Origin of the sequence: Flavihumibacter cheonanensis (assembly GCF_022352215.1) — a bacterium.
GTDB classification, from domain to species: domain Bacteria; phylum Bacteroidota; class Bacteroidia; order Chitinophagales; family Chitinophagaceae; genus Flavihumibacter; species Flavihumibacter cheonanensis.
The window spans coordinates 402,888-460,558 of the sequence record NZ_JAKRWF010000001.1 but is presented as its reverse complement, the minus strand read 5'-3'; the positions used below and the strand labels follow the sequence as shown (position 1 = coordinate 460,558).

Below are 57,671 nucleotides of genomic sequence, written 5' to 3'. Positions count from 1 at the left end.
ACCTTATGTACCAAAAAAGAGTTTCGAAATAGTTGCAACCATCGACACATTGCCAGCGCTTGAGGCAAGAATACTTGCGGAAACCAAGGAATTGGAAGCCGCTCTTCAGACTCAATTGGCGCTGAATAAAATTAATTGGGCAAACCTTCAACAGCAACTAATAGCGCTGAGCAATCAGTCCGGATCTGAAAAAGAAATCAAATCCATTCTGGAAAACGAATTGGCAAAAGTCAACTGGACAGCTGTTCAGCAGGAAGCCGAACGAGTATTACAAAATCATATCCGCCAGGAAATGCTTCAGAAACAAGCCAACCACCAGCAACTTGCGGCTTCTTATAAAGAAGCCCTCCAGCATCTGGAGCAATTGGATCAGGAGCTGAAGCAACTGGAAGAGTCTTTACAAAAGAACCTGGAAATCAAAGAAAAACAATTAAGAAAGAAAGAAGCTGAGCTACGTAAAAAGCATAAAATCGTTCACATCTAAGACTACTTTAACCATTCAGCAGCCGAAGGCCCTTCACAAAATAACAGATCAAGTATGGATAAACCGGCAATAAAGCCGGTTTTTTCCTGGAATACCTGCGTGTAAACAGGTGTTTTAACCTGGCTGGATTGTGCACCGGGTGCGAATTCATTAACCGCAGTTACATAATCACCCGCGATTATCTCATCCCCGTTCGTGATTAAAAAGGAATTACCTAAGCCCAACTTTTTTACTACCCACTCATGGCAATGCAAATTCCAATCGAACAGGTACTCAAAGGGGCGCTGAAATAACTCTGCCATTTCGTCTCGATAGTATTCAAACCAGGGCGAACGATTATAACAGGAAACAATCGCCCTGAAATGTTCCATCCTCCATCTTCCATCCACCGTTTTTACCTCCTTATAAAATTGTCGTTCATTCCTTCCATCAACAATCGGAACAGATAAACGGAGTGGTCCGGTGGCTCCCGCAATCATAGTACGGTTACGAAAACTCATTTTAGTATGCATATCACATGATGATAAATATACATATTTATAATTATAAACTTTTTTATACCAGTTAACGTTTGCAAAATATTGTAAATCAATCTTTAATGAACTCATATTGAAAAATTAATAATACAATTGTAAATTTTCATATTTTTTTGATGCGATCCAAGTTATATAATTATTTATAACCTTTTATAATAATGAAACATTTCTTACAATTAACTGTAAACCAATTATTTAATAATTTTATTTTAAGCTAATAATAATAGCGCTTACTACCTTTGTTTAATTTGTAATTAGATTGGTTTGATACCAATATTTTTGGTAATAAAGATAGGTTAATTCATTCAATTGAATTTGCGCATAAACGGCAAATCCCCTATTTTGCTGATAAATGTTACCAACAATAAAAACCGGCGTTAAATCGCCTCTGATAGCTTTTCTGCTTCTCTCCTTTCTAAGTATTACAGCATGCAGGCAACCCGAGATCCCGGAATATCAGGCATTGGAAAATTTTAGTTTGGGAAGAATTGGAATGAAGGAAACTGTCGTTTCGGCAGATTTGAAATACTTCAATCCTAATAATTATGAATTGCAGTTTCGGAGAGCTGACCTTGCAATTGCCATAAATGACCGGCCAGTTGGCAATACCGTTTTGGACACCTTGATCCGGATTCCGAAAAAGGATACTTTTTATGTACCTGTCCAAATGAAGGTTAATATGAAGCAGTTGCTTGGTAATGCCATGAGTTTGCTAATGAATGATGAACTGGATGTAAAAGTGAATGGCACCATCCGGATGGGACGATCCGGCTTCTTTATGAATATTCCGGTCAACTACCAGGGCAAACAAAAAATCGAATGGTAATTCCCACCCGACCGGTGAGGCAAAAAAAATCCGGTTCCAAATGGAACCGGACATATTAAAATCAATTCTATCTACTGTTTTTTCATACCACCACCATCTTCAGGTTTCTTACAGCACTTGGGTAATTTTTGATAAGACTCCTCATTTGCGGTCACATCATCGGCATCATACCCGGCATTTGCAATCGCTGTTTTGATGTTCTCGATATTGGTGCGATCCGTATAAAAAGTGACTTTGGTAGTCTTGCGTTTAAAATCCACTACTGATTTTTCAACTCCCTCTTCCCTTGCCAGGAAGGATTCAATTTTCTTTTTGCAGCTTTCACACTGCACGCTAGGGGTTTTGATAGTTACAGTCTGGATCGCTTTTTTGGACTGAGCCAGAAGCCCGGCTGAAATACCAAAAAGGAATATCAGCAATACGGATAGTTTTTTCATATGCGATTTTTTAATTGTACTAATTTACAAAACTCCTGTCCAGTTTGCGGGATCTTCTCTCCATTTTAACAGTATCGGCTCTAACTGCCGGTCAAACATTCCCTTTTCCAGTGCCAGGCTGATCAGTTGATTATAATTTGTGAGCGATTGAAAAGGAACACCCGCCTTTGCAAACGCTTCATCAGCTACCGGAAATCCATAAGTGAAAATAGAAACCATCCCCTGCACTTCCAGTCCGGCTGCTTTCAACACATCCACAACCTGCAAACTACTCTTACCGGTAGAAATCAGGTCTTCAATTACCACAACTTTTTGTCCGGGTTCATAAGCCCCCTCAATCTGGTTTCCCAGCCCGTGTTCTTTCGGCTTGGGACGAACATAGATATAAGGTAGCTTCAATTGATCTGCTGCCATCGCTCCCCAGGCAATCCCTGCTGTTGCCACGCCTGCCAGCATATCCGCATCCGGATAACGTTCGAATATCAGGTTGCACATTTCAGACTTGATAAAATCCCGGATATAAGGAAATGACAATACCTTCCTGTTATCGCAGTAAATCGGGCTTTTCCAACCGCTTGCCCAGGTAAAGGGCTGCTCCGGACTCAATCGAACGGCATTTGTCTGTAACAATTTCTCGGCTATCGCCTTTTCATTTGATTTCATGTCAACTATTTAGGTGTCAGTCAGGCTTGGTTCAATGATCTGATTATATTTGGACGAGCTAAACCTGCCTGACCTGTAAAGTTATGTACATCAAAATCTATTTCGGGAATAAACCTGTTTTTTTGTGTGATTCGATAAGCGCTGAGCTGGAGCCCCTGTTGCACCGGGATGATGTTATTTTTCTCGAAGAAAACAGTAACCCGGCGATAAGATCCCTGATTCATGAAATTGAATTGTCGAAATTTCAGGCAGGTATCCTGCTGCACTCCGACCTTGCTTCCCTCCAACATACATTCTGGAAAAAATTTACCGTACTAAAAGCCGGAGGGGGTGCCGTTTGGAACGATCAGAAGGAGTTGCTCTTTATTTTTCGTCGGGGTAAATGGGATTTGCCCAAAGGAAAATTAGACGATGGAGAAACCATTGAGGAATGCGCTGTCAGGGAAGTAGAAGAGGAAACCGGCATAAAATCGCCCCACCTGATTCGCCATTTGCTTACCACCTATCATACCTACCATGAAAGTGGCAAACATATATTGAAAGAATCCTATTGGTATGAAATGAAGGCAGGGGGAGCACAGCAACTTATCCCGCAACAGGAAGAACAGATCACCGAAATCAACTGGCTGGCCACTGATCAGTGGGAAAAGATCAAAGCAAACAGTTTCCCTTCCATCCTGGATGTGCTTGAAAAACTTAACCCGTGATTTTCCGGATGGCAACTGTAAGTCGACTGATGCAGACCAACTTACCTCGCTCGTCTTCAATCCGGATTTCCCATACCTGTGTTGTTGAACCCCTGTGAACCGGACGGGTTGTACCAACTACAAATCCATCGCGTACGGATCGTATATGATTCGCATTGATTTCCATTCCGACTGCTATATAACGGGAAGGATCAACTGATAATGCAGCACCTACACTGCCCAGGGTTTCCGCCAGTGCAACAGAGGCACCGCCATGAAGCAAACCATAAGGCTGTTTGGTTCGATGGTCAACAGGCATCCGCGCTTTGATAAAGTCTTCACCAAGCTCCATCCACTCAATACCCAGGTGTTCACCCATCGTACCCTGGCCAAGCGGCAACAAATCAGCAAGGCGCAGTTCAGGTTTAAACCATATAACAGGCATGCTCAACTGTTTTGTTGTAAACTGTTAAATACTGCAGCTGGTATAAAGGGAGAGGCATCGCCGTTGTTACGGATGATATCCCGCACAATCGTAGAAGCTACCGATGTATATTTAGGTTCTCCCGTCAGAAAAATGGTTTCAATATTTTTATCCAGGGTACGGTTCGCGTCAGCGATAGTTTTTTCATATTCAAAATCGCTTACATATCGTATACCTCTTAATATAAAGTTGGCCCCGATCTCCTGGCAAAACTTTACGGTCAGGCCCTCATAAGAGGCCCCTTCGACCTTCGGTTCATGTTTGAAAATCTCTTTAATCCACAATAGTCTTTGCTCCGCTGAAAACATCGGCGCTTTGGCAGCATTCAGGCCCACACCAATGATGATTTTATCAAATAACGGCAAGGCTCTCGTTACAATATCCACATGACCCAGTGTTATGGGATCAAATGTTCCGGGAAAGAGGCAGATCTTCATGTTGATTAATTATTTTGTGATTCTCCCCTTCCCGCGAGCAGGTAAAGTACAGCCATCCGAACGGCTACTCCATTTTCTACCTGTTGCAGAATGATGGATTGTTTACTGTCTGCTACATCGCTGTCCAGTTCAACGCCTCTGTTTATCGGTCCGGGATGCATAACGATTATCTCTTTATCCAAACGGTCCAACAATGATTTTTTTACGCCATAAGCGAGGTTGTATTCCCGAAGTGAACTGAACAATACCTGGTTCTGCCGCTCTAACTGGATGCGCAATACATTGGCAACATCGCACCATTCCAGTGCTTTCTGCAGGTTATATTCCACCCGTACATCAAAGGCTTCTTTCAAATAGGTGGGGATCAGGGTGGGCGGACCGGCAACCATTACTTCCGCACCCATTTTTTTCAAAAGGTATAAATTACTGAGGGCCACTCTGGAATGCATAATATCACCGATGATGGCAATTTTTTTACCCTCGAGGGTCCCCAGTTTTTCCCGAATGGAAAAAGCATCCAGCAATGCCTGTGTCGGATGTTCGTTGATACCATCCCCTGCATTCACAATAGCAGCAGGAATATGTTTGGCGAGGAAATGCGGTGCACCGCTCGCGCTGTGTCGCATCACTACCATATCCACTTTCATGCTCAGGATATTGTTCACTGTATCCAGCAGGGTCTCCCCCTTGGATACCGAAGAACCACTCGCAGAAAAATTAATGGTATCCGCGCTCAGGCGTTTCTCGGCCAACTCGAATGAAATTCTTGTCCGCGTGGAGTTTTCGTAAAAAAGATTAACAATCGTTACATCGCGCAACGAGGGTACTTTTTTAATCGGTCGCTGTAAAACTTCCTTGAATTGGGTTGCCGTATCTAAAATCAATTGAATGTCCCGTGGAACCAGCTCTCTAATGCCCAGCAGATGTTTTGTACTTAGTTGCATTAGGGTGCAAAGTTAATTGTTAGAGTAATACCACTTCATCCTTTCCTTCATTTTCCTTCCAGCCAACTTTCACCCTTTCAGTAATGATGGAGTCTATGGATTTGCCTACATAATCGGGCTGGATGGGCAACTCGCGACTAAACCTCCGATCAATCAAAACGCAGAGTTCCACTTTGGCCGGGCGACCGAAATCCAGGAGTGCATCCAGGGCGGCACGGATCGTGCGACCAGTATACAATACGTCATCCACCAGGATCACCTGTTTATCTTCAATGGAAAAAGGAATATCTGTTTCATTGGCGAGGCGCAACTCATTGCGCACATCATCCCGGTAAAAGGTTATATCCAGGATTCCGTATGAAACTGATGAAGCCGGCGATATCAACCGGATTTCCCGAATGATCCGGTCGCTCAACCATTTACCCCTCGGCTGGATCCCGATGATACAGGTTTTGCTCAAATCCTGACAGTTCTCCAAAATCTGATGACTCAGTCTTTTCACCGTTAAAATGATCTGATCTTCGCTGAGTATGGTTTTCACTCGCTCAATTTTACGCTAAAATAAGGCTTCAACACCGTTAAAAAAAACCGGCTGCCTGTAACAGCAGCCGGATCAAATTAATAATTGAGAAATCAACTCTCTTGTAAAAAAGGATACCGATAATCTGTAGGAGGATTAAAGGTCTCCTTGATAGTTCTTGCACTTAACCAACGATAGAGGTTTAGCATGGAACCGGCTTTATCATTCGTTCCACTGGAGCGTGCACCACCAAAAGGTTGTTGCCCCACAACTGCGCCGGTTGGTTTATCATTGATATAAAAATTACCTGCAGCATTTCTCAACCGGTTCACCGCCAATTCAACAGCTGCTCTGTCCTGCGCAATAATAGAACCAGTTAATGCATAATCGGATGTTGTATCCACAAGAGTCAACGCCTTCTCAAACTGATCCGCATCATATGTATATATGGTAAGAACAGGTCCAAACAGTTCTTCACACATGGTTATATATTTCGGATCACGCACTTCTATAACGGTTGGCTCAATAAAAAATCCTTTGCGTTTATCGCAATTGCCACCCACCAGAATTTTTGCTTTCCGGTCTTTCTTCGCATTATCTATATATTTTTTCAGCTTATCATAGCTCTTCTCGTCAATTACGGCATTTATGAAATTGCTGAAATCTTCGACACTACCCATTTTCATGCTTTCAATCTGCGCAATCAGTTTACGCTTTACAGCATCCGCCATATTGGAAGGCAGGTAAGCTCTTGAAGCTGCCGAACATTTTTGTCCCTGGAATTCAAAAGCCCCTCTTGCCAGGGCAGTTGCGACCACATCCGGATCCGCAGAACGATGCGCCAGTACAAAATCTTTACCACCTGTTTCACCAACGATTCGCGGATAGGTTCTATACTTATTGATATTGGCTCCAACAGTTGTCCATATCTGATTAAATACACCAGTGGATCCGGTGAAATGTACGCCTGCAAAATCGCGGTGTTGAAAACACACTTCTCCAAGTGTTGGTCCATCAACATAAATCAGATTGATGACTCCATCCGGCAAACCAGCTTCCATCAGAATTTTCATGAACATCTGCGCAGAATACACCTGCGTGTTAGCTGGCTTCCAAACCACTGTATTTCCGCACATCGCAGCAGATGTTGGCAGGTTACCACCAATAGCTGTAAAGTTAAATGGAGTAATCGCCAGTACAAATCCTTCCAGGGGGCGCCATTCCAAACGGTTATGTGTACCCGGAGAACTGATAGGCTGCTGTTTGTATATCTCACTCAAAAAATGAACATTGAAGCGCAGAAAATCGATGATCTCGCAGGCACTGTCAATCTCTGCCTGGTAAATATTTTTACTTTGTCCCAGCATGGTAGTACCATTCAGGTAGGGACGGTATTTGGTAGCAATCAGATCGGCCGCTTTCAAAAAGATAGCAGCACGGTTTTCCCAACTCATCGATTCCCAGGAAGCTTTCGCTTTGAGTGCTGCATCAATGGCCTGCTGTACATGCTTTTTATCTCCCTGGTGGAAATAGCCAAGCACGTGCCCTCTTTCATGTGGAGGATGGATCGCCACCTTGTTACCGGTACGAACCGCTCTTCCGCCAATATACATGGGAATATCTGCTTCTTTTTTCTTGAGCTCCTCCAGCACTTTTTTCTGGCGAAGCTTTTCCGGTGAACCGGGCGCATAATTTAATACGGGCTCGTTCACGGGTAATGGATAAGAAAACGTTCCAATACTCATAGTATGTGTTTTTGTGTTAGCTGGCAGGTTCTTCTTCTTTCTGACTCATCAGGTAAGCTTTAATGAATCCATCCAGTTCCCCGTCCATCACGGGCTGCACGTTACCTACTTCAAAATCAGTCCGGTGATCTTTAATCATTTTATATGGATGGAATACATAACTCCTTATCTGGCTGCCCCATTCAATTTTTTTCTTGCTGGCATTGGTGGAATTTTTGGCTTCTTCTCTCCTTCTCAATTCTTCTTCATACAAACGGCTTTTCAGCATCTGCATGGCTTTCTCCCGGTTACCTAACTGGGTTCTCTCCGTTTGACAGATTACTACAATTCCAGTTGGGAGGTGCGTCAACATTACTTTGGTTTCCACCTTGTTTACGTTCTGCCCACCGGCACCACCACTACGGGCAGTTTCCATTTTCACTTCACTGTCTTTTACTTCAATTTCAATGGTATCATCAACCAGCGGGTAAACAAATACCGAGGCAAAAGAAGTATGACGGCGTGCATTGGAATCAAACGGTGATATCCGAACCAGGCGATGAACGCCGCTTTCTCCTTTTAGAAAACCATATGCGAATGGACCGTCAAATTGGAAAGTGGCACTTTTAATGCCGGCACCGTCTCCATCCTGCCAGTCAAGTTCAGTAACTGTCCACCCCTGCTTTTCACCATACATCCGGTACATACGGGAAAGGATCTGGGCCCAGTCCTGGCTTTCGGTTCCGCCGGCTCCACTGTTAATCTGAACCACCGCTGGAAGTTCGTCCTCGGGCTGATTAAGCGTACTCTTAAATTCTGCCTCTTCAATATTATCAAGCGCTTTGTCGTAGGCTTCACGAGCTTCTTCTTCCGAAGCCTCACCGGCTTTCCAGAATTCGAACAAAACGGCAAAATCTTCTACCGCAGTTTCAACAGAATGAAACAGTTCGAACCAGTATTCGTGAACTTTGATTTCTTTTAAAATGGCAGTGGCCCGCTGGTTATCATCCCAAAAACCAGGAGCCAGGGTTAGTTGTTTATCCTGCTGGATCTTTGCTTCGCGATTAGCGACGTCAAAGAAACCTCCTTAGAACAGTAACCCGTTCCCGTAATGATTTCAATTGTTCCTGTGTCATAGCGCGCAAAGATAAGAGTATATGCTAAAAGTCCTATTTTCATACCATCAATTCTGTTTTATGTATTGGAAATCAGCTGTTATTGTGCTTTTAACCAGCATGACCACTCTATTCGTACAACCCCTTTTGGCAGCCCATCCCTCCCTTTCGGAACCCAATGAACCGGCCGCAACATCTTCAGTCCCTGATTTTAAAAAAGAGCTGGACGCTTTCAGAACACTTGACCGTAAAGAACGCAAAGCACGTTTCAAAGCGGCCAAATCGGTTTTGCGTGAATACAAAAAAGATCTCCGGCGTGGCCTGGCAGATGAGGCTGATGCCAGCCAGGTTCTGCTAATCATTCTGGGTATTCTTGTACCACCACTTGCTATATACCTGAAAGAAAGAACCCTTGGTTGGCCTTTCTGGGCAAGTATCGCCCTGCTGGCAACCGGACTTATCGTATTTTCCGCCCTGCCATTCTTTTGGCTGCTTGCAGCAGGATTAGCCCTCCTGGTTGTCTTTGAGGTAATTTAACGTTTTATCCATACCCCAACAGCACTTGTGGTTGTAACTTGCAGGTGCAATAGTGTTGAACTAAAATGTCGCATTTGAAACTTTTTACAACGTTTTCCTTACTGTCCTGCTACCTGCTGCTAAGCAGCAGTTGTGCGCAGAAAGAAAACCCGAACAGGTCTATGAGCAATGATGTAGTGTATGCTGGTTACCAGCAGGTAACTGACACCGCTACCCTTGGCGCCGGTTGTTTCTGGTGTGTGGAAGCTGTATTCCAGCAATTACAGGGAGTACTGAAAGTATCTTCCGGTTATTCTGGCGGACATGTAGCCAACCCTACTTACGAGCAGGTTTCAGAAAAGAATACCGGCCATGCAGAAGTAATCCAGGTGGTGTTTGACCCCTCCATGATCAGTTTTGATGAATTGCTGGAAGTATTCTGGCAAACCCATGATCCAACTACCCTGAATAAGCAGGGAAATGACGTTGGACCACAGTACCGGAGTGCCATTTTCTACCACAACGATGAGCAGAAAAAGAAAGCACTTTATTACAAAGAGCAATTAGAAAAAAGTGGTGCCTGGGATAAACCAATCGTAACCGAAATAGCTCCGTTCAAAGCTTTTTATGTGGCCGAAGATTATCACCAGAATTATTATCTGAATAACGGTTCACAACCCTATTGTTATTTTGTAATCCGTCCCAAACTGGAAAAATTCGAAAAGGTATTCAAGGATAAATTAAAACGTAACACGCAGGCACAAACGAAGAACAGATAAGCAGTTTTACTGTATATAAAAAAGCCGGACACATTAAAAGTATCCGGCTTTTTTTATGCATTGAAAATTCAATTAATGATGATGATGTGGCCCCTGTTTCAGAACAGCCGGCTTCATTTTGATAATGCCAACAAAATTCATAAACCGCATCACATAGAAAGTAGGATCCAGTTCAAACCATTTGCGGGCAAAGTTGGGATTCTCCCCATCCTTATGGTGATTGTTCTGAAACAGTTCTCCCAGTAAAAAGATACCCCAGGGTTCTGAATTTTTTGAGTGGTCTCCATTTTTGTAATTCGCATAACCATACTTGTGACCACACCAGTTAACTATAGCGCCCTGTACGGGTCCCATCAGGTAATGGATCGGCAACAACAGGAACCACCAATAGCTGGGTGCGAAATACACATAGATCAATGTATACGCTACTCCAAAGCTTAAACGGGTTAGCCAATGATCCGCAAAACGATCCAGTTTTTCCCAAACCGGCAGATAGGAACTGGTAAACTCCGCATCCGGCATATTTGTACGAGTTACAAAACTGTTGTAAATGTTCCGGGTATGCATCATCATGCCCCATACATCTTTAAAGAAGTGCGGACTGTGCGGATCTTTTTCTGTATCACTGAAGGCATGATGCATGCGATGCATTACACCATATGCACGTGGAACCAGGTAGGAAGATCCCTGGGTAAACCATGTCATCAGGTAAAACATGCGTTCCCAGCCTTTACTGGTAGTATACATCTGATGGGAAGCGAAACGATGCAGGAAGAATGTGTGAAAGAACAGGGACAAAAACCAATGAGAAAAAAAGAAAATTAAAATAACCGTCATCTCTGAATATTGAAAATATTGAAGGTCAAAGATACACTAATTTGAAATCAGTTATCGTTAATTTCCACTCTTCTAAGTTCCAGTAAATTGAGTGAGTTTGGCTCGAAATTTTTAACAAAAGGTTGAACAAGATGAATCACCTCATCGTACCAAAGCGGCACCACAGGGGCATCTTCAAGAATCATCCGATCCATTTGCCGGTAAAGTTCAAAACGCAAACTATCGTTCGTTTCTGTTAATGATTTTTCATACAGCTGGTCAAAAGCTGGATTATGGTAACGCGTATAATTTGGTGGTGCAGGATTTTTTCCATAAAAAACACTGAGGTAATTTTCAGCATCCGGATAATCAGCAATCCAGCTGCCCCTGAAAAACAGCGCCTGTGATTGAGCTGTCTGTTCCAACAGAAAACTTTTTTGTACAACTTCCACTTTAACTGGTATGCCAAGTTCCTGCCATTCACGTACAATATAACTTGCCAGTTCACTGTAAATAGGAACGGTTAGTAATCTTATTTCAGGTAATCCTTTTCCTTCCGGAAATCCGGCATCCTCTAAAAGTTTTCGCGCTTTAATCGGATCAAATCGATACCCCCGCACTTCCAGTGAATCAAAAGAAGGTAGTCCTGCCGGTACAAACCCGGATTCAGCTGCAATCCCAATAGAGTTTCTCAGGTAGAGCATCAGTTTACGACGGTCGAAACCATAGTTCAGCGCCTGTCGGATAGCTCTGCTTCGAAGAGGAGAAGTTTTAACGAGCGCATTATTACTATCCACCAGTATACCTAAGTATTCTATATTCAGATATGCATGTTTATTCAGTGTAATTTTCCCTTCCCAGTTTTTTCGCAAGCCTCCTGATTTTGTCAGTATCTCATCTTTAAAGGAAGCATCAATATCATTCACAAAATGAAGTTTGCCCTGGCGAAACAATAAAAACTCAGTTGCTTTGCTGTCACTAAAACTGATTTTGATTCCACGCAGGTAGGGTAACTGTCTGCCATTCTCATCCGTTTCAAAATAGGATGGATTTCGTTTCATTATAAGTGCCTGTCCTTCTTCCAGTGCAACAAACTGAAACGGCCCGGTTCCAACCGGATGAGACCTGAAATCAGGGCCATAAAAATCAACAGCCTCTTTTGGCAATACCGAACAATACTGCATACTTAGTATGCCAAGTATCGGTGGAAATGGAGCAATCAAATGCACTTCCAGCACCGTATCATTTATAGCTACAAAACCATCTTTCTCTTTAACCCGGTCATTAAATATCCAGGCTCCGCTGCTGGCTGTTGCCGGGTTCATAATCCGCTTCAGGCTATACACCACATCTGATGCCAGCATCCTCCTGCCTTTACCTCCCGGAAAACAGGGATCATCGTGAAAAACAACATCGGGCCTTAGAAAAAACCGATACACCATCCCATCTTCACTGATCTCCCACCGGGTTGCCAATGAAGGTTTGATTTGCAGGTTGCTGTCCACTTCCACCAGTGTGTTGTATAATTGGTGCGCCGCCCACATGATACTCTGGTTTTTGGCAAATGCAGGATCCAGGCTAGCTATCCCGGTTGATTCATTGTAACAAAAATAACCGGCATCGCCAGCATCCCTGGAACTACATGACCAGCAACACAGGCTTAGCAGGAAGATCCAAATACATAAACGGTAATTCCTATATGTGCGCATCCGGATTGAAGCGAGTATATTTATTGAAAATTCGGTTCACTATGCAACTTACGTTAAAGCGTATATTTTTTCTTCTTTTGACGGTATCTCTTACCAATTCAACTTTCCTTTTTGCACAACCTTTATCTGGTAACAAGGCCATCTCACGCCAGGACAGCTTACGGGGAAGCTTAAACGAAAATCGTACCTGGTGGGATGTGAAAAAATATACGATTTACGTGGAACCCAACTATGCAGCTAAAACCATCAAAGGGTATACGCAACTCAATATAGAGGTAGTAAAAAATCATGACCTGATGCAACTGGATTTGCAACAACCCATGCAGATTGATCGCATCGAATCAAATGGCCGACAATTTACCTATACCCGGGATGGGAATCACTTTTTTGTGAACATTCCAGGTGGATTTCCGGAAAGAAGCCAACAGACAATTGTGGTACATTTCTCCGGCAAACCCACTGAAGCCATTCGTCCACCCTGGGATGGAGGCTGGATCTGGAGAAAGGATAAGTCCGGAAATCCCTGGATGAGTGTGGCCTGCCAGGGGCTGGGCGCCTCGGTATGGTACCCATGCAAAGATCACCAGAGTGATGAACCGGAGCTTGGTGCAGAATTGCGAATTGTTGCACCAGAGGGATTAACCGCGGTTGGAAATGGCCGGCTGATCAACCAATCGGGCCTGGATAGTGGTCGGACAGTCTACACCTGGGAAGTCAAAAACCCGATCAATAACTACAATATCATTCCTTACATTGGCAAATACGCCCATTTTTCGGAAACCTTTGATGGTGAAAAAGGAAAACTGGACTGCGACTACTGGGTACTGGAAGAAAACCTGGAAAAAGCCAAAAAACAGTTTCAGCAGGTGAAACCCATGCTTCAGTGTTTTGAACACTGGTTTGGCCCTTATCCTTTTTATGAAGATGGCTACAAGCTGGTGGAATCACCCCACCTTGGCATGGAACACCAAAGTGCAGTTGCTTACGGAAACCAATATAAAAATGGCTACCTGGGCAATGATCTCTCCGGCACCGGTTGGGGATTGAAATGGGATTTCATCATCATTCATGAAACCGGGCACGAATGGTTTGGCAACAATATCACCACCAAAGACATTGCCGACATGTGGGTCCATGAAGGTTTTACCAATTACAGTGAAACCCTGTTCACACAATGTCAGAATAATGTGCAGGCAGGAAATGAATACCAGATTGGCAGCAGAAAAAACATAGATAACGATATTCCGATTATTGGTCCGTACGGAGTAAACAAAGAAGGCAGCGGTGATATGTATTCAAAGGGATCCAGTGTAATTCATACCATCCGTCAGATCATGGGTGATGATGAAAAATTCAGGCAACTGTTGCGGAGCCTGAATAAAACCTATTACCATCAGACTACGACCTCCGCTGAAATTGAAGCTTATATTAATCGCTTTGCAGGCAAAGATTTTAATAAAATTTTCGATCAGTATCTGCGTACCATCCAAATACCGGTACTGGAATACAAAATCCATAAAGGACACCTCTCCTATCGCTGGACCAACTGCGTGGCTGGTTTTGACATGCCCATAAAAGTGGTGTTCAATGAAAAACAGCATTGGATTCATCCGGGCACCGGATGGAAAAAACATCCTGGAAAAATAAAATCCGGACTATTGCCGGATTCCAATTTTTATATCACTGTAAAACAAATTCCCTGATCAAAGTCTCCCTGCACCTATAAATCGTTTGCGGTAATATTCTTCATTCAGATCACTGATGATTACCCCATTGGATGTGGATGCATGAACGAACTTGTTATTGGCCAGGTAAATACCTACATGAGAAACCCCTCCCCTTGTATTAAAGAAAACCAGGTCACCTTCCTGCAGATACTCAACCGGAATCTTTTGTGCCGCTTCATATTGTTCACGGGCAGTACGCGGAAGGGTTTTACCAAAAACGGAATTGGACAGGTTACAGGTAAATCCGGAACAGTCCACACCCTGTTTAGTGTTGCCACCAAACCTGTAACGGGTTCCATACCAGTCTTCTATAAATTGCAATAGGGATAAATTAGTCAGGTATTCCACCGGTTGATCCAACAACACAGCATATTTAAAATGCAATTCTGTACTGTTTTCAATGTTTCCGTATACACCAGCAGCCTTTGATTCAGCCGGTGATCCGAACCAGCCGGTATTGGGATGATTGGGATCAGAAGGGCCTTCTTCGCCAGGCGTCATTGAGATTCCATCAATAAAGCGAGGATCTCCGGGAACACTGGGTTTGGTTCGCTTTATAGTTGGCGATGCGCCACTGCTTTGCGAAGACTTCGTAGCACCACAGCTTGCCATTAGAAATGCAGCGCTGATTATATAAACAATTTTACTCAAGGATATCAATTTTAAAAACAACTGTGCAAAAATAACGAATTAGTATTTTACGGGCGGGTGGTAAAAATTTGTTACTTGCAGTACTATGTCCAGGTTTTCACATCTTCATTGCCATACCCAATATTCCCTGCTCGATGGTGCGGCCAATATCCAGTCTCTTTATAAAAAAGCGATCAAGAACAATATGCCCGCTATTGCCATTACCGATCACGGCAATATGTTCGGTGCTTTTGAATTTGTGTCCGAGGCCTATAAACATAAGGGAGAGGATGGCAAACCGCTTGTAAAACCTGTAGTGGGATGTGAGTTCTATGTAGTGAAGGACCGTCATCGCAAAACCTTTACCAAAGAACAAAAAGACGAACGGTATCACCAGGTATTGCTGGCCAAAAACGCAATGGGCTATCAGAACCTGATCAAACTAACTTCTCTCGGATATACGGAAGGCATGTATTCCAAGTATCCCCGCATCGATAAGGAACTTATTGAGAAGTATCACGAAGGACTGATCGCTACCACCTGTTGTATTGGCGCCTATGTACCTCAAACCATTTTGCACGAATCAGAAGAAGCGGCAGAAAAAGAATTCAAATGGTGGCTCGATATGTTTGGTGAAGATTATTTCATCGAACTGCAGCGCCATAATATGAAGGAACAGGAGCAGATCAACCAGATACTCCTGAAGTTTGCAAAAAAATACAATGTTCCGGTTATCGCAACCAACGATAGCCACTACACAGATAAGGACGATGCCAATGCGCATGATATCCTGCTTTGCATCAATACAGGCGAAAAGCAGAGCACGCCTGGCTTTGATGACTTTGTGAACGATGATGCAGCAGTAAAGAACCGTCGCTTTAAATTTCCCAATGATCAGTTCTACTTTAAGAGTACGGAAGAAATGTCGGCACTTTTCAGCGATATTCCGGAAGCGATTGACAATACAAATTTGATCGTTGACCGGGTTGAATTGCTGAACCTTAAAAAAGATATCCTGCTACCCGCCTTTCCGATTCCAAAAGAATTTCAGGTTCACGCAGATTCCAACCTCAACCAGTGGGAGTACCTCCGTCACCTGACATATGAAGGTGCAAAGATGCGATACACAGATATCACACCAGACATCCAGGAACGGCTCGACTTTGAATTGTTCACTATCAAGACCATGGGGTTTGCCGGCTACTTCCTGATCGTGAGTGATTTCATCCGTGCTGGAAGAGATCTCGGCGTATTTGTAGGACCAGGGCGTGGTTCAGCAGCCGGTAGTGCGGTTGCCTATTGTATTGGGATCACAAATATTGACCCCATCAAATACAACCTGCTGTTCGAACGTTTCCTGAACCCGGATCGTAAGAGCATGCCCGATATCGATACCGATTTCGATGATGATGGCCGCCAGAAAGTGATTGACTACGTGGTTCAGAAATATGGCAAAAACCAGGTGGCGCAAATCGTTACCTATGGTACCATGGCCGCCAAAATGAGTATCAAAGACGTAGCCCGCGTTTTGGATCTGCCACTTTCGGAATCGAATGCCCTGGCCAAACTGGTGCCAGAAAAACCGGGCATCGAACTGGGTCGGGTACTGAAAGCTCCGCTCACAGAAAAAGACGGAGAAAAATCACTGGAAGCAAAAGAACAGTTGGCACCAGAAGACATGGAGAATGTGCGCCAGCTTCGTGCAATTTACAGCGGATCTGATTTAAGAGCACATGTATTACAAGAAGCGGAACGCCTGGAAGGATCTGTCCGGAATACGGGTTTGCATGCAGCAGGTATCATCATCGCACCGGATGATTTGATGAACATCATCCCGGTTTGTACCGCCAAAGACTCTGATCTCCTGGTAACCCAGATTGAAGGCAGCATCATTGAGGATGCAGGTGTTATCAAGATGGACTTCCTGGGGTTGAAAACTCTGACCATTATCAAAAATGCCCTCGCCATGATCAAAGAGAATCATGGGGTGGATATTGTGATCGATGATATTCCATTAGACGATAAAGCCACGTTTGAACTTTATCAGCGGGCAGACACGATTGGTACGTTTCAGTTTGAAAGTCCGGGTATGCAGAAATACCTCCGCGACCTCAAACCCGACCAGTTTGCCGACCTCATTGCAATGAACGCTCTTTATCGACCGGGTCCCCTGGCCTATATCCCGAATTTCATCGACAGGAAACATGGCCGGGAAGAAATTGCTTATGATCTCCCGGAAATGGCCGAATACCTGCAGGAAACCTATGGTATCACCGTTTACCAGGAACAGGTAATGTTGCTGGCTCAGAGCCTCGCCGGATTCAGTAAGGGAGATGCAGATGTTCTTCGGAAAGCGATGGGTAAAAAACAAAAGGCGGTACTGGACAAAATGAAAGCCCAGTTTGTTGACGGAGCCATGAAAAAAGGGCATCCGAAAGACAAACTGGAAAAGATTTGGACCGACTGGGAAGCATTTGCTCAATATGCGTTTAATAAATCGCATTCCACCTGTTATGCATTTGTGGCTTATCAGACCGCTTACCTGAAAGCCCATTACCCCTCTGAATACATGGCGGCCGTACTCAATAACGCCGGCAGTATTGAAAAAATCACCTTCTTTATGGAAGAGTGTAAGCGCATGGGATTGGAAGTATTGGGGCCCGACATCAACGAATCGAAAAAGGGATTCGCAGTGAATAAGGAAGGTGCCATTCGATTTGGCCTGGGTGGATTGAAAGGCGTTGGAGAAGCAGCCGTGGATAGCATTATCAGTGAAAGAGCGCAGGCCGGTCCATACACTTCGATCTTCGACATGATCAAACGCATCAACCAGCGTTCAGTAAACAAAAAAACATTGGAAAGTCTGGCCTATGCAGGTGCGTTTGATTGTTTCCCCGAACTGCACCGGGCCCAGTATTTTTTTATCCCGCAGGGCGATACCAGCACGGGCCTCGAAAAGATCATCAAATACGGGAATATCTACCAGGCACAGTCGCAGGGTACTACTAACACCCTTTTCGGAGATTTGCCGGCAGTACTTGATATACCTGCTCCAAAAATCCCGGCCTGTGATCCCTGGTCTTTAACTGACCGGCTGGAAAAGGAAAAAGAAGTAACGGGCATTTTCATGAGTGGACATCCCCTGGATAATTTCCGGTTCGAGATGAAACATTACGGCATTATACCGATTTCGGAATTCCTGGAAGTGCTCGAAAGCACTACCCTACAGGCAAGTGGTAAGCAATACCGCCTGGCAGGTCTGGTACTGGACGGTCAACACCGGCAAACCCGTACCGGTAGAAGCTTTGGATCTTTGAGTGTAGAAGATTATTCCGGCAAAACGGAGATCATGTTATGGGGCGATGATTACATGCGATTCAAGGATTATCTCGAAAAAGGTAAGATTATTTTTGTAGTAGGGTCCTTTAAAAACCGATTCAATTCCGATAAATATGAATTTAAAGTAGAGCGGATCAGCCTTTTGGAATCCATCAAACATGGTATGACCAAGCAGGTAACGCTCTTTGTAGAACCCAGGCATATCACAGAGGAAATGATCAGTTTCCTCGAAGGGAACCTGGTCAAATATAAAGGCGGAAGCACTTCGCTGAGAATCAATTTGATGGATGTTAAGAACCAGCGGTTAACAAGTTTGTACAGCATGGGGCCTGGTCTCAATATGAATGACGAATTGGCGGTTTGGATTCAGGGCAGGCCGGAAATCGAGGTAAAAATTGACACTACTTAACAGTACTTAACAATTGGCTATGTCATAACAGCCCCTTTCAACCAACGGAACTATTTTTGCGTTTAAAGAGTTATCAAATAAACATCATAAAATACAGAATCATGGCTTTAGAATTCACCGATTCCAATTTCCAGACTGAAGTACTGGAGTCTGATAAATTAAGTGTTATTGACTTTTGGGCAGAATGGTGCGGCCCCTGCCGCGCTATTGGTCCGGTTATCGAAGAACTTTCCAAAGAGTACGATGGCAAGGTTAAGATCGGAAAAGTAAATGTGGACAACAACCCGCAGCTTTCCATTAATTATGGCATTACTTCCATTCCTGCCATCCTGTTTGTGAAGAATGGCCAGGTAGTTGACAAGCTGGTTGGAGCTCAACCAAAGTCCAATTTCGTAAAGAAAATCGAAGCTCATATCTGATAAAATTCAGATACAAAGAATAATAAGAGGTCTTCCATAAGGGGGACCTCTTATCTTTTATTGATCCGGGTCAATCCTGGCAGAATTTATTCGACGAATGGCGCTGAACCGCCGTCTACGGCATACTATTTGCCGTTTGAACGTCGTTCTAGATTAAGATTCATACCCTATGTCAAATCCAATCATCCGTAAAGGCTGGATGGTACTGTTTAGTGCTATCCTGTTAAATGCCTGTACAAAGCCCGATCTACAGGCTGATCTCCCGCCTGTAGGCAAATCCACAGAAACGGAACTGGTTACTATATCCCTTCAGGGGAGGATTACGGATCAGCAGGCTGCCCCGGTAGCTGGCGCAGTGGTACGTTCCGGAAATCATGTAACGACAACGGATATCAATGGAAATTATCGGTTTTCGTCCATCCAGGTAAAGCCCAACAGCGGATTGGTAGAGGTTTCAGTAAACGGCTTTTTCCGCGAGTACAAGGGGTTTGAGGTGATGCCTGAAACAGAACATTATGTACGGATGCAGTTGGAGCCCTTGAACAGCGGAATACGTTTTGCAGCAGCCAGTGGTGGATCCTATACCTTGCCATCGGGGTCAGGGATTGAGTTTGGTCCGGATGCTATGGCAGAGGCAGCCAATGGTCAGCAGTATGCAGGAACTGTACAAGTAAATGCGTTCAGTAAAGATGCAGATGAACCAGGCTTTTATGGAGTAATTCCCGGGTCCAAGGGCAGAGACTTACAAAACAAGGCAGTATCTATCCAATTTATTAGTGCCGTGGTTACCGAATTAACCGGTGACGCAGGTCAGCAACTTCAATTGAAATCAGGTAAGTCGGCTACTGTTCGTTTTCCCATTCCAGCTACAAAACAGATGAATGTGCCGGGAGCACTCTCTCTCTGGTCCTATGATCCCATCAGCACTGAGTGGAAAGAAGAAGGGAAAGCTCACCGCAATGGAAATTTTTATATCGCCCAGGTTCCCCATTTTTCAACATGGGCAGTAGGTACAGCTCTTCCAGCTGCCCCACTTAAAGCTACAGTTACCGATATAAGCGGTGAAGCTTTTTCATTTGCCCGTATTCAATTGTATACGGCGGATGGAAAACAACTGCTTGGCAGCCCTGTGCACACGAACAATAAAGGGGATCTGTTAATGAATGCACCGAGCAACCAGGCAATGGAAATCCGTATCATAAATTCCTGTGATGAAGTGTTGGCAAAACAGCAAATCAATACCGGATCTTCCAACAACTGGATTGGCACCATCAAGGCCGGTGCCACAGGCAGAAACAACCTGGTACTATCAGGAAAAGTACAAAATTGCAAAGCGGCTCCGGTTTACAAGGGCTGGGTGAATGTGGTAATTGATGGTCAGCAATACAAAGCCAGTATAAACAACGGTAATTTCCAATTGAATCTGATTCGCTGCTATAACACCAATACCTATGCGAAGATAACGGCAGTAGATGAAGAGGGTAACCAGGAAAGTAATTCAGTCATGATGGAAGTTTCCACCGGATCTGTTGATCTCGGATTACTGAGCACCTGTAATAAAAGAAACATGCAGTATATCAGCTATACGCTGAATGGTACCAATTATCTGTTGCAAGCTCCAACAGATTCATTGGTTCAGGCTAAAGGCAATAGTGAAAAAACCTATGTGATCAATTGTTACAAAGCAAATGACCCAACAACTGTTGCTTTCAGCCTGAGTTTTTCAGGGAATGAAAATCCCGGCGAATACCCGGTAACTACATTAAAGTTCAGCCAGAATAAAACACAGCTTACCAGTTCAGGTACCTGGCTGGTAAAAATCACCCAGTTCGGAAAAGTTGGAGAATACATTGAAGGAACTGCAAACGGGAATATGCGTGACTTGAGCAGCAATCGTACCCTACCCTTTAACTTTCGGTTTAAAGTAATCCGTAACCAGTAAGGTTTACATCAGGATACCGGCAATGGTAGCACTCAGGTAAGAGGCCAGGGTTCCGCACAGCAGGGCTTTTAATCCCAGCCTGGCGAGATCACTTCTTCTTCCCGGAGCAATTTCACCGATTCCGCCAATTTGCATACCAACCGAACTGAAATTAGCAAAGCCACAAATTGCAATACTTACAATAAGCAACCCTTTATCAGATACTACTGGTACAGATTGGTTGGTCAGGTTCTGAAAGGCCACGAACTCATTGATGGTAAGTTTTTGTCCCAGTAAGGTGGCCACATTGTCAACATCATCCAGGGGTACTCCCATGGCCCATGCGAAAGGATAGAAAATCTTTCCGAAAATATAATTAAGGCTGAGTTCAAATTCCGGGTTGAAAATATGTCCGATTTTGATCAGTACCCAATCGATACAGGCAATCACGGCAATAAAACCGATCAGCATGGCAATTACATTCATGGCAATTTTGAATCCATCGCCTGCACCATGTGAAATAGCATCTACCACATTGGTATAATGGCTTTTAACTTCCAGTTTAACCCTGCCCATGGTCTGGCTTTCTTCGGTTTCGGGGAATACAATTTTAGAAATTACCAGTGCGCCGGGAGCAGCCATCAGGCTTGCCATAATCAATTTGGGAGCAAGATCTAATCCGGCCTGGGCTCCCATATTGGCATAAACAACCAGAATCCCACCCGCAATACAGGCCAGGCTTCCACTCATACTGGCCAGCAGTTCACTTCGGGTCATGGTTTGTAAATAAGGGCGGATCATTACCTGTGCCTCTACCTGTCCAACAAATGCAGAAGCCACATTACTCAATGCTTCCGCACCACTTACCCGCATCACAAAATTCATGGCTTTGGCGATTACTGCCACAATACGCTGCATGATCCCAAAATGATAAAAAACGGCTACCAGTGCACAAACCAGGATGATCGTGGCCGTTACATTAAAGGCAAAAACAAATCCGCCTGCCACATAATTTCCCACTGTGCCATTGGGTTGATAGGTTGCAATGCCGCCATATACGAAGGATGCTCCCTGCCTGGCAAATATTTCAATCTTTTCCATGCCTTTCCCCAGCATTTGAAAAAATCGCGTTACAGCCGGTACTTTCAGTACCAGGATAGCAATCAGCAATTGCAAGGCAATTCCGCTGCCCACCACCCGTAAATTGATCTTCTTTTTGTTGTTGGAGAATAAATAAGCGATCCCTAAAATGAGAACGATACCAATGAGACCCTGGAATCGATGCATGAACAGCTGTTTTTAGTAGCAGCAAGATATATGTTTTTTCCATCCTTGGCTCCTGGAAGTTATATTTGTGTTTCGGCCAAGGGAAAAGCTGTTCATGCTCAAGAATTTATTTATTATCATTTGTTGTATTCAGGGTTTATTTGCTTCCCTTCAGGCGCAGCAACCCGTGATCCGATCGGGCATGGGCCAGAAGATTGGAAACACACCTACCATTCGCAACCTGGTCATCCCTCCCGGTAAGCAAAATACGATTGTTCGTGACCGGCATGGCCTACTTTGGAACCGGGGTAAACGCAAAGGTCCCCGACCTCCAAAAGATCCTACCGCGCTCTATCTCAAGGAAGATCCTTTGCGATTCGGGAAACCCGGAATGCAACCCAGACCGCTCTCCTCCTCCATCATATTATCGCCGGAAATCAGTGTAAATAGTGAAGGAATGTCAGCCGCAGAACTTACTCCGGCTGATCCGACACTTTGTGTTGGTCCCAACCATATTATCCAGATGGTGAACGGTCCCTCGGGTGCCTATTTTCAGGTGTTTAATAAAGCAGGGGCACAACTGACAGAGCCGGTATACCTGGATAACCTTACTCAGGGCTCAGGATACAGCGGAGCGGGTGATGGCATTTGTTTGTACGATCAGTACGCCAACCGTTTTGTGATGATGGAATTCGGCACCCCCGTTGGAAGCGGCGATATCAACACCCTGATTTTTTATGTTTCTCAAACCCCCGACCCGCTGGGTGCCTGGAATATTTTCAAATTTACCGACGCCAGTTTCTTTCCGGATTACCCCAAGATTTCGGTTTGGCCAGATGCCTGGTATGCAACCTCACGGGATTTCAGCTTGCCCGAGAACACCTTTGCAGGGAACTCCCTATTTGCATTCAACAAAACCCAGATGTTGAATGGTGAAACCAATATCCAGATGCAACGGGTTCGCCTGGCAGATGTGAATAAATACGATGGCATTGCGCCTGTGAATGCATTTGGCGCAGAAATGCCGGATGCCGGTAGCCCTGGTTTATTTGCTTACCGGAATGATGATGCCCGTACTACCCAATCAGATGTCGACAGTATTGGCCTGCTATCCTTTCAGGTAGATTTCAACAACGTAGCAAACAGCCGGTTAACGAATGCAGGCTCTATTTTAACTGCCCCCTTTAATACCACCATTTGCGAGGATGGCGGATATTTCCAGGCTTGTATTACCACCCCTGGCAATAACAATCGCCTGATGGCCACTACCAATTTTGTGATGGACAAACCCATTTACCGGCGGTTCCCTACACACGAATCCATCTTGATGTATCATACGGTAAACGCCGGTAGTCCGGGTGTGGCAGGTATTCGCTGGCATGAACTCAGGCGATCCGGATCAAGCTGGACCCTCCACCAGGAGGGCACTTATTCTCCTGATGCCACACATCGTTTTTATCCATCGATGAACATTAATGCGTTGGGACAAATTGCAGCCGTCTACAATGCTTCTTCCAGTACACTCTGGCCCTCTATCCGGGTAACCGGAAGAAATCAGAATGATGCACCCGGTACCCTGCCGGCGGATGAAACATCCATCGTAACCGGATCCGGTTATGGAACCTTTTCATCACGGTGGGGCGATTACAACATGATTGCACCCGATCCGGTGGAAGATTCGATTTTCTGGCTCACCTCCATGTACGGCTCCCAGGGTGGCTGGAAAACAAAAGTTGCCGCCATCAAACTGGCACCGAATAAAAACAACGATGCCAAACTTGCTGCGATCAACGCTCCTTTAAACGGTCAGATTTTTTGTACTGCAACTGGCTTACAGGCAACCATTCAGCTATCCAACAGCGGAAACCTCCCGTTAACCAGCGCACGTATTAACTGGCGACTCAACAATGGTGCGATTCAGTTTATCAATTACAACGGAAACCTGGCATTTGGCCAAACTGTAAATCTTCAACTACCCATTACTGCTAGTACTGAAGGAAATTACCGGCTCCAGGTATTTGTAAGTCAGCCGAACGGTGTGGCAGATGAGCGTAGTTTCAATGATAGTCTTTCGGTTGATTTTATTTTACAGCCACCGGTTACTGGAACTATTACGCAGGGATTTGAAGGGACCGGTTTCCCACCAACCCGCTGGAATGTGTTGAATCCAAACACCGGTAGCATTACCTGGGCACGCTCTACACTTGCCAGCAACAGTGGCACAGCTTCCGCCTTTCTGAATGTGTTCAATTATAACAGTCCGGGTGATCTGGATTACCTGATCGCACCCGCTATGCAACTCAATAATGTAGATTCCGTTATTGTTCGTTTTGCGCATGCTTATAAACCCTATTCCAACTCTGCCGAATTTGCAGACACCCTGATGCTGATGGCCTCCCTTGATTGCGGAAATAGTTTCACTGAACTAATCTGGAGGGAAGGAGGAGCCGGATTGGCATCTACCACCGGAACCACCGGCGATCTGAACTGGATACCAGCAGCAGGAGAATGGAGAAATAATCGTATAAGCATTCCTGTTAGTAGATTTAATGGTGCCGGAAATGTTCGTTTTGCATTTGTGAGCGTTAATAAATTCGGCCAGAACATATTCCTCGATGATATACAGTTGACCCCTTTCAGTTTGCCCTTGCGTGATCTTTCGGTACGCAGCATTTTGCAACCTGAAGACCGGCTCTGTTCAGCTCAATTTAGTCCGGTTATTGAACTTGTAAACAGCGGTCGGACCCCCATCAACAGTTTCCGGATCTTCTTACAACTGAATCAGGAGAACGTGGTCAGCAGAACCATTACCGGCCTCAACATACCCTCCGGAGCCAGTTTCCGTTTGAATTATGACAGCAGTTTTATTGGGTTTGCAAATGGAAACAATCGCTTTGTGGTTTATACAGACCAGCCCAATAACCAACCCGATCTGCTGCCAGCCAATGATACCCTTATCAGCAACTTTTTCCTTTTTGAAACAACCAGTTTACCAATTACGGAAAGCTTTGAACAGGGTAATTTTCCACCTCCCAACCTGGCAGTAAAAGGAAGGGAAGGTACTCCGGGCTGGCAGGTGGCTGCCGGACCTGCAACTACCGGATTGAGATCTGCCCTAATGAGGAATTATATCAACCCGGTTGCGGGAGACAGGGATGAACTTTTTTTACCGCCTATGCTTTCGGGAAACTTTGATTCGCTGTTCCTGAAATTTGGACTTGCCTACTTGTCCTCCAAACCTGCCGGAGCGCCTACAGATACCCTTGAAATCTGGCTGACGACCAACTGTGGGCGGGATTCTGTGTTATTGGTCAGCCAGTGGGGCCAGGAACTCCAAACCGTAACTGACCCCAATACACCCGGAACAGTAGAGTTTGTACCATCCCTTCGCAGTCACTGGCGGACAGATTCCATTGATTTGACTACCCTGGTTAGTTCGAATCAACCTTTCCAGGTATTTTTTAGGAATATCAACCAGCAGGGTAACAATCTTTACCTGGATAACATCCAGCTCTATAGCGTAACTTTGCCACCGATTTTAAAAGAGCAGGGGTACCTGGTAGTTCCGAACCCTACCGACGGGCAATTGGTGGTGCGGCATTATCGGGATCTTGAGAACCTTCGCCGCATTGAAGTTGTTAATACAGCGGGACAAATAATCTGGTCCGCTTCCTACAATGGGAATGCCAGTAGTTATATCCCGGTAGATATCCGCAGGCAGGCAGCTGGTACCTACTATGTGCGATTGATCTACACGAACAGAGCTCGAACTACGAAAATCATAAAGACCACCCGATAAGATGACGCAAGCAGTATTTGAACAACTTTATGGCAATCAGTCAGACAAACAACTGGAACGCATAGCTGAAAAGATTTTTGGAGGAGAAAGAATAAGCCCGGAAGAAGGGATACTGCTCTTCGAACAAGCAAGTTTACCCTGGTTAGGCGCACTGGCAAATCATGTACGCGAACAAAAACATGGTGATACCACCTATTTCAATCGCAACTTTCATATCGAACCTACAAATGTCTGTGTATTCAGCTGTAATTTCTGCTCCTATTCGCGGCTGTATGCGCATAAGGAAGAAGGTTGGGAACTGACAGCAGAGCAAATGCTGGATATTGTAAAAAAATACGATGGCCAGCCTGTAACGGAAGTGCATATCGTAGGGGGTGTGCATCCCAAACTGACCCTTCATTTTTTTGCAGACCTGCTGAAAAAGATCAAAGCGCATCGCCCCGATTTACATGTAAAAGGATTTACACCGGTGGAGTTGGATTATATGTTCCGCAAAGCAAAAATGAGCAGAAGAGAAGGCATGGAATTCCTGAAAGAAGCAGGCCTGCAATCCCTGCCTGGAGGTGGTGCTGAAATCTTTGCACCTGAAATCAGGGAACAGATCTGTGCTGATAAGGTAGACGCAGAAGGTTGGCTGGAAATTCACCGAATTGCCCATGAACTTGGAATGCACAGTAATGCAACCATGTTATACGGACATATCGAAGGGTTTCATCACCGCATTGATCATATGGAAAGGTTACGGCAATTGCAGGACCAGACTGGTGGATTCAACACCTTCATCCCGCTTAAATTCCGTAATAAGGATAATGCTATGAGTCATGTTCCTGAAAGTACGATTGTAGAGGATATGCGGATGTACGCGATAGCCCGCCTTTATATGGATAATTTCCCACACCTGAAAGCCTATTGGCCTATGTTGGGAAGAAACAATGCCCAACTCACGCTTTCATTTGGTGTGAACGATATTGATGGAACCATCGATGACTCCACCAAGATTTATTCCATGGCTGGCTCAGAAGAACAATCACCCACCATGACCACTACAGAACTTGTTCAACTGATCCGTCAGGCCAGAAGAAAACCGGTTGAGCGTGATACCTTGTACAATGTGATCCAGGATTATTCGGAAGCGGCGGTATAAGGTAGCAATCCCCATCTTCCTCCAGCCCATACGAGGCTGGCTTTCGACTTATACCATTTGGTCTTTAATTCAACCAGTTTCTGGAGTGATTCAAGTACTTTGTTTTCACGTGCATTAAGTAGGAAAAGGGTACTCTCTCCTACTTCGAAACGCAGACTTTCACCACGGAACAAACGAAGATAATTTTCGTAGGAATTTTCATTGATGCCGATTTGCTTTCGCAATGTCATGAGTTCATTGTAATAGTTCCGCACTTTGTTTTCGATCTCTAATCGAACCTGGTCAATTTCCAGGTTGGTTTGTCGGATTTTGATCTGTGCTGCCTGGTAGGCACCTCTGCCCTGGCGAAGGAAAAGGGGCATCTGAAAAGAAATCCCAACCTTATAATTGTTTTCCAGAAAAGCACGATCCACTTTATCCAGTACATTATAGCCTTTGTTCAGCAGATTGTATTTGAGATCCGCTTTGGGTAACAGACTTTGAAATTTCAGTCGCCGTTCAATTTCCTGAACTCCCAGTTTAAATTGATAGGACTGTAATTTGGGATGCTCCAGGCTGGCGGTCCGAACCAGTTCATCCAAAGCAGGTAAATCATTATTCCAGTCGTTGATCGCCATCCAGCTACTATCCGGAACAATGCGATCGTTCCAGGCAAAAGGCTGGCTTTCTTCCAGCCATAAATAATTGGATAGTTCCAGTCCGGCATTCTGAAACTGCAGCCATGCATCCGCTTCCATTAACTGGAACTGCTGTAATTGGGTAAGCGCCTCTGTTGTATCAATAGCTGCACGTAAACCCTGTTCTGCTTCAAGCCGGATAAATCGATACCGATCTGAATTAACCTGGACAGCATTATTCAGAATTTTATACACCTGGTAATTACGGGTCCATGCCCAATACACGGAAAGTGCATCATTGAGTAAATCATTGATCAGATTTTGTCGCTCTGCTCCTGTTTGATTCAGCATGATCTTTGCCTGCTGCAAAACTGCTCTTCGTTTATCCAATACCAGGTCTTTGGCAAGCGGTACACTAATCCCGAGATAACTGGTTTTACCAAGAGATCGTTCAATATCAGTACGAGTTCCAATAACTTCCTCCAGGCCGCCATAAATTTCAATTCCATACCAGGTTGGAATGACGATTTCGGGGTTGAAATAATTGTAGTACAACTGATCATCAAAGGTTTTTTTATCCCATCCTCCTGCTATCAGCGGATCAAATTCGCCCCGGCTTTCCCGGATAAATGCTTTGGCCTGGTCTACCTGCAGGTTGGCCTGCTGCAGGTAGGGATGGTATTTGCGAAGAATCGCTACTAATTCTGATTCACTCAAGGTGTACAATACAGAATCTGGGGACTGCGCCAGTCCGGTAAATGGAATGCCCTGTACCAGGCACATCAGCCAGATTATACTCCTAATCACTAAAACCCTCATGCAATTCAATTAGATCGATGATTTATCTTTCTTTTCTTCTTTTCCATTCTTCTGCGGAACATAATAATCGGGCGGGAAGCCATTGATATTACGCCAGAGTTCATACCAGATCGGAACATCTTTTAACAGCGCAATACCAATTGCACCTGTTCCCATCCGGAGTGTTTTTGGCCAGGGTTTATCTTTTGGATCCTCGGTAACCAGCACCCTGAATAAACCGTTCTCACTTACCGAACTTTCAACAGCAGTTATGATGCCACCAAATGTACCGTACGATGCCTGTGGCCAGCCGCTGAATACAATTGCAGGAAAGCCGTCAAATATAAAACGGACTTTCTGACCAGTTGCTACCAGGGGAAGATCAACCGGTTTTACAAAAACCTCTACTGCATATTGATAATTGGAAGGAACAATTTCTACCAACATCTCTCCTTCTTTCACAACTTCATTCAGTCCAGCTTTTCGCGCTTTGGTTACCTGCCCGTCTTGCGGCGCCAATACATAATACAATTGGTTCCGGATATCATAGCTTGTATAGAGATTTTCCAGTTTGGCAATATCTCCAATGCCGGAAGCAATTTGGGAAGAAGTAGTAAAGCGATCGCCTTCCGCTTTGGATATTTTCTCCAGATACTGCTGTCGTTCACCATTTAACTCCAACTGAAGCCTTGTTTGCTCCTGGATACTATTAGCAAGTTTGATTTCGGCACTGGTACGTTTGGCCATCGCGTCCTGAACCGCCTGGCTTCTTTGCTCCAATGATAACAGAGAGGCCACACCAGAATCATAGAGTACCCGTTGACGTTTGTACTGCTCCTGTTTGAATGCCAGGTCATTTTCTGCCGCCTGCAAATCCATACTGTCGCTCCGGATCTTGAATCGCTGTTGCTGAATTTTATTTTCCAGCTCACTCACTTTAAGTTCCAGGGCCTGCTGCAAAAACAGCAACTGCTGATTGATAGTGGTTACTTTGCCCTTGTAATTTTCTACCGCATCCTGCTTGGCAGAGAGCTGTTCTTTGGTACGCGAAACCAGGTTGGGATCAAGGTAATCCACTTTCACTTCCGCCAGTTGAAGAATAGTATCACCCTTATTGACGGTATCACCTTCTTTTACAAACCACTTTACAATACGGCCGCCGATGATGGCATTTAATTCCTGGGGCCGTTGTTCCTGGCGGGGTGTGGTAACTGCTCCCCTTGACCGAATGTTCTGTGTCCATGGTAAAAAAAGGCAAACTACAAGAAAGCCTAGTAACCCCAGGGTCCAGTATTTGACTTTACTGGGTCTGTTAATCATGTAAACAGACTCAAACGAAGCGAATTCCTTTCCCGGAGCCTGCCGGGTAATGATTTCTTTAACGTGTTCCATTGTTATCGTTGGTTATCTGTTCTTTGATTTCATTCCAGTTTCCAATATGACGGATACTTCCATCTTCCATATAAATTATTTTACTGCAGCTATTGGCAAATTCCTGATCATTACTCACAATGATGGCGGTAGTGGTTGGCATATCCTGCATCAGGTAATTCTTAATTCGCTGGGCATATTCAGATTCGAGTCCCAACCAGGGTTCTTCCAGAATTAAAAGTGATGGCGAGTTGATCAGCGCCCTCAATAATAATAGTTTATGAACTATTTTTTTGGGCAAACGCTCTCCCATCGGATTAATCATCATTTCCAACCCCTTTTTGGAATTTTTCAAAAAAGAACGGAGTCCCACTACTTCCGATAGCCGCATAATTTCCTGCATGGAAATCCTGTCATTGCCCATGGTAAGATTTTCGTACAAGGTGCCATCAAACAATTCCTGTGTACTAAGGAAAATGCCGGTTTTACTTCGGAAAGAAGCAAAATTATATTGCTCCAGGGGTATGCTGTTATAAGTAATCGTACCATCAAAAGGCTGGTAGGCACCACTTAATACTTTAATAAGGGTTGATTTACCAGACCCATTGATACCCATAACCTGCACTTTCTCGCCCGGATTCAGGTTAAAATTGATATTTTCCAAAACAGGAGGATGACCTTCCCGGTAGGAAAAACTCATGTTGTTAACTGCTATCTCAACACCCTTTGCACCAGGTACCAGTTCCCTGTTTCCTTCCTGCTCCAGCGGTTGATCAGTTACTTTCTCCAGCTTTTCAACGGAGGTAAGGATATCATATACGTTATCAATGTTGATGATCAACTTTTCCACGGAATTGATCACCAATAGAATGATGATTTCCGCTGCCACAAATTGCCCGATATTCAGTTGCTGGTCTACCAGCAGGATACTTCCCACGATCAGCATGGCGGCTGTAATGGCTATTTTAAACCCGATCAGGGCCCAATACTGTAATTTTAGAATTCGGAAATGGCGGGTACGGGCATCCAGGTAGCGGGTCACGATTTTATCGGTGCGTTGCAGATGTAAGGTAGAATCGCGTGAAAATTTGAAATTGGTTACAACCCTTGCTATTTCTTCCAGCCATCCGCCCACTTCATACTTGTGATTGCTTTCTTCCACACTGGTTTCCAATCCTTTTACACTGGTCATCCGGATAATAAAATAGACCACAGTAACAAATACCAGACTGAATAAAATAAAGATGGGATGATAGAAAGAAAGCAAAATCAGACCAAAAATGATTTGAATCGTAGCCGTTGGAAAATCAAGCAGCAATTTCGCCAATCCTTTCTGCAGAGTGGCAATATCAAAAAACCGGTTGGTCAGTTCCGGAAGAAAATAACCATCTACGCTTTTCAGATTCAGCCGGGGGATGGTTTGAGCGTATTCAAAGGAATATCTTACAAAGACCTGTTGTTCAATTTTTTCAATCAGCTTCATTTGGTTAACCTGGAAAAAGCCATTGAAGAAAACCCCCATCACTACCATTATGATCAGGATGACAATGGAGGTGGAAATGGCTCCTCCTAAAACAAAGCTAACAATGGACTGAATACCAAGTGGGAGTGAAAGCTGGACAAGGCCATTAAGAATAGCATAAAAATAAATGGCTGAAATATCCTTCTTTTGAAAGCGCAAAATCTTCAATATCCTTTTTACAGGATTCAATCCAGGTTTAGCCATAGCTACAGGTCATTTACAAGTTTCGTTCAAAGAGAGTTCCGGCTGCAATAACAGCAATTCAACAGAATTGTTGATCAACATTCAGGTAAACTTAAAGGAATATTAACAGCCAGGCCACCATCGGCTGTTTCCTTGTATTTACTGTTCATGTCGAGTGCTGTTTCCCACATGGTTTTTACCACCGCATCCAACGATACTTTGGCAAAATCGGGCGCGCTTTGTAAGGCAAGTTGGGATGCAGTAATTGCCTTGATTGCCCCCATAGTATTTCGTTCTATACAGGGTACCTGAACCAATCCTCCGATTGGATCGCAGGTTAGTCCCAGGTGATGCTCCATCGCGATTTCTGCCGCCATCAGGGCCTGGCGTTGCGTTCCGCCCATACATTCAGTAAGTGCGGCGGCGGCCATGGAAGAAGACACCCCGATTTCAGCCTGGCATCCGCCCATTGCAGCTGAAATGGTAGAGCCTTTTTTGAATATGCTTCCTATTTCAGCCGCAGTCAGTATAAATTGATAAATGGATTCTTCAGATCCATTACAGAATACCTCATAATACTGCAACACTGCCGGAATTACTCCGGCAGCCCCATTTGTTGGGGCTGTTACTACGCGTCCAAAAGAAGCATTTTCTTCATTCACCGCCAGCGCAAAACAGGATACCCAGTCGAGAATGTATTTAAAATCATTTCCTCCGGCCCGGATTGCTTCCACCCACTGTTCATAGCCCTCATAGGGCCGGTTTCTTAGGAGTTTCTTATTTAATGCAGCAGCTCTTCGTTTTACCTGCAAACCACCAGGCAAAACACCTTCTGTGTGACATCCTCTGTACATACAGGATTTCATCACCTCCCAAATCTGCATTACACCATCACGTGTTGCTTTTTCGGGTCGCCAGGCGGTTTCATTTTCTGCAACGATCTCATGTATGGAGAGCCCTGTTTTACGGCACCAGTGCAGCAGATCTTCTGCTTTATCGATAGGGAAAGGAAGCTCCACCTGGTCGCTTCGTTTTGCTTCCACCCCTTCCTCTACTATAAAACCTCCGCCAATGGAATAATAGGTGGCAGATATATTTCTGCCGTCTTTCAGCAGCGCATGAAAACTGAGTGCATTGGGATGTGCTGGCAGAAATTCCTGCATATGAAATTTCAACTGTCGCGACAGGTTAAAAGGCAAAGCCTTTACGCCATTCAGCTGCAGTATTCCATTGTTTCTTACTGCTGCAATTTTTTGAGTAATGGAATCAATTTCGCAACTCACCGGATCTTCGCCCATGAGTCCCATTAAAACAGCTACATCTGTACCGTGACCTTTTCCAGTTTTGGCAAGTGAGCCATACAGATCCACCACCAGGTCTTCAATAAGCGCAGGACCACCCTGCTCTTCAATTTGTTTCAGGAATGCAAGCGCTGCACGCCAGGGCCCCAGTGTATGTGAACTGGAAGGCCCTACGCCAATTTTAAAAATATCAAATACAGATATCGGCTCGTAAGACAAGCAGGCTAATTTTGATCGAAATTAGGGAAATCCGGAGGCTTAGTAAAAGTCTACCAGTTCAACCTCAAAATAGAGGATAGAATTGGCGGGAATGTTTCCATTATCGCGACAACCGTAGGCAAGCGCAGATGGTACCACCATTTTGATCTTGCCGGTCTTTTTGAGTTTTGGAATAGCAATCTGCCAGCCGGGTATCAGGGTAGCCAGTCGCCAGCCGGTGCGGTTCGGATCATTCTGTGAGTCAAATACGGTACCATTGGTCAGTTTACCGGTGTACTTAATAAAGATCTGAGAATTAAGATTGGGTGACCCTCCTGTACCCGGGTCAACTATTTCATAATACAGGCCTGTTTCATCTTTTACACCATTGATGTTATTAGCTGTATTGTAGGCGAGAATAGCCTGCTCTTCATTAGCAGGGGGAACAACTGTGCAACTGTTATTATCATCGGACTTATTACAATGCCAGCTGCTCACTGCCACTAAACAAACTCCCAGGAGTACGATTATCTTTTTCACCATTTCCCAAATTTTTGCGCGAATATAGATATTGATACTGGTATAGACCAGCAAAGGGTAGGATATGTTGCATGGAAAGGTGAAAAGTGAAGGGTGAAAGGTGAAAGAAAGTGAAAGGGAAAAAGGTCAAAGGAGAAGAGGCAAGACATAGGTGGGATGGATAGGTTGAGTTCCTTCTCACATCTCACGTCTCACGTTTGACGTCTGAAATCTCACGTCTCGGAGGATTCGCGGTCTTGCTGGACTTTGAGTTCCCGGTAGCGCTGCTCGTATTGATCCCACTGGTATTGTTTGTAAAAGATGGCCATAAAAGTGATAATGGCCAAAATGGCGATGATCAGAATAAGCGGACTGCTTTGGCTGCCGGCTACCATTCCGGCTCTTTTATACCAGCCCAGGGCATAATTCAGAAAAATGGGAACAGCAAACAACAGGCCAATTGGAAGGCCGATCAGCCACTGCCGGAACGTCTTTTTCTGACGGTCGCGGTTTTGCTCCCAATAAATAATAAAATCTTTTTCTTCTTTTGTAAGCATTCCTGGCTTTTGGCAAAAATACAGCTCTCCGCTCTTTTTTACTTAATTTGTGCTTTAACCAATATTCGATTGCATTGAAAATTGATCACCTCATCACACAATACTTATACCAGCAGAAGCAACTGAGTTTACCAGGCATTGGTACGTTTACTATGGAAAACGGGGGTATTCAGTTCAGCAATTCGGCAGATACGGATCTGAATCCGGAACTGGTGGAGTTTATCAGAACCCACACAGGTAAAATGACCGCTCTGGCGAAATCCGATCTGGAGTCCTATATTATGCTAAACCGTCAATTTCTCAATATCGGCAAGGCTCTTTATATGGAAGGAATTGGTACGCTGGTAAAAGCGAAAGAGGGCTCCATTGAATTTACGCCTGGTGACATGGTAATGGAGCGACTGGATGAGCGTATGCCGGAGACCAGAAAAACTTCGGTATTTGAGGAAAATCCGAGATATGATGGGGGATCAGGAAATGGAAGGAAATGGGCGATCTTTTTGGGCATCGCAGCCACACTGGGCATCGTGATCTGGGGAGGATGGAAATGGTCGCAGAAAGGAGCAGCAGAAAAAGAAATCACAGAAACAGTAACCAGCATTCAGCCGGAAGCGGTTCCGCAAACCGATACCACAGCCGTTGCAATAGTTGATTCAGTGAGTCGCCGCCCCCTGATTGATACAACCAGGTTAAACGCTGTTACAGCAGCCAATCGCTATAAATTCATCATTGAAACCACTAATAGAAAAGCAAGGGCGCTGCGTCGGTACAATCAGCTCATCGACATCAAAAGTGGTGTAAAAATGGAGACGACAGATTCTGTCACCTTCAGGCTCTATTTTTCACTGCCTGCAACCGTTGCTGATACGGCGCGGATCAAAGATTCCCTGCGGATTTTTTATGCAAGCCGACAGGTATTGGTAGAAAAGGAAGGAAATTAATCAGAACGCGTTCTTATCACCTTTTACAGAAAGAAAAGCGGTCATTAGGATGATTTTCATATCCAGCAGGAGAGTCCAGTTTTCCATGTACCAGATATCATGCTCGATACGCTTTTGCAGAAAGAGGTTGTCGGTGATCTCACCTCGAAATCCGTTGACCTGTGCCCAGCCGGTAACTCCGGGTTTCACAAAATGACGGATCATGTATTGCTTGTAAATATTGGCGAAATCTTCGGTATGCTTGAGCATGTGCGGACGCGGGCCTACAACCGACATATCTCCCATAAATACATTAAAAAACTGTGGTAATTCATCCAGGTTCGTTTTCCGCATAAACCGTCCGATTTTGGTAACGCGGTCATCATTGCGGGTAACCTGTTTTTTGTTGGCATCATCATTCATCCGCAAACTCCTGAACTTGATACAGAGGAAAGGCTGGTTGCTTTTACCGGATCGCATCTGCGTAAAAAATACTGGACCTTTTGAACTCAGTTTAATCAGTATGGCCATAATAGGAATCAGCCAGGATAAGAGGAATAAAATAACCAGGCTGCTGAATGCGATATCAAAGAGTCTTTTCTTAATCCGGTTGCCGGTATCTTCCAGTGGTTCATTGCGAAGTGATAAAACTGGGATATTATCAATGAAATCCACGTAGATATTGCGATTGACAAAGATTTTATAATCCGGAACAAAACGGAAATGCACAAACTGGTTTTCGGCCTGTTTGGCTAACTCATACAAATCCGGGAAGTGTTCAGGTGCCAGCGTAGAATAGATTTCAGTTACCTTATTTTCAAGTACAAAAGGCATTACATCAGTCAGATTTCCCTTAATTGGAAAATTCTCATCACGCACTACTCTTTCCTCGTCTTCGAAACAGCCGGCAACATGAACAAATTTGGACTCTTCCCGAAAGTAACGGAGCAAGCGCTTTGAGTTGTCATTGTAACCAAGAATCACTACATTTTTCTGAAGACGGAACCTGCTCCGGAGAAAAAAGATCAGGATATTAAATGCGATTCTGTTGATTGTCAGGAGACCGGCAAAACCACCAACCACCACGAGAATATATAACCTAGAATAAGGGAAATGATAAATAAACGTGAAGAAGAATAATATGAGCAGCGTTATCAGATAAGCCTTAATAGTTCGTTTGCTGAAACCTTCAAAATCCAGCCAATCCTGTGCCAGATAAAGTCCGGTCAAATAAGTAGATGCTATCCACGCAAGGTTGATGACAGCAAAAAAAACATGATAGGGTGCCTGGCTAAACGCTTCTGCCCGTTTTATAAAAAAACCTGCCAGTATCAAAACCAGATTTAGGGAAAAGATATCCCAAAGCCATAACATGGTTCTGTAAAAAACGTAGGAGAGTCTGTTCATGAATTATAAAGTTCTTCCAGTTTTTTAACGATCCGATCCGACGTTTTTCCATCCCACAGGGGAGGAACAACCCCTGTTTTCCAAGCCCCCTTCATTATTTTTTCAAGATACGGTTCCAATTTGGTGGGATCTGTACCAATGAGTTCATTGGTACCCATCGTCACCGTTTCAGGCCTTTCTGTAGAATCCCGCATCGTCATACAGGGTACATGCAAAACTGTAGCTTCCTCAGTAATGCCACCTGAATCCGTAATCACAGCCAGCGCATTTTTTACCAGGTATATAAATTCAAGGTATGGCATGGGTTCTGCCAGCACTAGTTTTTCATTCTGAAAACCGATACTGTCTAGAATTTTTTTTGTTCTTGGATGCACGGGGAACACAACTGGCAAATCACCGGTGCAACGCATAATGGTATCCAATAAGTGATTCAGGTTGGCCGGATCATCCACATTCGCAGGACGATGCAAGGTTAGCAAGAAATACTTCTTTTCCTGTAATGCAGCTGCATTCCAAAGTTCAGGTTGTACCAGTCTGTTAAGATTCTGGTGCAGCGTATCAATCATCGTATTGCCAACAAAATGAATGCGGTTGTCAGCCACACCTGATTTGCGAAGGTGTTCATTGGCAACTTCACTGGTAGTAAAAAAATGATCCGTAATGGAATCCGTCACAATCCGGTTGATTTCCTCAGGCATGGTCATATCTCCGGACCGGATACCCGCTTCCACATGTACAGCATCAATACAAAGTTTTTTAGCTGTTATGGTACAGGCCATAGTAGAGGTTACATCTCCTACCACCAGGATTAGATTGGGGCGATGCTCCTGGAGTTCTTTTTCAAATCGCACCATGATGGCTGCAGTTTGCTCGGCCTGGCTTCCACCTCCTGCCTCGAGGTTGGCATGCGGTTCCGGAATTCCCAATTGTTCAAAGAAGTCAGCACTCATCTTTTTATCGTAATGCTGGCCAGTATGAACAAGCCGGTATTCGATAGACGCACCTGCCGCTTTACGACAATGGATTGATTTAATGATCGGTGCAATTTTCATAAAGTTGGGGCGTGCACCCGCAACAATGGTAATTTTCATGTACGAGTATTAAGGGGTAGTAGTGTAAACCTGGTCATATTTATGAATCAGGGATACTGTATCATTGATATTTGTCCTCGAAGAAGCACCAAACAAAATGGATTCTATATTCGGTAATCCGCATACGTATTCGATTGCTTCTTTCGGAGACACTGCTCCTCCGGCAAGTACCTGCATGGCAATGGCCCGGAACTGCCGGGTGCGAAGGGTTTCTTCGTACAACTCCTTACCACCTGACATACGGAATCCGACCTTGTTGATAGATGCACAAATTATCGGGTTCTTAACACCACCTTCTTCCAGCATATTTAACAAAGCAGGCATGTTCATCGTAATAAATCCGGCTTCCGCATTGTACTTCTTTTTCACATAATCATGAAAGGCAACCAGGATATCTTTCATGCCCAATCCAAGTAACAAATCAGTAACTACGTTCTGTAAAAAAATAACAGGTGTATTGATGCCCTTGAACATTTTCATTTCAGCATCAATCAGTAATTCCATGATGGAAAGAAAATCCTTAGACAGGAAGGCTACCCCTCCCTTGAATAGGGAACCAAAAAAGTTACCGGGAACATATTGTTTGATGGTACCCATGATGCCCAATTCCGTAACAGCATTGGCATACTTATGCGCATAAGGCATACAGGGATAAATCTTGAAATCCTTATATTTTTCCGGTTGCTGCCGGATCACCTCGCAAATATTGGCTATCCGGTCGTGGGTAGTACACATAAAGGTCTGGATGCCCGCTTCCATAGCATGATCCAGCGTCTTAATGATGGCAGCATCATCCTTAAAGCGGATAGACTGCGCCATCGACTTTTCATCTGAAATATGGTTGACCGCAAAAAACTGGTTATCTCCGAATAATATTCTTTCCATCTTCATCACTGTTGTGCTTTTCTGATTAAGGCAATGGCATTGTCTGTTTTTGCTGCGGATTCAAATGAGTTCACCTCATTCGGCACCTTACCCTGGATCGCTTTAATAAAGTGATCCATTTGCGCAGAATATTCTTCTCCACGGAGATAATAATCAACAGGAGCAGTCAGGTCGGTAACATATTTAACATTCCAGCCGCGACTGTAACCTGCAGGACAGGCGGCATCTTTGAAATATACTTTTAACTCATTCGCATCTGAAACAATTTTTCCTTTTGTTCCATTTATGCTGACAGAGGTCGTCATCTTACGATGCGTTTCATCACTCCAGTTTACAGATAAAATTCCGGATACCCCATTTTGTAACGACATCATGGCATAAACAGCATCATCTACCTGTTTTGAAAAGATCGATTTAAGACTGCTGCTTTGAACCGACTTTACTGGTGAAAGCAGGTAGTTAATTAAATCAATTACATGCGATGCGTAGTCCATTAAACAGCCCCCTCCTTCTTCGGGATTGGAGCGCCAGGTATCCTGTTTTGGCTTGATCACCACCGGACCGTATGCCTGCCCCATAAAATGATAAATATCACCAATGGCACCAGCATTCAACAAACGTTTTACTTCTTCAAATGTGCCTACAAATTTGTTATGATATCCCACCTGGTTTACCAGGTTTCTGGACTTTGCCAGTTGAATCAGCTCCACTCCTTCTTCGGGACGAAGACAGAAAGGTTTTTCTACAAATACATGTATTCCCATCTGCAATAATTCCTTCACCATGGAAGCATGATATTTGGTAGGAACCGCTACCACTACTGCATCCGGTTTGGATTGCTGCAGCATTTTTTTATAATCTGTAAAACAGGGAAACGGACTGTATTTTTCCAATGCTTCTATTACCATTTTGGAGGTATCACAAACACCCACCACTTCAGCATCCGGATGCGCACCCAAAATTGCGAGATGAGAGATTCCCATTTTACCCGCTCCGATCAATCCGACTTTTACCATTATCTGTTGTAGTTTAATATTTCACTTATAAATAAATCGTATGCCTGTTTGCCTTTTTGCATCAGTTGCAAATCCGGTTCTTTGTTTTCCAGCGACTGTATCATCTGCTCAACTGTTTCCGGTTTCAGGTTGGGCTCATGTGCCATAATTCCTTCTTCCAGCAAAAATTTATCAACCTCCAATAACTCATCCTGGTATACAGAAATGGTTGGGATTCCCAAAATAGCCAGTTCTCGAGTCATGGATCCACCAGCGCCGATAAACAAACTGCATTCTTTTGCTATCTGATCAAAATGCATCGGTTTATCCGGAACCCGTATACCCGAAAATTTGGATTGCCGGTAATGTTCGAGTTGTGTTTTATCCCTGGGTAATATCGTAATTGAAAAACGATCTTGCAATGCCTCCAAGGTACTGTCCAGGAAATTCAATCCCCCTTTGTAATACTGTGCTGTCAAGGGCTCCGGACGAACATAAATAGTTTTATTATCCGGCGGATTTTGCTTTCTGGCCACATGTATCTGCTCCCCTTTCTGCCAGAGATAGATCCCTTCCTTTACACCCGGATATTGTTTGATCCGTTTGGCTGATCCTCCTTTTTTGACAATTTTTTCAACTGGCAGATTTTCCGGTATCAACACGAGGTTAGCAAACATGAAACAAGGGATATTCCCCATTGCATGTTCATTATCATTCGTATAAATGGAAGGAACTCCGAGTAATTTTGCAACTACCGGAGAATGAAAAGAAGACTGCGAAACAGCAAGGTCAATATGCTTATTCTTTAAAAACTTTCTGAGTTGATTTACCCTGATCGGATATCCGAATAATTTCTTGTATAGGTTCTTACCGTAATGCTCTCCCACTACATGATGCTCCAGATTTCGTTGTTTCAGCAGGTCAATTGTATTCGCAAGTGGCCTGCAGGTAATCAACACTTCATGCCCCCGGGATTCAAGATCCCTGATCATGTCATGAAACATGTTGATATGCGGGGAATTGGATAGATCAAACCAAATTTTCATGAGTAACTCGGGGATTAGACTGGCGTGATAATTCCTTTACCTGTCGTAAATAAATAGCCAATGCGTAAAACATCCAGGATTGTGACCAACGCATATAAGGAATCCGGGAATGAAAATATTTGTTGATTTGATAATAGAAATAACCACGTGGGTCCTGCATGTGATCAATTGTCCAGTTCACTACTTTATCTATAAGTGCCCTGTGCTCCTGGAACCGATTCAGTTTGGCAAGCGTAATAACCAGCTGTGTAGGAGCGTGAATATCTATTGGATAGGTTTTGTTACTATAGTATTTTGAAATCCCTTCACTGGTGAAGAAGGTTTTTAAATAATAATCCAATCCTTTTTCAATAACCGCATCAAAACTTCTATCTCCTGTAAAATCACGGTAATCTGTTAAACATTCCAGGTTGTAGCCGGTGTGAAAATTATCAATCCACTGGTGAAAGGTATAGGTACCATAACTCCAGGAGCCATCCGGTTTCTGATGATTACAACAGAAGGCAACAGATTTACGGGCAATTATTTTTAATTCTTCCTCACCGGTATGATGATACACTCTTGCCAGTAACCGGCTTCCGAGTAAGGATGCATTAAATACAATAGCCTTATCATTACCGGAATAGGAGAAAGCAAAGTTGCCATCTGTATCTTCTGTCCGATTTAAATCTTTCAGGAAAAAATCACAGGTACTTCTGGCTTTATCCAGCAGACATTGTTCTGCTGTAATATCGTAAGCATCCAGTAGTGCATTCGCAATGAAAGAAGATGCAACAACCGTGGGTGTAAATTTGGGTTGAAAAAAAGCACGCGACTCCCAGTCGAAGTTATATCCCCAACATGCGCCACTGTATCCTGGTGTTTCTGAGGCTATAATCTTATCTACAAAAAAACTAATCCGCTCCAGGTATTCCTCTTTTGGATCCATCCTGTATAACTGACAATACCCTGAGAGGAAAATACCCAACGCTTTGGGATTGTATTCTTTTTTTATACCAACAACGGGACGAAGGTTCAATGGCATTCTTTTGAAAGCCTGTATCCATACGAGACGGGCAAACCGATTTTTGGGTGCCCAGGGAAGCTTTTGAAAAAAACTGCTGTTCAACCCATCATACGGATCATATCCCTTGAATTCTTCCTGTTCACAGAATTCTTTAAGCTTCTGAAAAGAGGCTGTTATCTTATTGCTCATTGAATTCAATATTTTGTGGTAAGCCGGTTGCTAAACTATCTAAAATCCGGAAAGTGGTAAGCGTGGTCAAACAAATGGAGCGGAAGCTGATCGGACTGCCACTACCCTTCTGCAGGGATTCAATAAATCCATGTACTTCTTCCTTATGCCCTTTCCCGGGAGATTTGAGTTTGATCTCCTTACCTGCTTTATACAGCAGCCCATCCCGAAAATCATTGATCACACCAATCTTTCCCGCGCAGAATACTTCTATCAGTTCTTTGGGCATTCCTTTATCTCCGTTAGCCAGATAGGTAAGATTCCCTACTGATCCATCAGAGAACTTCACTACAATAGAAATATTATCAGCAGGTGTGATCGCAGCATTCTGCGTACTGATGCAATCAGCATATACTTTTATGGGTTCTGCATCCGTGAAATATTGCATCAGATCAATAAAATGACAGATCTCACCAATAATCCTGCCACCACCAATTTCAGGTTGCTGAATCCAATGATCTTTGGGAATATGCCCGCCATTTACTCGGATATTCACAACCATAGGCTCTCCTGAATTGGCCATTTCTGCTTTGATTCTTTTGCTCACTTCCGCAAACCTGCGGTTGAAGCCAACCATCAGCGTTTTGTCTGACTTCTTCATAGCTTCCACTACATCCGCCAGCTGATCGTCGTTCATTGCCAGGGGCTTTTCCACATAAACGTGTTTTCCTGCCTGAAGGGCTTTGATCGTGAGTCCGGCATGAGAAGAATGAGGAGTTGCAATAAAGACTGTATTGATCGAATCTTTGGTTAACACATCCTGCAAATCCGAGGAGCAGAAATTGAATCCAAATTTATTAGCTACATTTTTCGCAGTGATACCTCTTGAAGTTACAACTCCATCCAGTGAACCACCAGCAGATTTCACATTGGGGATCAGGTAACTCTGAGCAAAACTTCCCGCTCCGATAAAACCTGTATTTACCGTTGCAAGCGGATTTTGTTTCAGTTCAACCCGGGTTGCATGTTTGGTTGTATTAGGGGCATATTTCAGTAGAATGCCAATATGCGGCTCCTTCACTTTTCCCAGTATGATATCATACGCCTGTTCAGCCTGATCAATATCGAATACATGGGTGATCAGCGGTTGCAGATTGATCAGTTTACGTGAAAGCAATTCGAGGAAGGCAACCATATTACGTTGTTCGGTCCAGCGCACATAGGCAAAAGGATAATCATGGCCGTTCTCTTCGTAATTGGTGTCATATCTGCCCGGACCATAAGAACAGGAAATCCTAAGTTCTAATTCCTTCCGGTAAAAATGAGGATCACGGGGCACATCCATTTTAACAGCTCCTACCACTACAATTCTGCCTTTCTTTCTGCACAATTCGGTTGAGAGTTCGATTGGATCACTCGACTGTGTAGCAGCTGTTATTATTATACTGTCAAAACCCTGACCATTGGTGAAATTTTCACAGGCTGCGAGCAGGTTCGGATCATTCCGGTTCAAGGCAAGATCAGCCGAATATTCGTTGGCCATCTTTACAAAAGAATCCGATAGATCAATTCCGAAAACAGTACAACCATTTGCTTTCAACAACTGGCCGGTGATCTGACCCAGCAAGCCAAGTCCAATCACACATACTTTTTCTCCCAGTCTGGGTTCTGCCTGTCGCACCCCTTGCAGGGCGATGGCACCCAATGTTGTAAAGGATGCCTCTTCAGAGCTAACATTATCCGGCACTTTGGCCACCAGGTTCTGGGGAACCGCTATTATTTCAGCATGGGAAGCATAATCCAGTCCCGCACAGGCTACCCTGTCCCCGGTTTGGAAACTCCCATTTCTGTCGAGGGAAGAAAGCACCGTTCCGCTGGTACTGTAACCAAGCGCTTTCAATGAATCCAGCTTGGTTCGCACCTTTTCAAGGGTGGCTTTCCATCCTTCTTTTTTTACATTTTGCAGTACCTGTGCAACCAGGTCGGGACGTTGCCTTGCTTTATTTAGCAGGTTGGCCTGCGCAACTTTTACGGTACTTCTTTCTGTTCCGGCACTGATAAGTGAAAAGTTATTCTCCACTAATACCATTCCACTGGAGAGCTTGGGCAAGGGCACTTCATCAACATAGAGTTCTCCGGTCTTAAAATTCTGAATAACCTGTTTCATGTTTCTTTTTGGTTCAGTTATCTAAAAATTCCCGGAACCAAAGTTCCAGTGTAATCAATTGATAGATCTGGTAAGCATTATCTTCAACCCCTCTCCGATCGTCTTCTATAAGTTTCTTTACGGCCCCGAAATTAAGGATGCCACGCCTTTCTATTACTTCTTTTGATAATAATTCATCCACCATCCCTCTCAAATCCTTGGAAATCCAGGATCTGATAGGCGCTCCGAACGCCGCTTTGGGCCTGTAAATAATACTCTTAGGCAAGAACGACTCAGCCACCTTCTTTAATATATACTTGGGTTCTTTTTTATATATTTTATAGGCGCCCGGGATCTGCATGGCCTTCTCTATCACTATTTTATCAATAAATGGCACCCGCACTTCCACAGATGCGGCCATGGAAGCCCGGTCTGTATAGGTCAGGTTCAGCCCCAACATAAACATGCTCAGATCAGTGTTGCACATCTGATTGACCAGGTCACCTTTGAATTTTGCGTTAAATATATCGTCGTGCTCTTTCAAAAGCGCTGGAATTGCCTCTTGATAACCCGGTTTTACGAGTTCCCGCAACTGCTCAGGACTGTAATAGGAATAACTGCGCATATAGGTCTGGCTAGGTGGAAGGGATACCAGGCTGAAAAAACGTTTGGCCCAGCGTCCGAAGCGAAAACCTTTCCCGCCAATCTTAACAGGCAAGAGGGAGGCGGTAAATTTCCCGGCAGCCCTTATGAAACCAGGCAACTGGTTGAAGCGCATGGACAAAAGTGTTGCTTTTTGCCTGCGGTAGCCAAAAAAGATTTCGTCGGCCCCCATTCCAGACAAGAGAACCTTCACCCCCTTATCCCTTGCCGCCTTGCAAATGATATAGGTATTAATGGCAGCAGGATCACCAATAGGCTCATCCAGTGTTCTCACCATATCCGGCAGCATGCGGATAATATCGGGGGTTATTTCAATTACATTGTGATCAAATCCAAACTGGTTGGCGAGCTCCTGGGCATATTTTTCATCGTCCGGCATTTTCTCCACCTGTTTATCCCGGCTGGTGGTGGAAATGGTATAGGTGGACAAATCCGGATTCGATTTTTTCGCCAACACTGAAATCAGTGATGAGTCAAGTCCCCCGCTTAAAAAACTACTAACCGGAACATCGGCCACCATATGCCTCGCAATAGAAGCCTCTACCGTGGATTTGATATCCGCAATGATGGCTTCTTCTGACTGATAGGCCGGATTTTTAACCGGCTGCAGATCATAGTAACGCACAATCTCCATACGCTGATCCGGATGATACAGCATGTAATGCCCCGGCGGCAATTTGAAGCAATTGCGAAACATTGACTGATTGCCCGATACCCAGGAATAATTCAAAGCACTTACCAAGGCCTTGGGTTCAATCGTTTTGTCAAAACCAGGCAATTTTACCAAGGTTTTCAGCTCTGAACTGAATGCCAGGCCAGAACCAATCTTAGTATAAAAAAGGGGTTTGATGCCAAAATGATCTCTTGCCAATACCAGTTCCCTGGTCTTCTTATTATAGATGGCAAAGGCAAACATGCCGATCAACTGATCGAGGCTTTTCAGTCCGTATTGCACAAACATTTCCAATGCCACTTCCGTATCCCCGGTAGTGATAAAATTTACCTGTTTATCTTTTTGTAATTGCGCCTGCAGTTCCTGGTAATTATAAATTTCACCGTTAAAGATGATGGCATAATCTCCCTTATGGAAAGGCTGATTAGAGCGTTCACTCAGGTCGATGATGGAAAGTCGCTGATGCGCCAGTGCGATGTATTCATCTGCCCATACGGATTGATTATCCGGTCCCCGATGGGCCTGGCACTGATTCGCGAGGGCTGCTAAAGCCTGGTTATCAGCAAAACCTGTAAATCCGGCAAATCCGCACATAGTTTGGTTTTAGGTGTTAGATGGTTCCCAACAAGTTGGTATAATAGGATTTATAATAGTCGTAGGAATTCGACGCTATGGTAACCGCACCCTGATTTCCATCCTGAAGCACCTTCAAGAGGATTGCTTCAAATGCTGCCTGGTTTCGGTTCGCAAACAGGATAGTACCCTCGGGCCTTTTAACTACATCAGAAGAAATAATGGGTTTGTTTAAAAAGATAGCCTCCCGGATGGAAAGGGAATCACCATCTGTATTGGTGGGACGAACCACCAGATCGGCCTGTTCCATTAATTTCACAAAAGAGAGTTCTTCGTTGATCAGGGAAAAGGAATCCGATAATCCATTGCTTTTTATTTCCTGCTGATACGCTTCATAAGCAGGGCCAAACATGTCAATGGTTGCAATATTGAAAATAAAATGTACCGGTATTCCTGCTGCCTTTAGTTTCTGAACAGCAGCAATGCACATATCAACCCCATACACATCCTGGTTATTAAAGCGATCAAGCCTCCAGGCATTGGATACTATGATTTTTTTTCCAGCCGCTTTTTGTTCTGAAAGTAATTGCTGAACCTTTTGGGGAAGTTCTTTTTCTTCCTCCATTACAGGTGGAAGGAAGGCATATTGCACAAAGGTTTTATGCATCGGCAAACTGACTCTTTCCAGCATCTCTGCATTCACACTGATAATGACATCACACCAGCTGAACAAACGTTCATCCAGCCATCTGTTGATACCGGATTTTTCCTCCGGATACGCATGCAGGGTCATAACAATTTTTTTACCCAGCAGCTTCGCGGAAAGAATATGAAAAAAACGAAGTGTATTTAAACCGGAGTGAATAAAAAGAAAATCAGACCAGGCGATTTTTTTCCAGTACGTAAGAAACTTCTTTTGCCGGATGTTAAAAAAAGCTGGTTTAATATTCCTGGACTCATCCACCAGGTCAATTTCGAACTGATCACTAAGCAGATGTTTTAATCTCCATAAGTGGATACTCACCCCTCCTGCTGGAGGAGGAACTGGTCCAACCAGCAGCATTTTTTTCTTCTTAGGGACGGGTTGCCAGTTTGCCATCTGCTGATTTTATTTTTTCTGCCAGCATGTATGAAAAACGCAGCGAAGCCGGTTCATTCAAATGCCTGATATCATAAAAATTCTTTGGATTTCCGCTAAAGGCCGGATCCTGGGAATGATCCCAGAAAGGCACATCATATTTACGGGCAATTTCTTCTGCCAGTACGATGGATTTATCACGAACCGGAAACTTATTGAAATAGGGAGAACATACTACATAGAGTTGTACACCGGCTTTCTTACAGTTTTGAATAAAGGTTTCATAACTTCTTACCTGCACGGTATCAATTTCATAATTCAGATTAATGGTGTCCACAACAGGTTCCTGATTGAGCTCCCGGTTGATAGGGGAATAACCTTTAATGATCGGATCCCTTTTGTTGTAAAACTCGGTATTGCCCAACCCGATTGAAAGAAGGGTACTGTTGAAAGGATACATCTGAAACCAGAGTTTGACAGGTTCAAAATTTCCCCGGAGGTTGACTGTTGACCGAATCTCAGGATGTGTTTTATAAAAGGGTAAGAGTACAGATAGTTTCTCATAATTGGGGGCATAGTATTCGAACTCATGCCCTACAATATCAAGTATCACGATTTTAGGCTGATGTCTCTTTAGCACCGCCTGCGCCACTGCATTGCTGTACAAAATGAAATTTCCATTTCTTCCTGCATTATAAAAGGACATGCCCAGTGCTTCTTCAAATGCTTTCGGATGATAATGATTGCGTGCCCGGGAAGATCCAAAAACCATCAGGTCTTCCCTGCTTTTTTCCATCGCATAAATAGACTCATAATCAGGACCGGATTTTTGCTGGAAGTAGAATTTTCGCAAAACATTTCCAACAACGAAATCAATCGCAAATAATACCACCAGGAAGATCACCAGGCGTACCAGGAATTTTTTAAATCCGGGATTGGCAACTAATTGATTCAGCATACTGGTTAAAATTGAAAATAGATAAACTGGCTTCCGTCAAACACTCCGATGAGCAGAATCAGCGCAATTAATACCATATAAGTAGCATAGCGGACAACCGGGCTTCGGTGCTCCAGTAAGGGTGAAACATTCTTGAAATATTCGTGTTTGATTTCCCGGGCCATTAAAATTGCCAGTCCGATCAAACCATAAAACATCTGCGTAAAGTCAGTAAAGAGCGGGCCATTCAGCGTGAAGATTTTCTTCACAATCAGGAAAGCATCCTGTACAGATTCTGCCCGGAAGAAGATCCAGGAAAAACAGATCAAAATAAAAGTCATCAGAATATTACCCGTCTTTTGTATCCATGCAGGTATGGGGACTTTACCATCCAGGTGTTTATCTATATATCGGGCACGAATAAGCGCAAATACAAGATAGAAACCATTCAGCGCACCCCAGATGATATAGGTCCAGTTGGCTCCATGCCACAGACCACTGATCAGGAAGGTAAAGAAGAGGTTGAAATACCATCTCGGAATGGGCACCCGGTTACCTCCCATAGAGATATACAGGTAATCCTTAAACCAGGTTGAAAGTGAAATATGCCAGCGACTCCAGAATTCAGAAATACTCGCAGAAAGATAAGGGCGATTGAAGTTCTTCATCAGATCATACCCCATAACCCGCGCTGCACCAATAGCAATATCAGAATAACCGGAAAAATCACAATAGATCTGGAATGCGAAAAACATGGTAGCAACAGCCAGCGTTAAGCCGGTGTGTTCATCCGGGTTACCATATGCTGCGTTTACATAGATGGCCAGCCGATCTGCAATTACCAGTTTCTTGAAGAATCCCCACAACATCAGCCGAAGTCCGCTCACCACTCTTTCATAGTCAAATTTATGTTCGGTTCTGAACTGGAACAGCAGGTTTTGCGGACGTTCAATCGGACCTGCAACCAACTGCGGATAGAACATCACATAAAGGGAATAAATCCCGAAATGCCGCTCTGCTTTCTGATGACCACGATACACTTCAATGGTATAACTCATGGCTTGAAACGTGTGAAAAGACAAGCCAATTGGAAGCAGGATGGACAGATAAGGAATGGGGTTTTCCCAACCGGCACCATGCAGCAGAAAAGTAAGGTTATCGTTGAGGAAGTTATAATATTTGAACACGGCCAGTACGCCAATATTGGCAACCAGGCTTAAGACCAGGAACTGTTTTTTCTTTTTTCCCTGGGCCTCTTCAATCCAGATGCCAGCGAAATAATCAATCACAATGGTGAAAAAGAGAATGAGTATATATACCGGCACAAAAGCCATGTAGAAATAACAGCTCGCAACCAGGAGCAGAAACCATCTGTATTTATGCGGAAGTATAAAATACAGGGAGGTCACCAGTATAAAAAAGATGACAAACTCTATGGAATTAAACAGCATATATCTGAGGTTCGTTACAGTTTGAATTCAGGATCAACCTTTACCCAGCGCACCTATCAGTGAGCCGATTTTTTTTAGCAATTGATAGCTGACCGTATAATAATTGGTGCAGGCTACCACTTCACCACCAAAAGACTGTTTGAAATTATTAATACCCAGCAGTGCCTTATCTTCCGTATTCTGGGTATAACCACCAAAGTCGTATACTTTATAACCCAGTTCCCGGAAATGCATCATGTCTTTGTAGTGAAGCGCTTTATTTGCTTTTGCGATCAGGGATTTATCAAAGGCATCATCTGTTCTTTTAGAAGCCGAATGAAAGGCTCTTACAATCTTATAAGTATCATCTATTAAAGTACTATGAGCAACCAGGATTCGCCCCTGGTGTTTGGCATAACTCAATTTTAAGAAGCCCTCCATCTCATTAATCCGGCGCACACTGGTTGTGCCAATATTAACGGAGCGGGCAAACTCATTGAAAAATTCAACAAAGCCTTCCACATCATTATGGAATTCAAATTCAACACCTGCTTCTTCAGCTTGCCGGATCTGCTGCCTGTTCGACTTCAGAAATCCTGCATAAATCGTATCATGATCCAGTGTCAGATCATTCTCAATGGTGTAAGTAACATCCGAAAAGCCAGGCTTTACAGGTGTTGTACGATTCTTAACATGTAACCAGGCGGTTGGCAATATCATATCCCAAAATCCCGGGTCACAGTGATACCAGTTCTCTTTAACATTCAGGAATAAAAACTTCTTCTTAAAACTTACCATCTGCTCTTTGTTTTACTACGGTTCGGAAACAGGTTTAATTAGGTGGAAAGAATCGTTGCCAGTAGCCATTTATTTTAGCCAGGTTTTCATAATAACCACCCTCATCATTCACGGAATATCGGGGTATCTCCAATCGGGATACAGTAGCTGTATTGATTTGTCCGGGTTTGGTAGTAAACCCTAACCGGTATCCATATTTATCAGCCAGTTCTAATGTTATGTCATTATAATCACCATTCGGATAAGCCAGGTATACAGTTTTTTGCTGAAGCCATTCATTCAATAACATTTGTCCTTCTTCCAGTTCTTTTGACTGGCGGGCTGCATCACAATTTTTTAGAATGGGATGGCTTACTGTATGTGCTCCAATGGTTATATAGGGATGTTTTGCCAGTGCTTTCAACTCAGACAGAGTCATACAACTACGTTCAAGTTTCAGGTGTTGTTTGAGTACATCGAGTTTGAGATCAAATTCCTTTGCAGGAAGCACCTTGAATGACTCAACAGTAGGCAACCCTGTATATGTTGATTGTTCTTTTTTACCAGCATAATCCCACCAGTAATTACCTTCTACTACCGGATTGGTTGGTATAAAAACCGTAACCGGTACTTTATATTTTTCAATCGTTGGAAGCAGGTCTGGGTACTCTTTGTTTCCATCATCAAAACTGATAAAAGCCAATCGCTTAGCAGGCGCCTGCTTTTGTACAATGAGTTCATCCAAGTCCAGGATGGAAATAAACCGGTAGCCTTTATTATGAAGCCAGCTGATCATCTGATGAAAGAGCTGTACAGAGGGATTATGGAAGTACACCGAAAGAATTTTATTGTCATCCGGTCGACTTACCAGTCGCAATCCCATCAGTGTGGCTCCAATTATTTCTTTTATCAGACTCATACGGCTGGTACAGTTGCTTTTGATGTCAATATTTGTTGATAAAACCCGATGGTCCGTTCGGCCACTGATTCAGCCATATAATTCGAAAGCGCCTTTTCTTTGGCTGCCTTACCGAGGGATTGTATAAGAAAATCATTATTATACACTTTCTTAAGTGCTTCAACAGCCAGCCTAGTGGAATCTATGGTAACCAGAAATCCATTTACTTCATTATTGATCATTTCCGGGATACCTCCTACCCTGGTAGCCAGTACCGGTCTTCCAGCAGCCATGGCTTCTGCAATACTCATGGGCAATGCTTCCTGTCGGGAGGTCAGTACCAACATATCGGAACGTTCCAAAACTTTGGGCAGATCAGAATAAGCTACCCAACCATTAAACTGAACCTGATTGCTCAAGTCATGTTCATTAATGTAGGACTCGATCATTTGCTGGTATCCTGCATTTCCAAAGCCACCACAAAACTCAATGGTGAATAAATAGCCGGCATCTCTCAACTCCTTCAACACCTGTAATATGAACAACTGATTTTTTAAATCATTGATGACCCCAACAAATACCAGATGATTGGTCATTTTCTCCTTAAGTTCTATATCCGCATACCGGGATGGAATGGCATTAGGGATGATACTAAAACGATTGATCTTCCGATTCCGGAATTGTTCCCTGGAATACGCAGAAATCTGGATAATAGTATCAGGATACAACCAGTCCCCGATAACTGCATTTAGCCAAATGGTTAGTTTTTGTTTCCAGTGTTTGGCAATTTTTAATTCTGCCCAGGGGATACCGTGTATGGTTATGAGGTGGGGTAATGAAAACATGCTGGCCCAACGGGTGAATAAAAGTGTTCCTCCTATCTGGTAGTGCACCAGGTCTGGCTGAAAGGACTTTATTAACTTCCTTAATCTACCAGTGCTTACAAAAAAATAATTAAGACTGGAAGATGGGAAAGGCCCTTCCGGCAAATAGTAAATACGCACGTTATTGGCGAACTGAATTTCAACTGGTTCTTTTAGTGATTCATTGATTGATACAAGCATCACTTCTGGATTTCCCAGTGCAGCAAATCCACGCAACAGATTCATAACCGCGGAATGAACACCACCCGTAATGGTTTCCAATTGGGTGGACATGTTGGGCACCACAATCATTACTTTCAAACTATGCTCCAACGGCTTATTCACTCAAAAAGGTTTTTAATTTTCTCCCTAAGGCTTTATGATCGAAATGCTGTAATCCAAGGTTATATCCATTTAAACCAATCTGCTCTGCCAAAGCGGGCTGCTCCATCACCAGTTTCATTTTTTCAGCAAACGCTGTTTCATCGTACTGATCAGCCAGGAGGGCAGTATCACCATCCTGAAAAAACTTTTCTACTTCACCAATTTTGGTGGATAAAATTGGTTTCCTTGCAGCAGTATACTCGCCGATTTTATGAGGAAAGCGGGCCTTGTCCTGGGGAGTAGGCCGCAAGGGAATCAGCAGGGCTTTACTTGTCATATAAAGATCAATCAACTCCTGCATAGGTAACCTGGAAAACAGTTTAATGCTATCTGCACGCGGACTTTCACTAATGCGTTTTTTGAGCCGGTCCAGCTCCCATGCTGCGCCATTCGAAACAAGGTATAACGCATATGGATAACCGGTTAACCGCTCATATGCATTCAATATAAATGCTATCACTTCAAAATACCCCGCATGACCGCAATACAGAAAAAAAGGTTCTTTTGCTATTTCTTTTGTCTGGAATTTTTCAAACTCTACAATTGAAGGAATTTGAATAATAGCTTCAGCTTTTTTTTGCCTGACAGCCATGTTCTTTAGAAAATGACTGATCACAACTACTTTATCGGCCAGCTTGCTGGCGTAGTGGTCGTACCAATGGTTATCCCATTTCACGAATGTTGATTTGGGAATATTCATGGCGGAGAAAAACTCCACATTGTCAATTACCATGGGTACCCTCAATAAGATAGATACCAGTTTATAAAATACAATATTATAAAACTCAAGTGTTGAAACCAGCAGCACTGTTTTTCCCTCCTTTCTTTTCTCCTTTCTCACCAGGAAAAATTCGTTGAACATGCCCTTTAGTTTTCCCCAATTCCTACTCCAAAAAGAAGCGGGACGATAAGGATTACCGGATGCATATACAAATGGTATTCCCTCAAAAGAGGGTTCGTGTAAGAGGTCAATTCTTGTGCCTTCCGGCTGTTGTCCATACCGGTTTATAATAAGAACAGAGGCACCAGCCTTAAGCAATCCCTTGGAAATAAGTTTTTGCCTTTCAACCTGTGCCAGGCCAAAGGGAAAACCACTTGTTCCCACAAAACAGACATTCAATTTGTCGTTCTTGAATTCAGGCTCCATAGGTAGTTTTCAAAGGTTTAATCGGCTTACAAGGATTGCCGGCACAAATCATATTAGCCGGTAAACTGGAACTTACTACACTACCTGCACCCACTACTGTGTTTTCTCCAATCGTCACGCCCTTCAACACCAGGCAATTGGCGCCAATCCAAACCCTGTCTTCAATCTTTACCGGTCTGGATAAAATTTCACCTCCATTCCGGTCGTATGGATCCATACTATGCCAGTCAAAGTCTGTGATCACTGTATTCGCACCTACCATAACATTTTCTCCTAACTCAATAGATGTAGCACATCCAATGGTGCTTCCACTCATTCCACTTCCCTTTCCGATTTTTATATGAGCACCAGGCCGGTGCGTTGAAATAACACAACGATGATTCAAACCAAACAAATTGGTTACTACACCCGAACGGAATTGAACATTATCTCCAATTTCTATCCGGGATCCCTCCTGCATAAAAAAAGTGGTAAACTTGAAAAACATTACATTTTTCCCCAGCTTGATTCCATAAATGCGAGCAAAAAGATAGGTTAACGCAGAATAATAGCGAACCGAATAGTCCTGCTTTTTAATTCGTAGTTTATTTATTATGGACGTAAAGCGGCTCATGCAAGATTTGGTTGAAGTGTTAGATCCTCATCAGCGTCCTCCGACTCTAAAGCCCGCTCATAGGGTATGTACAATAGTATTAACGCATAAAAGAACCCGAATCGGAAATAGGGCTCACTCACTCCAAGCGTTAGCATTATAACCACAAATAAAACAGCCAAATATGTTTTCTCTTTATGATACAAACAGAAGGAACGAATTGATCTTCCCATTAATAACACATAACATATAAAAAAAGGAATACCCCAGACTGCAATTACATCTGTTGTACCGTTGTTTCTTTGTACAGCCTTATCTCTGGTGGCTACCCTGTATTCAGGGTGGTTTCCTCTTCCAAAAAAGATATATAATTTATTCTCGTTTAATTCAACGATATCCAGATAAGCACTGGCCATCCTGGAGTTTCCGCCTTGCACCTGGGCATCGTAAGCTACCAGCTTCAATTCATCATCGATTTTTGATCCAAGAAACTCCAATTCTGAGTACGCATAACCAAAACCTACTGCAAATAAAAGAATACTGATAGCCCTCAGAATCGGACTACCTATTTTTACTGCATAATACACACCAATAAAAAGAAATAAGGCAAGGTAGGCTGTTGTAGAGAAGGTGGTTAGAATACAAATAATAAATAAAATACCGCGACGATTAAATACCGATTTCTCACGTATGGAATTCAGAATCAGGGTAACCACCAGGTAACCGCCATAAACACCTGCTTCCCAAAAAGGACCCACATTACGAATTCGAAAATTAAAATCAGGAGAAAAATTGAAAAACAAAAAGCTATGGATAATTTGCCTTATACCATAAGATTCTTTTTCAATTGGAACATGTATGGGGAAATTAGCAATGAGAAAATCAGTGAGTGATGGCTGCAAATATATTGGTATAAAGAAGATCAGACTTATAACTGCTATATAAGTCATGATTTGTAGAAAGCTGCTGACAAACCGTTCTTTAAGAACATCAACTGTAATCACTCCAGTTAGCATAATCATTATCTGAGCTACTGCAGTAAGTAAATAATGCTGACCTGTATTGAGCAATTGTACAAACAGTATAAACACAAAAAATAGCAGGAACGGCAAAAAATATCTCAAATTCACTTTGAAATAAAGAAAACAGAATGCTGCATATCCAAAATATACCAGGAATACTGGCACATTATCAATAAACAAAGGCATTCCTGATGTTGCCATCAAACCAAGTAATAATAGTATTTCAAGGATTCTTTTCACTTATTGCAGTTGAAAATTGGCAGTTGAAACTTTGCTGTTCTGTACTATTAAACTGTATATCTCCTCCAGACGTTTAATAATAGTGGCTGGATTATGCCGGTTGATAGCCCTTATTCTTGCCTGCTCGCCAAACTGTTTTGCCTGCTCAGGTTGCTTGGCCAATTCCAAAATATGACGCGCTAACAAATACTGATCGTTATCCGGATACAAGATCCCCTCTTTTTGATGTTCCAGCAAAGATCCAACACCTCCCGTATTTGCAGCTATAACCGGCATACCCATTAACATGGCTTCACATACAGAATTCGGACTATTATCAATATGACTGGGGTGAACAAAAAGATGGCTTTCCCGTAATGCTGAAACTAACTGAGTAGCGTCCACAGGACCTTTAAATACAACACCATTCGCTTTAAATGAATCTTTCAAAATTCCTTCGAAAAACCTGACAAGTTGATGTGTTTCATTAATTCCATAAATATTCCACTGAAACTCCAATCCGGCTTGCTGTTTCAACAACTTTGCAGTTTTTAGTATTATATCAAGTCCTTTATATATATTGGGATTTATAGTTGTGCTGATCGTAAATGGCACCTCTTTACCTGGTTGCTCCCACTCCACCGAGAAAAAAAAGGGTCTTAATACTTCCTCACATTGATAATAAGTTGAACCAGGTGACAATAATTGACTTACGGATTCATCCCAGTAAGTCCTTCCCATATAGTTTTTGCAATATTTGAAAATCTGGCGTTCCCTTTTTGCCATTTTGGATATCGTACGATAATCAAAATACAATCCGGTTGCTCTTACACTATCCTTAATTGGACTCTTTTTTAATATTGCCAGGTTAGAAACACCTTTAGGGAACCATTGATCAAGATATGGCGTAAGGATTCCCTGAATATGTAACACCACTGGTGTTGTCACATATTTGGCTACCATCCCGAAAACCTCTTCTGATCCAAACACATGAATAAGATCCGGTTTATACTTATCAATAATCTGAATCAACCGGAATAACTTGGAATCTGATGGAAGATTTAAAAAAAACCGGTCTTTGATCCTCCCAATCGGTCCCTTCTCTTCAAGTGCAACTGCAAAATAGGTAGTCCGTCCTTTTACAATGGTTCGGTCTTCCTGTAACGGATAAAAAAAAGCAACCCCCAGTTCTATGTCGGTTTGATCCGTCACCAGTGTCTCCAAAGATGAAATCCAGCCACCTCCCTTACTGTTTGAACCTAATTCAGCAGCAGCATTTGAAGGAGTATTACAGAACCAGAGAACTTTCATAGTGTTGATTTATTTATTCCAGATTCCGGTTGCTGTTTGCTGAATAATTTTTCTGTATTGGAGGGGCGCAATAAATATCCCATACACATTACAAATGATAGAGGAATAGATTAAACCAGCCTGTCCCAGGTAACGCCCCAGCAAAATAGCCAGCGGAATAAATAATATCGGAGCTATTATACTGGTCAGAAACTGGAGAAATACTTTTCCGGTTCCATTGATAAAAAACACAAAAATGGACCCGAATGAACTGGTCACAAAATATAACCACATGGCAAATCCCGAGTGCAGCGAATAACGAACCGTATCGCCCACCCATAGTTTAATGAGAGGCACACTCACCAGCAGCATTACCAATCCGCCAGTAGCAATCAGCGCCCAGATTTTGAGCAGTTTATTGACTGTTTGTTTGATCCAAACCTTATCGTTTTTATGATAAGCATCTGAAAAAGCAACCCAAAACGGCGACATCACAATGGAGAATACCATGGTAATCACACCAAAATATTTATAGTTGATATTATAAGATGTCACTTCATCAGCATCATATAATTTGAGCAGTAAAATATTTGTAGTCTGATAAAGAATAATAGCAGCAATCTGGATTACAAAAAATTTTACGCCCAGTCCCATTAGTATTCTGGAATAGGAAAAATTAATACTTCCAAAAGATGGAGCAATCAACTGGTATTTAGTTTTGAAATAAAACAGGCTGGAAAAAAAATAGACAACAAGCGGTGTTGCACTAAATGCTAATCCCAGGTAGAGCAAATTACCTTCGGTTGTTTTGGTTAAAATAAAAATAAAGACCAGTGAAAGCAGGTTACCGAGAAAACTTAGGAAAGATGCAGTTGAAACCTGTTGGTGCGCCGTTAGTATAACTACAATGGTTTGAAGAATAAACTGCAGGCAGAAAAGGATGAATACCAGTGAAATCAGGCTGCGTAATTCTGCTTCCATGGAAGCGGGTAAACTGAGAATTGCACTCCAGCTTACAAAATGATGAACCACCAGGAAGATCAGCACAAATGCCAGTACCAGCAA

The 57,671-nt window shown here is 43.5% G+C and carries 50 protein-coding genes (2 of these 50 cut by a window edge); 12 read left to right on the top strand and 38 right to left on the bottom strand.

Annotation, left to right across the window (positions count from 1 at the left end; all coding sequences use genetic code 11):
- Window positions 1-484: the end of a M56 family metallopeptidase gene (locus MD536_RS02055; RefSeq protein WP_239595218.1), read on the top strand. 1,394 nt of this gene lie to the left of the window's left edge; 484 of the gene's 1,878 nt are visible here — the last part of the coding sequence; its start codon lies off the left edge, out of view; its stop codon occupies window positions 482-484.
- A 2-nt stretch (window positions 485-486) separates the two neighbouring features.
- Here the strand turns inward: MD536_RS02055 and MD536_RS02050 are convergent, their stop codons facing one another.
- Window positions 487-1,092, bottom strand: coding sequence for a WbqC family protein (locus MD536_RS02050; RefSeq protein ID WP_239595216.1), 606 nt, complete (start codon window positions 1,090-1,092; stop codon window positions 487-489).
- Window positions 1,093-1,372: 280 nt separating this feature from the next.
- On the opposite strand from MD536_RS02050, the gene MD536_RS02045 reads away from it, so the two are divergent.
- Window positions 1,373-1,846: an LEA/WHy family protein gene (locus MD536_RS02045; protein WP_239595214.1), complete on the top strand. Its 474-nt coding sequence runs from the start codon at window positions 1,373-1,375 to the stop codon at window positions 1,844-1,846.
- A gap of 71 nt (window positions 1,847-1,917) precedes the next feature.
- On the opposite strand, the gene MD536_RS02040 is transcribed toward MD536_RS02045, so the two are convergent.
- A complete protein-coding gene (locus tag MD536_RS02040) occupies window positions 1,918-2,283 on the bottom strand; it encodes a heavy-metal-associated domain-containing protein (protein WP_239595212.1) in 366 nt (121 codons plus the stop codon).
- Between the two features lie 24 nt (window positions 2,284-2,307).
- Window positions 2,308-2,946: an orotate phosphoribosyltransferase gene (gene pyrE / locus MD536_RS02035; protein ID WP_239595210.1), complete on the bottom strand. Its 639-nt coding sequence runs from the start codon at window positions 2,944-2,946 to the stop codon at window positions 2,308-2,310.
- A gap of 122 nt (window positions 2,947-3,068) precedes the next feature.
- Between pyrE and MD536_RS02030 the strand changes: the two genes are divergently transcribed.
- Complete coding sequence (locus MD536_RS02030) at window positions 3,069-3,653, top strand: NUDIX hydrolase (protein ID WP_239595208.1); 585 nt, start codon at window positions 3,069-3,071, stop codon at window positions 3,651-3,653.
- On the opposite strand, the gene MD536_RS02025 is transcribed toward MD536_RS02030, so the two are convergent.
- From MD536_RS02025 to prfB, 6 genes are all read right to left on the bottom strand, one after another.
- On the bottom strand, window positions 3,643-4,077 hold the full coding sequence (locus MD536_RS02025) for a hotdog fold thioesterase (protein ID WP_239595205.1): 435 nt from the start codon (window positions 4,075-4,077) through the stop codon (window positions 3,643-3,645). The two genes, MD536_RS02030 and MD536_RS02025, sit on opposite strands and share 11 nt — an antisense overlap.
- Window positions 4,078-4,079: 2 nt before the next feature.
- Window positions 4,080-4,553 carry a pantetheine-phosphate adenylyltransferase gene (gene coaD / locus MD536_RS02020; protein WP_234865780.1) on the bottom strand — a complete coding sequence of 158 codons (474 nt, stop codon included), beginning with the start codon at window positions 4,551-4,553 and terminating at the stop codon, window positions 4,080-4,082.
- A gap of 5 nt (window positions 4,554-4,558) precedes the next feature.
- Complete coding sequence (locus MD536_RS02015) at window positions 4,559-5,497, bottom strand: aspartate carbamoyltransferase catalytic subunit (RefSeq protein WP_239595203.1); 939 nt, start codon at window positions 5,495-5,497, stop codon at window positions 4,559-4,561.
- A 19-nt stretch (window positions 5,498-5,516) separates the two neighbouring features.
- Complete coding sequence (gene pyrR / locus MD536_RS02010; protein ID WP_239595201.1) at window positions 5,517-6,038, bottom strand: bifunctional pyr operon transcriptional regulator/uracil phosphoribosyltransferase PyrR; 522 nt, start codon at window positions 6,036-6,038, stop codon at window positions 5,517-5,519.
- A gap of 92 nt (window positions 6,039-6,130) precedes the next feature.
- Window positions 6,131-7,762: an L-glutamate gamma-semialdehyde dehydrogenase gene (gene pruA, locus MD536_RS02005; RefSeq protein ID WP_239595197.1), complete on the bottom strand. Its 1,632-nt coding sequence runs from the start codon at window positions 7,760-7,762 to the stop codon at window positions 6,131-6,133.
- Between the two features lie 16 nt (window positions 7,763-7,778).
- Window positions 7,779-8,877, bottom strand: a protein-coding gene (prfB, locus tag MD536_RS02000) for a peptide chain release factor 2 (protein WP_369075795.1) whose coding sequence is annotated in 2 segments (ribosomal slippage) — window positions 7,779-8,825 and window positions 8,827-8,877 — 1,098 coding nt in all. Because the reading frame shifts where the segments join, the coding sequence is not laid out codon by codon here.
- 60 nt (window positions 8,878-8,937) lie between these two features.
- On the opposite strand from prfB, the gene MD536_RS01995 reads away from it, so the two are divergent.
- On the top strand, window positions 8,938-9,393 hold the full coding sequence (locus MD536_RS01995; protein ID WP_239595193.1) for a YqaE/Pmp3 family membrane protein: 456 nt from the start codon (window positions 8,938-8,940) through the stop codon (window positions 9,391-9,393).
- A gap of 74 nt (window positions 9,394-9,467) precedes the next feature.
- Entirely contained in the window at window positions 9,468-10,151 is a 684-nt protein-coding gene (msrA, locus tag MD536_RS01990) for a peptide-methionine (S)-S-oxide reductase MsrA (protein ID WP_239595190.1), read from the top strand.
- Window positions 10,152-10,223: 72 nt separating this feature from the next.
- Here msrA and MD536_RS01985 read toward each other — a convergent pair whose 3' ends face one another.
- A complete protein-coding gene (locus tag MD536_RS01985; RefSeq protein ID WP_239595186.1) occupies window positions 10,224-10,988 on the bottom strand; it encodes an acyl-CoA desaturase in 765 nt (254 codons plus the stop codon).
- Between the two features lie 47 nt (window positions 10,989-11,035).
- Window positions 11,036-12,676, bottom strand: coding sequence for an ABC transporter substrate-binding protein (locus tag MD536_RS01980; RefSeq protein ID WP_239595184.1), 1,641 nt, complete (start codon window positions 12,674-12,676; stop codon window positions 11,036-11,038).
- 41 nt (window positions 12,677-12,717) lie between these two features.
- On the opposite strand from MD536_RS01980, the gene MD536_RS01975 reads away from it, so the two are divergent.
- Window positions 12,718-14,379, top strand: a complete 1,662-nt coding sequence (locus tag MD536_RS01975) for a M1 family metallopeptidase (protein ID WP_239595181.1) — start codon at window positions 12,718-12,720, stop codon at window positions 14,377-14,379.
- On the opposite strand, the gene MD536_RS01970 is transcribed toward MD536_RS01975, so the two are convergent.
- Entirely contained in the window at window positions 14,380-15,054 is a 675-nt protein-coding gene (locus MD536_RS01970) for a C40 family peptidase (RefSeq protein ID WP_239595178.1), read from the bottom strand.
- A gap of 85 nt (window positions 15,055-15,139) precedes the next feature.
- On the opposite strand from MD536_RS01970, the gene dnaE reads away from it, so the two are divergent.
- The 3 genes from dnaE (at window position 15,140) to MD536_RS01955 (ending at window position 21,142) form a co-directional block, all read left to right on the top strand.
- Window positions 15,140-18,781 carry a DNA polymerase III subunit alpha gene (dnaE, locus tag MD536_RS01965; protein ID WP_239595177.1) on the top strand — a complete coding sequence of 1,214 codons (3,642 nt, stop codon included), beginning with the start codon at window positions 15,140-15,142 and terminating at the stop codon, window positions 18,779-18,781.
- 101 nt (window positions 18,782-18,882) lie between these two features.
- Window positions 18,883-19,200: a thioredoxin gene (trxA, locus tag MD536_RS01960; protein ID WP_234865768.1), complete on the top strand. Its 318-nt coding sequence runs from the start codon at window positions 18,883-18,885 to the stop codon at window positions 19,198-19,200.
- Between the two features lie 169 nt (window positions 19,201-19,369).
- The gene (locus MD536_RS01955) at window positions 19,370-21,142 is read left to right on the top strand and encodes a carboxypeptidase-like regulatory domain-containing protein (RefSeq protein WP_239595174.1); all 1,773 of its coding nucleotides are present in this window, start codon (window positions 19,370-19,372) and stop codon (window positions 21,140-21,142) included.
- A gap of 3 nt (window positions 21,143-21,145) precedes the next feature.
- On the opposite strand, the gene MD536_RS01950 is transcribed toward MD536_RS01955, so the two are convergent.
- Complete coding sequence (locus MD536_RS01950; protein ID WP_239595172.1) at window positions 21,146-22,408, bottom strand: NupC/NupG family nucleoside CNT transporter; 1,263 nt, start codon at window positions 22,406-22,408, stop codon at window positions 21,146-21,148.
- Between the two features lie 94 nt (window positions 22,409-22,502).
- Here MD536_RS01950 and MD536_RS01945 point away from each other — a divergent pair, with 94 nt between their 5' ends.
- Both MD536_RS01945 and mqnE read left to right on the top strand, forming a co-directional pair.
- Complete coding sequence (locus MD536_RS01945) at window positions 22,503-26,186, top strand: T9SS-dependent choice-of-anchor J family protein (RefSeq protein WP_239595170.1); 3,684 nt, start codon at window positions 22,503-22,505, stop codon at window positions 26,184-26,186.
- A 1-nt stretch (window position 26,187) separates the two neighbouring features.
- Window positions 26,188-27,330: an aminofutalosine synthase MqnE gene (gene mqnE / locus MD536_RS01940; protein WP_239595167.1), complete on the top strand. Its 1,143-nt coding sequence runs from the start codon at window positions 26,188-26,190 to the stop codon at window positions 27,328-27,330.
- Here the strand turns inward: mqnE and MD536_RS01935 are convergent.
- The 6 genes from MD536_RS01935 to MD536_RS01910 all read right to left on the bottom strand — a co-directional run bounded on the left by MD536_RS01935 (window position 27,309) and on the right by MD536_RS01910 (window position 34,396).
- On the bottom strand, window positions 27,309-28,766 hold the full coding sequence (locus tag MD536_RS01935; RefSeq protein WP_239595165.1) for a TolC family protein: 1,458 nt from the start codon (window positions 28,764-28,766) through the stop codon (window positions 27,309-27,311). The genes mqnE and MD536_RS01935 overlap by 22 nt on opposite strands.
- A gap of 9 nt (window positions 28,767-28,775) precedes the next feature.
- Entirely contained in the window at window positions 28,776-30,137 is a 1,362-nt protein-coding gene (locus MD536_RS01930; RefSeq protein ID WP_239595163.1) for an HlyD family secretion protein, read from the bottom strand.
- Window positions 30,124-31,842 carry a peptidase domain-containing ABC transporter gene (locus tag MD536_RS01925; RefSeq protein WP_239595162.1) on the bottom strand — a complete coding sequence of 573 codons (1,719 nt, stop codon included), beginning with the start codon at window positions 31,840-31,842 and terminating at the stop codon, window positions 30,124-30,126. Before MD536_RS01925 ends, MD536_RS01930 begins: the two co-directional genes overlap by 14 nt.
- A 74-nt stretch (window positions 31,843-31,916) precedes the next feature.
- On the bottom strand, window positions 31,917-33,341 hold the full coding sequence (locus MD536_RS01920) for an L-serine ammonia-lyase (RefSeq protein WP_239595161.1): 1,425 nt from the start codon (window positions 33,339-33,341) through the stop codon (window positions 31,917-31,919).
- Window positions 33,342-33,380: 39 nt separating this feature from the next.
- Entirely contained in the window at window positions 33,381-33,863 is a 483-nt protein-coding gene (locus MD536_RS01915) for an FKBP-type peptidyl-prolyl cis-trans isomerase (protein ID WP_239595160.1), read from the bottom strand.
- Between the two features lie 209 nt (window positions 33,864-34,072).
- The gene (locus MD536_RS01910; protein WP_239595159.1) at window positions 34,073-34,396 is read right to left on the bottom strand and encodes a hypothetical protein; all 324 of its coding nucleotides are present in this window, start codon (window positions 34,394-34,396) and stop codon (window positions 34,073-34,075) included.
- Between the two features lie 74 nt (window positions 34,397-34,470).
- Between MD536_RS01910 and MD536_RS01905 the strand changes: the two genes are divergently transcribed.
- Window positions 34,471-35,337 carry a hypothetical protein gene (locus tag MD536_RS01905; protein WP_239595158.1) on the top strand — a complete coding sequence of 289 codons (867 nt, stop codon included), beginning with the start codon at window positions 34,471-34,473 and terminating at the stop codon, window positions 35,335-35,337.
- Here MD536_RS01905 and MD536_RS01900 read toward each other — a convergent pair whose 3' ends face one another.
- The 19 genes in view from MD536_RS01900 to MD536_RS01810 are tightly spaced (at most 34 nt apart) and all read right to left on the bottom strand, a layout consistent with a single transcriptional unit that may run on beyond the window.
- Entirely contained in the window at window positions 35,338-36,723 is a 1,386-nt protein-coding gene (locus tag MD536_RS01900) for an undecaprenyl-phosphate glucose phosphotransferase (protein ID WP_239595156.1), read from the bottom strand.
- Window positions 36,720-37,814: a non-hydrolyzing UDP-N-acetylglucosamine 2-epimerase gene (wecB, locus tag MD536_RS01895; protein WP_239595155.1), complete on the bottom strand. Its 1,095-nt coding sequence runs from the start codon at window positions 37,812-37,814 to the stop codon at window positions 36,720-36,722. The genes MD536_RS01900 and wecB overlap by 4 nt, the downstream gene beginning before the upstream one ends.
- 9 nt (window positions 37,815-37,823) lie before the next feature.
- A complete protein-coding gene (locus MD536_RS01890; protein ID WP_239595153.1) occupies window positions 37,824-38,699 on the bottom strand; it encodes an aldo-keto reductase family protein in 876 nt (291 codons plus the stop codon).
- A gap of 5 nt (window positions 38,700-38,704) precedes the next feature.
- A complete protein-coding gene (locus MD536_RS01885; RefSeq protein WP_239595152.1) occupies window positions 38,705-39,715 on the bottom strand; it encodes a Gfo/Idh/MocA family protein in 1,011 nt (336 codons plus the stop codon).
- Window positions 39,715-40,740 carry a DUF354 domain-containing protein gene (locus tag MD536_RS01880; protein WP_239595150.1) on the bottom strand — a complete coding sequence of 342 codons (1,026 nt, stop codon included), beginning with the start codon at window positions 40,738-40,740 and terminating at the stop codon, window positions 39,715-39,717. The genes MD536_RS01885 and MD536_RS01880 overlap by 1 nt, the downstream gene beginning before the upstream one ends.
- Window positions 40,724-41,935 carry a prenyltransferase/squalene oxidase repeat-containing protein gene (locus MD536_RS01875; RefSeq protein ID WP_239595148.1) on the bottom strand — a complete coding sequence of 404 codons (1,212 nt, stop codon included), beginning with the start codon at window positions 41,933-41,935 and terminating at the stop codon, window positions 40,724-40,726. Before MD536_RS01875 ends, MD536_RS01880 begins: the two co-directional genes overlap by 17 nt.
- Window positions 41,925-44,081 (bottom strand): bi-domain-containing oxidoreductase, encoded by a 2,157-nt coding sequence (locus MD536_RS01870; RefSeq protein WP_239595146.1) that lies wholly within the window; start codon window positions 44,079-44,081, stop codon window positions 41,925-41,927. The genes MD536_RS01875 and MD536_RS01870 overlap by 11 nt, the downstream gene beginning before the upstream one ends.
- A 13-nt stretch (window positions 44,082-44,094) precedes the next feature.
- Window positions 44,095-45,990, bottom strand: a complete 1,896-nt coding sequence (asnB, locus tag MD536_RS01865) for an asparagine synthase (glutamine-hydrolyzing) (RefSeq protein ID WP_239595143.1) — start codon at window positions 45,988-45,990, stop codon at window positions 44,095-44,097.
- Between the two features lie 16 nt (window positions 45,991-46,006).
- On the bottom strand, window positions 46,007-47,068 hold the full coding sequence (locus tag MD536_RS01860) for a glycosyltransferase (RefSeq protein ID WP_239595142.1): 1,062 nt from the start codon (window positions 47,066-47,068) through the stop codon (window positions 46,007-46,009).
- Window positions 47,043-48,005 (bottom strand): hypothetical protein, encoded by a 963-nt coding sequence (locus MD536_RS01855; RefSeq protein ID WP_239595140.1) that lies wholly within the window; start codon window positions 48,003-48,005, stop codon window positions 47,043-47,045. The genes MD536_RS01860 and MD536_RS01855 overlap by 26 nt, the downstream gene beginning before the upstream one ends.
- 5 nt (window positions 48,006-48,010) lie before the next feature.
- The gene (locus MD536_RS01850) at window positions 48,011-49,435 is read right to left on the bottom strand and encodes an MBOAT family O-acyltransferase (protein WP_239595138.1); all 1,425 of its coding nucleotides are present in this window, start codon (window positions 49,433-49,435) and stop codon (window positions 48,011-48,013) included.
- 33 nt (window positions 49,436-49,468) lie between these two features.
- Window positions 49,469-50,212, bottom strand: coding sequence for a GNAT family N-acetyltransferase (locus MD536_RS01845; protein WP_239595137.1), 744 nt, complete (start codon window positions 50,210-50,212; stop codon window positions 49,469-49,471).
- Window positions 50,213-50,246: 34 nt separating this feature from the next.
- Window positions 50,247-51,110, bottom strand: a complete 864-nt coding sequence (locus MD536_RS01840) for a polysaccharide deacetylase family protein (RefSeq protein ID WP_239595135.1) — start codon at window positions 51,108-51,110, stop codon at window positions 50,247-50,249.
- Window positions 51,107-52,297, bottom strand: coding sequence for a glycosyltransferase family 4 protein (locus MD536_RS01835; protein ID WP_239595133.1), 1,191 nt, complete (start codon window positions 52,295-52,297; stop codon window positions 51,107-51,109). Before MD536_RS01835 ends, MD536_RS01840 begins: the two co-directional genes overlap by 4 nt.
- The gene (locus MD536_RS01830; RefSeq protein ID WP_239595131.1) at window positions 52,290-53,483 is read right to left on the bottom strand and encodes a glycosyltransferase; all 1,194 of its coding nucleotides are present in this window, start codon (window positions 53,481-53,483) and stop codon (window positions 52,290-52,292) included. The genes MD536_RS01835 and MD536_RS01830 overlap by 8 nt, the downstream gene beginning before the upstream one ends.
- Complete coding sequence (locus MD536_RS01825) at window positions 53,473-54,096, bottom strand: acyltransferase (RefSeq protein ID WP_239595129.1); 624 nt, start codon at window positions 54,094-54,096, stop codon at window positions 53,473-53,475. The genes MD536_RS01830 and MD536_RS01825 overlap by 11 nt, the downstream gene beginning before the upstream one ends.
- Entirely contained in the window at window positions 54,093-55,337 is a 1,245-nt protein-coding gene (locus tag MD536_RS01820; protein ID WP_239595128.1) for a hypothetical protein, read from the bottom strand. Before MD536_RS01820 ends, MD536_RS01825 begins: the two co-directional genes overlap by 4 nt.
- Complete coding sequence (locus MD536_RS01815) at window positions 55,338-56,627, bottom strand: glycosyltransferase family 4 protein (RefSeq protein WP_239595126.1); 1,290 nt, start codon at window positions 56,625-56,627, stop codon at window positions 55,338-55,340.
- 9 nt (window positions 56,628-56,636) lie between these two features.
- Window positions 56,637-57,671 carry the 3' portion of a lipopolysaccharide biosynthesis protein gene (locus tag MD536_RS01810; protein ID WP_239595124.1) on the bottom strand. It continues 333 nt past the right edge of the window, so only the last 1,035 of its 1,368 coding nucleotides appear in the window; its start codon lies beyond the right edge, outside the window — the gene reads right to left on this strand; it ends in the stop codon at window positions 56,637-56,639.

Bases quoted from the DNA above. Each gene is read 5' to 3' on its own strand.
- MD536_RS02050 (WP_239595216.1), bottom strand. From the start codon at position 1,092: ATGAGTTCATTAAAGATTGATTTACAATATTTTGCAAACGTTAACTGG.
- MD536_RS02045 (WP_239595214.1), top strand. From the start codon at position 1,373: ATGTTACCAACAATAAAAACCGGCGTTAAATCGCCTCTGATAGCTTTT.
- MD536_RS02040 (WP_239595212.1), bottom strand. From the start codon at position 2,283: ATGAAAAAACTATCCGTATTGCTGATATTCCTTTTTGGTATTTCAGCC.
- pyrE (WP_239595210.1), bottom strand. From the start codon at position 2,946: ATGAAATCAAATGAAAAGGCGATAGCCGAGAAATTGTTACAGACAAAT.
- MD536_RS02025 (WP_239595205.1), bottom strand. From the start codon at position 4,077: ATGCCTGTTATATGGTTTAAACCTGAACTGCGCCTTGCTGATTTGTTG.
- coaD (WP_234865780.1), bottom strand. From the start codon at position 4,553: ATGAAGATCTGCCTCTTTCCCGGAACATTTGATCCCATAACACTGGGT.
- MD536_RS02015 (WP_239595203.1), bottom strand. From the start codon at position 5,497: ATGCAACTAAGTACAAAACATCTGCTGGGCATTAGAGAGCTGGTTCCA.
- pruA (WP_239595197.1), bottom strand. From the start codon at position 7,762: ATGAGTATTGGAACGTTTTCTTATCCATTACCCGTGAACGAGCCCGTA.
- MD536_RS01995 (WP_239595193.1), top strand. From the start codon at position 8,938: ATGTATTGGAAATCAGCTGTTATTGTGCTTTTAACCAGCATGACCACT.
- MD536_RS01985 (WP_239595186.1), bottom strand. From the start codon at position 10,988: ATGACGGTTATTTTAATTTTCTTTTTTTCTCATTGGTTTTTGTCCCTG.
- MD536_RS01980 (WP_239595184.1), bottom strand. From the start codon at position 12,676: ATGCGCACATATAGGAATTACCGTTTATGTATTTGGATCTTCCTGCTA.
- MD536_RS01975 (WP_239595181.1), top strand. From the start codon at position 12,718: ATGCAACTTACGTTAAAGCGTATATTTTTTCTTCTTTTGACGGTATCT.
- dnaE (WP_239595177.1), top strand. From the start codon at position 15,140: ATGTCCAGGTTTTCACATCTTCATTGCCATACCCAATATTCCCTGCTC.
- trxA (WP_234865768.1), top strand. From the start codon at position 18,883: ATGGCTTTAGAATTCACCGATTCCAATTTCCAGACTGAAGTACTGGAG.
- MD536_RS01955 (WP_239595174.1), top strand. From the start codon at position 19,370: ATGTCAAATCCAATCATCCGTAAAGGCTGGATGGTACTGTTTAGTGCT.
- MD536_RS01950 (WP_239595172.1), bottom strand. From the start codon at position 22,408: ATGCATCGATTCCAGGGTCTCATTGGTATCGTTCTCATTTTAGGGATC.
- MD536_RS01945 (WP_239595170.1), top strand. From the start codon at position 22,503: ATGCTCAAGAATTTATTTATTATCATTTGTTGTATTCAGGGTTTATTT.
- mqnE (WP_239595167.1), top strand. From the start codon at position 26,188: ATGACGCAAGCAGTATTTGAACAACTTTATGGCAATCAGTCAGACAAA.
- MD536_RS01935 (WP_239595165.1), bottom strand. From the start codon at position 28,766: ATGAGGGTTTTAGTGATTAGGAGTATAATCTGGCTGATGTGCCTGGTA.
- MD536_RS01930 (WP_239595163.1), bottom strand. From the start codon at position 30,137: ATGGAACACGTTAAAGAAATCATTACCCGGCAGGCTCCGGGAAAGGAA.
- MD536_RS01925 (WP_239595162.1), bottom strand. From the start codon at position 31,842: ATGGCTAAACCTGGATTGAATCCTGTAAAAAGGATATTGAAGATTTTG.
- MD536_RS01915 (WP_239595160.1), bottom strand. From the start codon at position 33,863: ATGGTGAAAAAGATAATCGTACTCCTGGGAGTTTGTTTAGTGGCAGTG.
- MD536_RS01910 (WP_239595159.1), bottom strand. From the start codon at position 34,396: ATGCTTACAAAAGAAGAAAAAGATTTTATTATTTATTGGGAGCAAAAC.
- MD536_RS01900 (WP_239595156.1), bottom strand. From the start codon at position 36,723: ATGAACAGACTCTCCTACGTTTTTTACAGAACCATGTTATGGCTTTGG.
- wecB (WP_239595155.1), bottom strand. From the start codon at position 37,814: ATGAAAATTACCATTGTTGCGGGTGCACGCCCCAACTTTATGAAAATT.
- MD536_RS01890 (WP_239595153.1), bottom strand. From the start codon at position 38,699: ATGGAAAGAATATTATTCGGAGATAACCAGTTTTTTGCGGTCAACCAT.
- MD536_RS01885 (WP_239595152.1), bottom strand. From the start codon at position 39,715: ATGGTAAAAGTCGGATTGATCGGAGCGGGTAAAATGGGAATCTCTCAT.
- MD536_RS01880 (WP_239595150.1), bottom strand. From the start codon at position 40,740: ATGAAAATTTGGTTTGATCTATCCAATTCCCCGCATATCAACATGTTT.
- MD536_RS01875 (WP_239595148.1), bottom strand. From the start codon at position 41,935: ATGAGCAATAAGATAACAGCCTCTTTTCAGAAGCTTAAAGAATTCTGT.
- MD536_RS01870 (WP_239595146.1), bottom strand. From the start codon at position 44,081: ATGAAACAGGTTATTCAGAATTTTAAGACCGGAGAACTCTATGTTGAT.
- asnB (WP_239595143.1), bottom strand. From the start codon at position 45,990: ATGTGCGGATTTGCCGGATTTACAGGTTTTGCTGATAACCAGGCTTTA.
- MD536_RS01860 (WP_239595142.1), bottom strand. From the start codon at position 47,068: ATGGCAAACTGGCAACCCGTCCCTAAGAAGAAAAAAATGCTGCTGGTT.
- MD536_RS01855 (WP_239595140.1), bottom strand. From the start codon at position 48,005: ATGCTGAATCAATTAGTTGCCAATCCCGGATTTAAAAAATTCCTGGTA.
- MD536_RS01850 (WP_239595138.1), bottom strand. From the start codon at position 49,435: ATGCTGTTTAATTCCATAGAGTTTGTCATCTTTTTTATACTGGTGACC.
- MD536_RS01845 (WP_239595137.1), bottom strand. From the start codon at position 50,212: ATGGTAAGTTTTAAGAAGAAGTTTTTATTCCTGAATGTTAAAGAGAAC.
- MD536_RS01840 (WP_239595135.1), bottom strand. From the start codon at position 51,110: ATGAGTCTGATAAAAGAAATAATTGGAGCCACACTGATGGGATTGCGA.
- MD536_RS01830 (WP_239595131.1), bottom strand. From the start codon at position 53,483: ATGGAGCCTGAATTCAAGAACGACAAATTGAATGTCTGTTTTGTGGGA.
- MD536_RS01825 (WP_239595129.1), bottom strand. From the start codon at position 54,096: ATGAGCCGCTTTACGTCCATAATAAATAAACTACGAATTAAAAAGCAG.
- MD536_RS01815 (WP_239595126.1), bottom strand. From the start codon at position 56,627: ATGAAAGTTCTCTGGTTCTGTAATACTCCTTCAAATGCTGCTGCTGAA.